The following is a 57,047-nucleotide window of genomic DNA, read 5'->3' as shown; positions in this document are numbered from 1 at the left end:
ATCACGTTCGAGACCGGGGCCGCGGGCACGTTCATCACGATGTCTTTCAAGGTCTGAATTGGTTTTTCGGGGTACGCCCGATTTATGACTGAACCTGTCCGCATCCTGATCGTCGGCGGCGGCTACGTCGGGATGTACGCCGCCCTGCGGCTCCAGCGCGAACTCCGCCGGGGCGAGGCCCGGATCACCCTCGTGGACGCCGACTCGTACATGACCTACCAGCCGTTCCTGCCGGAGGCCGCGGCGGGCAACGTCGAACCGAGGCACGTCGTCGTCCCCCTGCGCCGGGTCCTGCGCCGGTGCAGGATCCTCAACGGCTGGGTGGTCGGCGTCGACCCCGTCGCCCGGACCGTCGACCTGCGCCCGCACGGCGGCCCCGGCCGCATCCTGAGGTACGACCTGCTGATCTTCGCCCCGGGCTCGGTCTCCCGCACCCTGCCCATCCCCGGCCTCGCCGAGTGCGGGATCGGCTTCAAGAGCCTCGAAGAGGCCATCCACCTACGCAACCACGTGCTCGGCCAGCTCGACCTGGCCGACTCGACCACCGATGCCGCGATCCGCGCCAGGGCGCTGACCTTCGTGTTCGTCGGCGCAGGCTTCGCGGGAGTCGAGGCGCTGGCCGAGCTGGAGGACATGGCCCGTGACGCCTGCGCGTACTACCCGACGATCGAGCCCCGCCACATGCGCTGGTTCCTGGTCGAGGCGACGGACCGCATCCTGCCGGAGGTCGGTCCCGAGATGGGCCGCTGGACGCTGGAACAGCTTCGTGGGCGAGGCATCGACGTGCGGACCCGTACCCGCCTGATGTCCGCCGTCGACGGTCACATCGTCCTCGACGACGGCACCGAGTGCGACGCCGACACCCTCGTGTGGACCGCCGGGGTCAGGCCGCATCCGCTCGTGCGCACGAGCGGGCTTCCGCTGGACGCGATGGGACGGGTCAAGGCGACCGCCGAGCTGACCGTCGAGGGCTCCCGCACCGTCTTCACCGCCGGTGACTGCGCCGCCGTACCCGATCTCACCAGGCCGGGGGAGATGTGCGCCCCCAACGCCCAGAACGCGGTACGGCAGGCGCGCACGCTGGCCGGCAACGTGGTGGCCACGCTCAGAGGCGAGGAACCGCGGCCCTACCGGCATGCCTACGCCGGATCGGTCGCGGGCCTGGGGCTGCACCAGGGGGTGGCGCAGATCCACGGCCACAAGCTGCGCGGCCTGTCCGCCTGGTTCATGCATCGGACCTACCATCTGTCGAGGGTTCCCACGCTGAACAGGAAGGTACGGATTCTGATCGACTGGACCCTCTCGCTGTTCTTCCGCAGGGATATCGTCTCGCTCGGTCAGCTCGCCGAGCCTCGCAAGGAGTTCGAGCGCGCGGCCAGGGTGGACAGGGAGGACAGGCCGGAACCCGTGGCTCTCAGATGACCAAAGAGCCCGCCGGGCTCCGGCGTCCGCGGGACTCAGCGCCTGCGGCGCCAGCTTCCGCCGGTCCCGCTCCGTACGCCCGCCGTTCCGACCCCCGCCTGGTGCAGTGCGAGGAGCAGCAGGCCGCCGAGGAGGAAGGTCGTACCGGTAATGCCGCCGATCCTGGTGTTGATCAGGTCGAGCAGCAGGCCGAGGCCGAACACGACGGCGGCAGCGATTGCGAGCATGCGTCACCTCTTCCCGGTGGACAGGCCGGTGGACAGGTCAAGAAGCTGTTCGAGCAGCGCGCGGTAGTCGCGCAGGGCGGTACGGAGGTCCTCGGTGTCGTTTCCGCCAGTGTTCTTCCAGCGGCCTTGAAGACCGGAGGCACGGGCCTCAAGCGCGGCGCGCAGGGAGTCCGTGATCTCCGTGACGAGGGAGTCCGCGCGCTCGACCGCGTCACGCGGGTCGTCCACGAAGCTCGCCTGGACCTCCTGCCAGCGACGCCGTACCTCCTCTGCGTCCTGCTCGAACAGCGGCCCCGCGACGGGCGGGGACACGGACGCCGGATGCGCGGGCCCCTGCCTCTCGGCCTGCCCGGCCTCCGTCGGTACCGGGTTCGCCGGGTCCCCCGGATCAGGCTGGTGTGCGGGATCCACCTGGTAGGCCGGGTTCAGCGGGTCCCTGCCGGGCGGAGAGGCGCTCAGAGCGTCGCCCAGGCCGTCATGGCGGTCACCGGGGTGCCCGGGCCACTCACCGTGAGGGCCGTCCTGGCGTCCGGCGAGCGCGTCCTCGGGACGCGGTTCCTGAAACTCCGGTGTCACCTCGTCGGCGCGCTGGGAGGGGACGTTCACCTCGTTGCCGACGCTGTCTGTGTCGCCGGTGTTCTTGTAGACGAGACGGTCTTCGTCGCGGCCGGGTCGATCGTTCATAGCGGATCACTGTCCTTGTACGTCACGTCGGCCGGTCCGTTCCTCGGTCGTCTCCCCGTGGCCCGGACCGGTCCGCCAGGTGGAGTGGTCGCCGTTGATCGCGCCGCCGGAAGCCCCGAGCAGCTCCTCGAACAGGGCGCGATAGTGAACCATGGCCTGCCTGAGCTCCTCGGTCGACGCCTCCTTGCGGGCGGCGCGACTGCTGATCTCATGGGCCAGCCGATAGTGGTCGAGGGTGCGGCCGTGCGTGACCGACAGGTCGGAGAGCCGCTGCTCGAACTCCTCGGTCGGATAGCCCCGCTCCGCCATCACGGAGGTCACCAGGTGATCGGCCTCGGTGACCGCGAACCCGGGAGCGTCGACGAAACGCTCCTGGACCTCCATCCACTTCTGCGCGTAGCCATCGCGGGTCCCCGCGTCCAGTGGGCGGATGTCAAGAGAGCTGAAACGCTGCTCACGGGCCAGGAGTTCCTGCTCGGCCTCCCGCCGGTTCTCGCGCTCCTGCACGGTGCGGTCGTACTCGGGGCCGAATCGGTCGCGAAGTCGGTGCCGGCGTTGCTGTCGCAGTACGGCGTAGCCGACTGCGACGATCGCCACCACCACGATCACGGCTACCCAGATCACGGTGGACATGTCTTCCTCCGGTTGTGTACGCGTTTGTCCCCGTGCGCTGCCCCGGGGGCGCGCCTCGAAACCGGCTGCCCTTGTCCGCGATTCGCCGCTAGAAAAACCTGAATTTCGCGTTTTATAAAGTTTTGATGGGTAATAGGAATGGCTTTGCCCTGAGTCGCGGGACTACGCGCCCCCGGAAGGCTCCGAGGCCTCGAGGGCCGCACGCGCCTCGGCCACAAGCGTCCCGATGAGCGACCCCTCCGGCGGCGCGGGCACCTCCCTGAAGCCGGTCCCCGGCTCGTAGGCGACGTCCAGCCCGCCGGAGACCAGCCGGTCGGCCCACCGCAAAGCGGTGTTGAGCTTCTCCCCGGGGATCGCGCGCCCCTGCGCGACCGACGACAGGTTGCGCAGGTTCGTCGCCGGGCCCGACTGGGTGTGTGAGCGCTCCAGCTTCCACGGGATGGCCCGCGAGTGGTTGAGCATCGGCTTGGAGAGCCCCGCGGCCCGCTTGGCCTGCAGGATCCCCGACTCGCTCACCCCGAACCGCGCGGCCAGCTCGGCGTTGGACAGCCCTTCCCCGGCCAGTCTCCGCAGTTCCTCATGGTCGATCAGCGCTTTGCGCCCCACACGCACCTGTCCTTCGCATGATCACGTATGCCCGGCGGACGCCACGGCGTGCATATGTCCGCTCGATCTGCGCTAAGGTTATGACGTCCACCCCGAGAGGGCGAAGACAACCGGGACGTAGCGCAGCTTGGTAGCGCACTTGACTGGGGGTCAAGGGGTCGCAGGTTCAAATCCTGTCGTCCCGACGGTTGGAACAGGCCGGTCGGCTTGGGCGAGAGCCCAGGTAGACCGGCCTTTCTCGTAGTCTTGATGATCGCCGTTCTCATGAAGATCACTTTCGATTTTGGGACCGGTTTGAGACCAAGATCCACTGAGGTGCGTGCTGAGCGCCTTTCCGGCGGCGGTTTCGGACGGCTGCGCCCCGCGCCCCTGCTCAAGCTGGTTGTAGTAGTCGACGGACGCTCCTGCCGGCACCGCCACCTCGTCCCTGCGCGGTCCGGGGACCCGGCGGCGCGTCCCGGCGAGCATCCCCACCTCGCCCGGCTGGATGCGGTCCCGCCGCGACCGCAGGAAGTCCACGACTCTCGCAGATCCATGGCCGCCATTGTGAACCGGCGGAAGCGACGGCAGACAGACGCTGCCGTCACCTGCTTGGGCGGAGAACGCCGGCGGGCACGTCGCGCAGCTCCTTGCGCGAGCCGATGCCGAGCTTGCCGAAGACCTTGCGCAGGTGCCATTCGACGGTGCGGGCGCTGATGTACAGCTCCGCGCCGATCTCCGCGTTGGTACGCCCGTCGCGCGCCATCCGGGCGATCTGCTCCTCCTGCGGAGTGAGGTCGTCCACGGTGTCCGCAGTGCGTTTACGCACCTTCTCCCCGGTCGCCAGCAGTTCGTGCCTGGCGCGTTCGGCGAAGCCGTCGGCGCCCATGGCCACGAACTCCTCAAAGGCCTGCTTGAGCTGTTGGCGCGCGTCGACGCGGCGGCGTTCGCGGCGCAGCCACTCGCCGTACACGAGCCGGGTCCTGGCCAGCTCGAAGCTCAGCCGGGTCCGGTTGAGCCGCTCCACGGCCTCGGCGTAGGACCGGTCGGCGTCCTCTCCGTGACTGACGAGCGCGCGCGAGCGCGCTTCGAGCCCCGTCGCCCACTCCTCGTCCGATCCGGCCGTGTACGTCCTGAGCCGGACGAGCGCGGTTTCGGCGATCGCGGTCGCGCCGCTGCGCACCGCGGCCTCGACCAGGTCGGGCAAGGCCTGCGCGGTGAAGGGGCCGAGGTCGCCGGTCGCGGCTCGTACGGCGGCGCCCGTCGCCTCGGCGTAGTGCCCGAGGCCCAGGTGGAGCAGCGCGGTGGCCCGGTCGGTGAAGTACAGGCCGAGGCCTTCCCCGCGCTCGACGGCCTCACCCGCCGCCTCCGCGATGAGAGGCAGCGCCTCAGCCGCATGCCCCTGATAGGCGAGCAGGAACAGGTTCCCGTACGACACCCGCCGCGTGCCGGTGACCTCCTTGACGGTCGACTCCTCCAGCCCCAGCTCGCGGGCGTACTCCACGTCCCCGCGCCACAGCGCGATGACCCGGTGCACGTTGAGCGCGTTGGCGAGCGGCGCGAGCGCACCGGCGGCCCGAGCCAGCTCGACATGCCGGGCGTTGGCCGCCTCCCAGCGATCGTAGTCCCACAGCGACAGCGCCGCGTTGGCGACCAGCACCCCGCAGTGCAGCCACAGGGAGGTCGGCACCGCACCGTCGAGGAATTCTGCGACCGCGACACGCAACGCCGGGTGCCCCGCCGAGGTCCCGCCGGCGATGAGCGCGGCCAGGCCGTCCAGCAGACGATCGGCGGCGGTCGCCGCGCCGGGCGGCGGGGGCGCTTCGCGGGCCGCCGCGCAGACGGCGGCCAGATCACTGTCGGGGAGAGCGAGGCCGCCCGCGACGAGGGCGGCACTCCACGCGTCGAGATACGTCTGCCTGGCCAGCCTGCTGTCCAGGGGTTCGAGCCGCCGGGCGGCGCGCAGCAGCGCCGTCGGCGCCTCCCGTCCTGAGCGGGCGGCGCGGTCGGTGCGGCCGCGGATCAGGTCGATCCGCGCACCTTGCAGCTCGTCGGCGGGCAGGCCCTCGGCCCGGGCGAGCAGACCCAGCGCCGCCGCGAACGCGCCGGTGTCGAGGCTGGCCTGGGCAGCGGCCAGCGTGCGCTCGACCTGGAGCCCGGGGTCGGTGGTCAGCTCCGACGCGCGCCGCAGCAGCCCCGCCGCCGCGGCCACGCCTCCCCGCGACAGCGCACCCTGCGCGGCGTCGGCGAGTTCGGCGGCGAGCCGGTCATCGGGCCCGTCCGCCGCTGCGGCGAGGTGCCACACCCGGTCGCTCCCGCCGTCCAGGGCTGCGGCCAGAGCCCTGTGTACGGCACGGCGTTCCTCGACACTGCCCGCGGCGTAGGCGGCTGAGCGCACGAGGGGATGCTGGAACCGGACACTCCGCCCGATCTCCACCAGGTTCGTCTCTTCCGCCGGACCAGCCGCGTGCGGCCCGAGTCCGAGGCTCTGCGCGGCCCGCCAGAGCAGGGCGGCGTCGCCGGTGGGGTCGGCGGCCGCGAGGAGCAGCAGGTGCCTGGTCGGCTCCGGCAGGGCACGGATCCGCCGCTCGTAGCGCTCTCGAAGAGCGTCCGTGCCGACCTCCGGGAGGGCGAACCCGCCGAGCAGCTCGGCCCGGCCACTCCGGGACAGCTCCAGCAGCGCCAGGGGATTGCCGCGGGTCTCGCGCACGATCCGGTCGACCACCCGCTCGTCGAGCCGTCCAGGGGTCGCCGCGGCCAGCAGTTCCCGGGCGCCGGCGTCGTCCAGGCCGTCCACGGCCAGCACCGGAAGCCCCGCCAGCAGTGTGTCCTGGTTCGGCTCCCGGACGGCGAAGACCAGGAGCACCGATTCGCCGAGCAGCCGCCGGGCCACGAAGCCGAGCACCTGCCGGGAGGCCGCGTCGATCCACTGGGCGTCGTCGACCAAGCAGACGAGCGGCTGCTCGGTGGCCGCTTCCGCGAGCAGGCCCAGCACGGCCAGGCCGAGAACGAGCTTGTCGGGTGTCGCCCCGGTGGCGTGCCCGAACGTCACCTCCAGCGCCTGCCGCTGTGGCGCGGGCAGGATAACGGAGGCGGCGAGTAACGGGGCGCAGAGCTGGTGGAGCGCGGCGAACGGCAGCTCCAGCTCGGACTCGACGCCGGTGACCCGGGCGACCCGGCAATGGGCCGCCGCACGCTCGACGTAGTGCAGCAGCGTCGTCTTACCCGCCCCGGCCTCACCGCGCAGGACCAGCACGGCGCTCTCGCCGCCCCGGACGTGCCGCAGCGCCTGGTCCAGTCGGTCACGTTCAGGTAGGCGTCCGCGAAGGACCGGCGCTGTTGGCACGGCTCGATTCTAAGATCAGTCCGCTGGGCCGTACAGAAACTCGTGGACGAGCGCCGCGAACTGGCGCGGGTACTGGAACAGGAACCCGTGACCGGCGTCGGAGAAGATCCGCAGCCGGGCATCGGGGAGGTGGTCGGCGAGGAACTGGGAGTTGACCGTCGGGATCATCGCGTCGTTGTCCCCGGCGGCGACCAGGGTGGGCTGGATGATCCCGGCGAGCCTCGCAAGCTGCCCGGGGTCCGGGATGCCCCACTCGACGATCGCGTCGTACTGCGCGCGGGCCACCTCGGGGCCGTTGGGCCGGTCGAGGTGCTCGGTGCGGCTGAAGACGCGCTGGATGTACTTCGGCGGTAGGCGTAGGTCACGCCGTTGGCGGCGGTGACGTCGAAGATGGTCATGATCTGTCCTAGCGGGGTAGTTCGTCGCCGTGGTGTTCGGCGACCAGGTAGGCGGCGTACCAGTCGGGCCAGTTCTCGTCGTGGGCGCCGCCGTTGCGGGCCTCGTGCTCGCCGTGCGCGGCGGCGGCCCTTCTGAGCGCGCCGGCCAGATCGCTCACCGTCGCGTACGTCGTGGACGTGCTCTCGACGCGTCCGGGGAGGCGGGTCGTGACCTCCTGCAGGAGGTAGGTGTTGCCGTCGGGGTCGCGGAAGGTCGCGAAGGAGCCGTAGCTGGCCCGCTCGGACGCGAGCCCGTCCGCCTGGCCTTCGGCGAGCCCGAACTGAGCTCCCGGGGCCTCGGGGTGGAAGACCTCGCTGACGTTGGCGCCGAGGGAGACGAGTTGCTCACGGGCGGCGGCGATGTCGGAGACGACCAGGTAGACGCCCTCGGCGGTGCCGGGCTTCTGGTTGGTGATCTTGGTGCCGAACTGGATGGAGGCGGGCGATCCCGGCGGGGTCACCTGGACGACGCGGAAACCGTTGCCGAAGGCGAAGTCGGCGTCGAGCCGCCAGCCCAGGCCCTCGTAGAACTTCTTGGCGCGGTCGACGTCGGACACGGGGATGACGACGGCTTCGACCTTCAGATCCTGCTTCATGATGATTCACCTTTCGATGGGCTGGTGGCGCTCCCACCAGTCGAGGACGAGGGAGGCATATCCCTTGGGGTTTTCCTCCCAGGCGAAGTGCCCGGCGTCGAGGACGTCGAGCGAGCTGTGGGGCAGCCGGGCGGCCAGGTACTCGGCGTGCGGGCGCGGGACGACCAGGTCCCGCTCGGGGTAGATGATCCGGACCGGCGTCTGGATGGCCGGGAGCAGCGGTTCGAGGGCCACGAGCTCCTCCGGGTAGGTGCGGACGTACCGCATCGACTCGGCGAAGCGCGGACCGGCGTACGAAGCGACATAGTCGTCGCGGACGTGCTCGCCGAGCGGCGTGGCCGGGAAGATGTTCTCCAGGGTCATCCGCATGACCTGGTCCGCATTCGACTTGTACCAGCTGATGTCCGGCTCGGTCACCCAGCCCGCGAGTGGTTCGCCGAGCGCGAGATCGGCCGACGCGCCTCCGCCGCCGATGACGATGCTGTGGAAACGCTCCGGCTGCTGAGCCGCCGCGAACAGAGAGGCGCTGGTGCCGACGTCCGGTCCGACGACGTGGACTTTGTCGAGCCCGAGCGCGTCCATGAAGCGCAGCACGAAGCGTCCGGCGGCACGCGGGGTGAGCGCCTCTGAGCTGCCCTCCGACCCTCCGAACCCGGGCAGATCGACGGCGACCACGTGCGCGGCGGCGGTCAGTTCTGCCCACATGGGCTCCCAGGCGTACAGGCTCTCAGGCCAGGGGCTGAGCAGTAGCGCGTGCCTGTCACGCGGTTCGCTCTCGGTGTAGCGGATGTCCAGCCCGTCCAGATTGATGTTCATGGTCGCTCTCCTTCGGTGGGAACGGCCTCAGCTTCACTCCGGCGGCGACCCCATCGCACCAGGGGTGAGCCCTGGCCTCTGCGCCAGGGGTTGGCACGGGTGCGAAACGGTGAGGGGCTGCCGCATGGTCATAGGAGGAAACGAATGGGGAGGAGACGACCATGGAATGCGATGTCGTAGTGATCGGCCTGGGCCCCGGTGGCGAGCACGTGGCAGGGAGCCTGGCCAAGGCCGGGCTGTCGGTCGTCGGCGTGGACGAACGCCTGGTCGGCGGCGAATGCCCTTACTACGGGTGTATCCCGACCAAGATGATGATCGCCGCCGCCGACAGGTTGCGGATCGCCCGGCAGGCCGCGTCCGTGCGCCCGGACTGGAAGCCGGTCGCCGACCGCATCCGCGACGAGGCCACCGACGACTGGAACGACCAGGTCGCGGTGGATCGGCTGGTCGGCGCGGGCGGCGTCTTCGCGCGTGGCCGGGGTCGGATCAGCGCGCCGGGCACGGTCACTGTGACCGGCCCCGACGGCACACAGACGGCCTACACCGCCCGGCGCGGCATCGTCCTCAACACCGGCACCTCCCCGTCCGCGCCGCCCGTCCCCGGGCTCGCGGACACGCCGTACTGGACCAACCGGGACGTCGTCCGGCTGACCGAGCTGCCCGCCTCGCTGGCCGTCCTCGGCGGCGGCGCGATCGGCTGCGAGCTCGCGCAGGCCCTGGCCTCCTTCGGCATCGAGGTGACGGTGATCGAGGTGGCCGACCGGCTGCTCGCCGTGGAGGAGCCGGAGGCGTCGGCGGCGGTGGCCGAGGCGTTCGCGGCCGAAGGCATCAGGGTCCGTACGGCGGCGCGAGCCGAACGGGTGGAGCACGACGGCGACGGCTTCCGCATTTACCTGGCTGACGGGGTGGTGACGGCGGAGCGCCTGCTGGTCGCCGCCGGCCGCCGTAACAACCTGGCCGATCTCGGTCTGGAGCATGTCGGCCTGGACCCGCAGGCGCGCGTGCTCGATCCCGACGAGCGGATGCGGGTCGCCGACGGCGTCTGGGCCATCGGCGACATCACCGGCAAGGGCGCCTTCACCCATATGTCGATGTATCAAGCGGACATCGTCCTCCGCGACCTGACCGGCGAGGACGGCCCATGGGCCGACTACCGCGCGGTCGGCCGCGTCACCTTCACCGCGCCCGAGGTCGGCTCGGTCGGCCTCACCGAGACAGCGGCCCGCGAACGCGGCCTCAACGTCAAGACCGCCACCGGCGACCTCGGCACCCGCGGCTGGATCGCCGCAGAGGCCGGCCCGATCAAACTGGTCGCCGACGCCGACCGGGGCGTGCTGATCGGCGGCACCGTCGTGGGCAGTATGGGCGGTGAGGTCCTGTCCGCCCTGGTCACCGCGATCCACGCCGAGGTACCGATCGCGACGCTGGTCGGGATGCACTTCGCCTACCCGACCTTCCACCGCGCCCTGCAGCCGGTCCTGCGCGCCCTGCTCTGACGTACGGTGAAGCCTCCGGGCCGGTCGCCTGGCCCGGAGCCTTCCGTCAGTAGGCGGCGTTGGCCTTGTCGTTGAACCAGCCCGGCAGGCTCGCCCACCATTCGCCCGCGCCCGCCGTGAACGTCAGGCCGTCGCCGGACAGGTGCACCTGCTGCCCGGAGTAGGCGGCCCAGCTCCGCAGCGAGGAGACCTTGTGATTGACCAGGACGGGGAAGACCGTCCAGACGCCGATCTGGAACTCCCAGCAGTCGCCCGAGTAGTTGGAGTCGGTGAACACCTGCCCGTACCCGGCCTGGCCGTAGTGGGTGCAGTTGCCCGCCGCCTGGGCGGTGCCGGGGGTGACGGCGATCAGTGCGGCGGCGGTCGCAGCGGCGGCGGTCGCAGCCTTGAGATGCGACTTATTGGACATCAGAAACATTTCGCTCCTCTTCTGATAGGGCCTCTGCCACATCGTGATGATGAACTGTCGAAACGTGCTTGGCCAGGCGGAGATCCACCAGCTGGACAGGTCTGCGGGTAAGGCGCGTGATGATGACAAGTACGTCTGATCTCATCCAGGGAGTCGTCATGCGGGTAGCGGTGGTCACCTTCGACGGGTTCAACGAGCTGGACAGCTTCATCGCCTCGGCACTGATCAACCGGCGCCGGGCCGACGGGCTGGAAGCCTTCATCACCACGCCAACACCGGTGGTCACGTCTATGAACGGCGTCCCGGTGACCGGGCAGCGGCCGATCGAGTTCGTGACCGAGGCCGAGGTCGTGCTCATCGGGAGCGGGGTGAAGACCCGTGACGTGGTCGCCGATGATCGGCTGCTGTCCAGGTTGCCGCTCGACCCTGGGCGGCAGCTGATCGGTTCGCAGTGTTCGGGGGCGCTGGTGCTGGCCCGCCTGGGATTGCTGGGTTCCATGCCGGTGTGCACCGACAGGACCAGCCGGCCGTTCGTCGAGGCCGACGGGGTCAAGGTGCTGGACGTGCCCTTCCACGCGGAGGGGAACATCGCGACGGCGGGTGGGTGCCTGGCGTCCCAGTACCTCGCCACGTGGGTGATCACTCGCACGCTCGGGGAGGAGGCGGCCCGCGCGGTGCTCGACTATGTCGCGCCGGTCGGGGAGAACGACGAGACGGTCGAACGGGCCCTCCGGACCGTCTACGGAGGAAGCGGGCTCAGGCTGCGGTGAGCTCCGCCAGGGCGGGCGGCGGGCGATCCACGCCGCCCGTCCGTCCTCTTGCACAGAGCCTACAGGTCGCCAAGGCGATCGCCGAGGTTGAGTTCGAGCGGGCCCCGAGTCTGCAGCCCTTGAGCGAACAGGGTCTTCACCCGCGCCTGGGTGGCCTCCGACGCGACCAGGTCACGGAATCGGATCGCGTCCGCCCGTACGGCGTCGGCCGGTGGCAGGGTCAGCTCGTTGAGGACCCGCTTCGCCGTACGGACTCCTTCGGCGGGAAAGGCGGCGATCCGCCGCGCGAGCCGGTCCACGAAGGCGTCCAGCTCGGCGTCGGGCAGCGCCCGGTTGATCCAGCCGTACCGCTCCGCCGTACTCGCGTCGAAGTCCTCGGAGCCGAGGATCACCTCCATCGCCCGCCCCCGGCCCAGCAGCCGGGCCAGGTGCTGCACACCCCCCGCTCCCGGAGGCGCGCCGGTGCCGACCTCGATCTGGCCGAGGACGGCGTTCTCCAGGGCAGCGAAACGCATGTCGCAGGCCAGCGCCAGTTCGCTGCCCGCCCCGCGTGCCCGGCCGCGGATCTTCGCGATCGTCACGACCGGCAGCTCGCTGAGCCGGTGCCACAGCATGCCGAGTGAGGCGTCGCCAGGGCCGCCCGCCTTGGCCGCCTCGGCGGTGTAGTCGGCGACCTTGGTCAGGTCGACGTGCGGGACGAAGTACTCGGGGTCGGCGCTTTCCAGGACCACGGCCCGGATGTCCTGAGTGGTCGCCAGCTCGCCGAACAGGCTCGCCAGGTCGTGGACCAGTTCCGGACCGATCAAGTTCATCGGCGGCGCGTCGATCACGACGTCCAGCACCCCCTTACTCGCCCTGGTAAGGCGCAAAGTCCGATATGTCTGCGTCATGATTCCCTCTCCTCCTCGCGTCTCCTGCGGCCCCCGTGGCGATCAGCGGAACTCGACGCTGTCCGCCTTGTCGTCCATGGGCCCCAGGTAGGTGACCCATTGGCCGGCGGGGAAGTCGGCGCCGCCGTTGTAGTAGGAGTCGGCCAGCCACACCCGCTCGCCGCCGTACCAGCCCCAGCTCCTCAGCGAGGAGATCTTCCTGGACGCGTAGGCGGGGATGACGTGCGAGCCGGTGTTGAGCCGCACTTCGTAGCAGTCGCCGTCGAAGTTGTAGCCGGTGAACAGCTGCGCGTACCCGGCGACGCCGTAGTGGGTGCAGTTGCCCTGTGCGTTGGCGCTGGGAGCGAGGGCGAAGCAGGTGACGAGGGCGGCCAGCAGGACGGCGACCGTCCGGCAGATGGACTTGGCGGAGGCGTGCTCGCTCATCTTCTCTCCTGTGGGGATGGCCCGGGCATCGCGGGCTGATGTGTGCCCACCATCGCTCGCGGTCCCCGGGGCTCGCGCCCGTGGAGGTCCCTGGGCCTTCCCCTGGGGGCGTCAGGCCGAATGGGGGCCCGTGGCCTGGAGGGCCCCACCTCCTTGCGGGAGGCGATGTCGAGCTTGGCGAAGACCTTGCGGAGGTGCCACTCGACGGTGCGGTGGCTCACGAACAGGCGGGCGGCGATCTCCGGGTTGGTCTGTCCGTCACAGGCCAGCTGGGCGATCTGCGTCTCCTGCGGGGTCAGCCGCCCCCGAGGACCCTCGGTGCGCTTGTGCACGGTCTCTCCGGTCGCCGGCAGTTCCCGCTCGGCGCGTCCGGCGAACGCCCGCGCGCCCATGGCGTCCAAGGCGTGGAAGGCGGCCTTGAGCTGGACTCGTGCGTCCACTCTGCGGTTCTGCCTGCGCAGCCACTCGCCGTAGATCAGCCGCGCCCTGGTGTGGTGGACGGTGACGCGGGATCGGCCGAGGCGCTGGCGGCTCCGTACTCCAGCAATGCCGTCTGGCCCGCCAGGTGCTCGGATCGCGCCCGGGTGACACACCGGTGCCCGGGGCCAGGGGACTCCCCTGGTGCGAAGGACGTGAGGCGGGACGATGCTGAAGTCCTCGACGAACACACCTGGAGGAGACATGTTCCGGCGACTCATTCTGGCAGCCGTGGCGGCCCTCGCCGTCATCATCGGCCTGGCGGTTCCCGCGTCGGCGGGTTACCACTACGGCTTCCCCGGCGAGGACACCCAGTGGCGCGCGGTGACCTACGCGGGCGGCCCGATCTCCAGCAGGTCCACCCCGGCCGAGGCCCGCGACAACCATGGCGACATCCTGCACGCCTGGCGCGGGGCGGACAACGACGGCGTCTGGATCTCGCTGAACAACGGCCCCGCCTACCCGCTGCCCACCCCGACCGGGTACGTGCAGACCTATGCCGCCCCGGTGATGATCTGGACCGATGACGGGTCGCGCGGCAACTTCCGGGTCTTCCACACCGGTACCGACGGCCACCTCTACCAGCAGCGGATCCAGCTCACCACGAGCTACCAGTTACCGGCCACACTGCCCTCCCCGACCAAGATCCCCAACGACGCGCGCACCTCCGACGACCTCTCGATCGCGGCCGCCGCCCTGCCGAACAACTCCTACATGCTCGGCTGGAACAGCCAGACCAGCAACGACATCTGGACCATGTACTACGACGGCGGCAGCTCCGCCTTCGCCACTCCCGCGATCGTCCCGAACGCGACCAGCTACAAGGCGCCCGCGCTGGCCGCGCAGGTCAACGATGGCAACGCCCCCTGGAACCAGGTCGTGCTCGCCTTCACCGGCACCGACAACAACGTCTACATGACCCGCCAGCGCTACGGCTTCGGCGGCTGGACCAGCCCGCAGGACGTCGGCTGGTCGCGCTTGGCCCCGTCCGTGACGTTGTCCGGGACCGGGTACGGCGCGGTCCTCTACGCCGACCTCGACAACGGCCTCATGGCCACCCGGATCCTGCGCAACGGCGACTCGTCCGAGTACTACGAGGAGAACGCCTACGCGTGGACCGGATCGGCCCCGCTGGCCGTCACCAACGGCGGCGCGCTCTACTACGTGATCAACGGCGCCGGCAGCGGCCTGTCCGGCCTGCTGTGGAAGTTCGCCACCGACTTCGCCACCCTGCCCACCCCGCCCGCCCCGCAGTGGTGACCGGCCATGCGTATCCTCCTCGTCGTCCTGCTGCTCCTCGTGGGTCTGGCGGCGCCCGCCGCCGCCGACCCGCCGCCCGTTGTGACCGCCGGCCCGGGCGCGCAGGGGCCTGAGCTCAGCGCCGCCAACCGTACGGCCCCGCCCACCGGGCTGCCCGACTGGTCGCGGGTCGGCTACCGCAGCGGTCAGCCGTTGCCCGGCGACGGCGACGTGACCGGCGACGCCTCCTGCCGCATCACCCCGGCCCAGCTCGCCTCCACCTACCAGGTGACCCCGGACGACGGGATCGACGACACCACCGGCCTGCAGAACGCGATCGACGCCATCAAGGCCCAGTGCTCGCCGAACGCCAACTACCACCGGCTGTCGCTGATCACACTGCCCGCCGGCCGCCTGGACGTCTCCCGGCAGATATATGTCGACGCGAGTTTCCTGATCCTGCGCGGCCAGAACGGCACCGACCTGGTCTTTCGCCCGGATCTGAACACCCGCTACGACACCCTGGTCAACGGCCGCTGGGACCAGGACTCCATGACCGCCGGCACCGGGAGCGACACCGGCACCGGCGGCTGGATCTGGCCGGGCCGGGGCCTGTTCAAGGTGCAGACCCGCGAGATCGCCACCCGCTACCAGGACGACTGGGCGGCCGCCCCGGCCAACCGCAAGGACCTCTTCGAAGGCAGTGTCAACCAGCACTGGGTCTCCGGGATCAAGGTCGCCACCAGCAACGGCGACACCGGCTACGCCGCGAGGCAGGGCGACACCGTCATCCAACTCGTCTCGAACGCCGCCATGACCAAGTTCGCCCTCGGCGGCTACGTGTGGGTGGGCGCGGCCAACAGCCTCGGCTTCTACGCCCAACAGGGGGTCACCGACCGGACGCAGATGGAGAACCTCCACATGCGTCAGCAGATGTTCCGCGTCATCGGCCTCGACGCCACCGCCAAGACGATCACCCTGGACCGGCCGCTGGAATGGGACCTGCCGGTCGACTCCACCTCCGACGGCTCCACCCCGCTCGGCGATACTCCGTACGCCAGCAAGGTCACCCCGCTGAAGGTCGTCCAGGGCGTCGGGTTCGAGAACTTCTCGTTCACCCAGGACCTGAACGGCCTGCCGAAACTCGTCGGCGGCACCTACCAGCTCACCCCCGAGCAGGCCGTGCACAACTACGGCAACATGGCCCCCGAGTACGCCATGCACGGCATCGTCTTCAAATGGGCCGCCAACAGCTGGGCCCGCGGCCTGTCCGCCACCATGACCGGCTCGCACCCGATCGTCACCGAGAACGCCCGCAACCTCCAGATCGAACGCAACAGCTTCGACGGCGCCTGGAACAAGGGCAAGGGCGGCAACGGCTACCTGCGCGGCAGCCGGGTGTGGGACTCGCTGTGGGCCTACAACCTGAGCCGCAACCTGCGCCACCTCACCTTCCAATGGTCGGCGTCCGGCAACGTCGCCTTCCGCAACGACCTCGACTCCGACCTCAACCTGCACGGCGGCTGGGAGCACAACAACCTCTTCGAGGCCAACACCGTGCGCGTGCCGTACGAGCACCGGTCGGGCAACTGCCAGACCAACTGCGGCGGCGAAGGCGGCGAGATCGACGACGGCACCTGGTGGCCGATCTGGTGGGCCGCCGGGCCCAAGGCGGCCAAATGGTCGGGCTCGTCCGGGCCGCAGAACGTGTTCTACCGCAACACTCTGATCAAGCAGGCCGCACCCGGCGGGCCGTACGAGACCTACACCCCTTACGCCACCGGCACCGTCTACCAGTTCGGCTCCGACAGCGCCGCCCCGCAGCGCTTCAAGCCGCTCAGCCAGGCCGGCGCGGCCATCCCCGACTGGACCGGGCGCGAGACCCTCGACTACGTCGGCCAGGGCGTCGCCACTCTCGACCCCGGCGGCCAGAACTCGCTCTTCCTGCGCGACGCCGGCGGCGAGATCGACCCGCGCTCGAACAACCGCCGCAACGTCATCACCTGGAACATGCAGGGCACGGGCACCACGGGCGGCGGATCGTACGAGAACAAGTACACGCTCGGCCTCAACCAGCTCATGACGCAGAGCGGGGCGACCGTCGCCCTGCTGCAGGAGGCCGGCGCTCCGCCCGCCAGCGCCGTCCACCTGAGCAGCACCCCACAGAACGTGTTCTACCAGTGGGACGGCTCCTCACCCGATGTCGAGGAGTTCGAGTACGGTGGCACGGCCAGCCGGCCCCGCTACCTGTACTGGCTGCACACGGACGAGAACCCCACCACTCCCACCGGCCGGGTCAACCTGGCCATCGCCACCCGCACCCGGGTCCAGCCGCAGGACATCTACGTCGCCCCCGCCGGGCTGTACCAAGGCTCGCGAGGCAGGCCCGCGCTCGGCGTCAACGTCGACGGCGTCGTCTACTTCACCGTCCACGGGCAGTCCGGCAGCGGCGGCGACGACCCCCAGCTGCTGCGCAACATCCGCACCCTGATGTCCAACGCGGGCCCCAACGGCACGGCGCTGCCCTGGGTCGCGCTCGGCGACTACAACCGCATGCCGCACGCCCCGCAGACCGGACCCGACCCGTCGCTGGCCACCGCGGTCGCGGGGGAGTTCCAGGTGATCGCTCCGCAGCACCCGACCCACCCGACCCGGCCGCCGCTGCCCGGCGAGGACCTCACGCCCCGCATCCTCGACTACGCGGCCGTTCCGATCGGCCTGCCGCACCCCAACGTCGTCAGCGGGCAGCGGGCCGACATGATGCGGCTGTCCGACCACTACCCCGTCGTCTACCAGCTCAGCCACCTGGTCAACCCGCCGGCGCCCCCGGCGCAGGCCGTGGTGATCCCGCCGGTCGCGGCGGTGCTCCGCAACGCCGGCACCACCAACGTGGCCGGACCCTCCGGCGGCAGCGGCAGCGGCAGCCACGTCGTCACCGACCAATCCCGTACGGCTCAGCTCCCGACGCAGACCTTCCGCCTGGTCCGCGACGCCGAGTTCGACGGCTACTATCGCCTGATCGCCGGCAATCCGTGGAATGGCCGCTACCTGGGCCAGGAGGGCGGCGCCCGCGACGCCCGCATCGTCCTGTGGCCCAACGAGGCGACGGACCAGCTCTGGCGCCCCGCCTACCAGGGCGACGGCACCTGGACCCTGCAGAACTTCGCCACCGGCCAAGTCCTCACCGCCCCTGCCGGCGGCGGCGAACTGGCCGCCCGCGACTTCGACGGCTCGGCCGCTCAGCATTGGTTCCTCCAGGCGTCCGGTACTGCGGGCGCCGTCAACGAGGTCCTCCTGCGCGGTTCGATTGACCCCACCTTGGCCCTGGAGGCCGACTCCTTCGACGACGAGGTGATCCTCACCCCCGACCACGACGACCCTCAGCAGCGCTTCATCACCATCCCGGCGGGCAGGACCGGCGACGACGACTGCTCCTACCTGGTCTACAACCAGAAATACGTCCACTCCAGCGGCCAAGGCCAGGTCTGGATGAGCCCGTTCAACGCCACCGATGACAGCTACCTGTGGTGCCAGACGCCCGACGGCTCGGGCGGCGTCTTCCTCAGCAACCACACGAGCGCCACGGAACGCCTTTACCTGACCCCGCCGGAACCGGGCCAGGAGCAGCTCTCAGTCCGTCACTACGAGCCGGGCTCCGCCGTACCGACCTGGGTTCTGGTGGACGTCACCCAGTGACCGCGGAGAGCCGCCGCCGCGACGCGGTCCAGCATCCGGTCGGGCAGAATCCGTGCCAGCCGGGTGAGCAGGGCCGCGTCGCGACCGATGGTGTAGCGGGTCTTGGGCCTGCTCGCTGTCACGGCCTTGGCGATCACGCGGGCGGCATCTTCAGGGGATCTGCCACCCGCGGTGCCTGCGGCGGTCAGCGACACGACTGCCTGGACCAGCGCCCCATAGCGCGCCTTTTGCTGCGGCGTCATGGCCTCGGCCAAACGGCTTGTGGTGGCGATGCCCCGGTCGGCCATCTCCGTCCGGATCCCGCCCGGCTCGACGACCACCACCCGCACGCCCAGTGGCGCGACTTCCCGGCGCAGCGCGTCACTGACCGCCTCCAAGGCGAACTTCGTTCCCGCGTAGGGGCCGAAAGTGGCCATCGCGACCTTCCCGCCGACTGAGCTGACGTTGACCACGCGACCGGCGTGCCGAAGCAGAGCGGGCAGCAGCGCCTGGGTGACGGCGACGTGCCCGAACAGGTTGACCTCGAACAACCTGCGCCATTCCGCGAGCGGCAGCGTCTCGACCGGGGCGTTGACGGAGACGGCGGCGTTGTTCACCAACGCCCGCAGCGCACCTGCTTGGGCGCTGACGCGGGCGGCCAGGTCGGCGATGTGGCGGGACTCGGTGATGTCGAGGATGACCGGCTCGACACCCGGAGCGCGGAGGGCGTCGGCGTCCCGGTCTCGGCGGACGCCGGCCAGGACGTGAAACCCCAACCGGGCCAGCTCGTGGGCGGAGGCCGCGCCGATCCCGGTCGAGGCGCCGGTCACGACGACGTACTCTTCAGATGACATTGTCACCTGAATGACGCTAGGCAATTCAGATGACAGTGTCAACGGTAAGGTGATCGCTGTGATCAGCCGTGTGGAATCCGCCGCCATGACGCGCCGCGCTCTGCTGGACGCGGCGGCCGACCTGCTGGACGCCGGTGGTCCTGACGCGGTGACGTTGCGCGAGGTCGGGGCGCGTGCCGGAGTCACCCGCGGTGCGCCCTACCGGCACTTCCCCGACAAGGACAGCCTGCTGACCACTGTCGCCGCCGAGGCCCTGGACCGGCTCGCGGACCAGGTGCGAGCTGTACAGGCCGAGCCGCGCCTGTCCCCGGCCGAGCGGCTGGAGCGTGCCCTGTTCGCGCTGATGGCGATCGGCCGAAGCCGGCCGCATCTCTACCGGCTGATGTTCGCTGCCCCGGCCGGCGACGAGGCCGCGATCCGGGCGGCGACCCGGGCAGCCGACCGCGCCATGGACGGCTTGCTCGCCCTCGTCGGGGAACTGATCGGCGCGGAGCGCGCCCGTCCCGTCGCCGCGCTGCTGCTCACCAGCGTGCACGGGATCACCGACATGGAGGTCAGCGGGCACCTGACGGCGGACAAATGGCACACCACGGCCGATGAACTCGTCTCAACCCTGGTGTCCATGATCGTCTGATGTGGCCAACCTGGCCCGCACCTCGGCGGCGTCCACGTTCGCGCCGAAGAGCGTGGTGCCGGGCTCGAAGCGGACGCCTTGGGCCAGGGACCCCGCCACGACGGGGTCGAAGCCGAGGGCGTCGACGAGGGCGGCGACGGCGTCGAGGTCGGCTGGGCGGTCGCCCGCGAGGGCGATGGCCTTGCGTCCGGGGCTGCCGGGCGGGCGGGACTCGTTCTCCAGGTCGTGGTAGCCGAGGTGGTTGAAGGCCTTCACCACGCGGGAGCCGGGCAGGAACGTCTGCACGATCTCGCTGGTGGAGGTGGCGAGGTCGGGGCGGACGCCGTCCGCCTCCCACCAGTAGTTCATGGCGTCGACGACGAGCTTGCCGCGTAGTTCAGCCGCCGGGATCGAGCGGTACTTGCCGAGCGGCAGGGCCAGGATGACGAGGTCGGCCCGCGCCGCGGCGTCGGCCGCCGTGGTGGCGACCGCGCCGGGGGCCAGAATCTCGGCGGTGAGGGCGATCTTCGCCGGGTCGCCGGACCCGGCGATGAGCACCTTGTAGCCGGCGGCCAGCGCGAGCCTGGCCAGGACGGTGCCGACCTTGCCCGCGCCCAGCACAGCGATGGTCTCGTTCACCGCTCGCTCCCGCCGAGCAGGTCGCGGACCATCGGGATCACCTTGGAGCCGTAGAGCTCGACCGCCCGCAGGCGGGCGCTCGCGGGCTGCGATCCCACGGTGTAGATGAGGTCGAAGCGGCCGACGCCGAGCGTGGAGACCGCCCCGGCGATCTTGCGGGCGACAGTGTCCGGGGAGCCGATGTAGAGCGATCCGTGCTCGATCTCGGCGTCGTACTCCTCGCGGCGGATCGGCTGCCAGCCGCGCAGCGCGCCGATCCGGTCGCGCTGCTCGCGGTAGCGCGGCCAGAACAGCTCCCTGGCCTCCTCGTCGGTGTCGGCGACGAAGCCGGGCGAGTGCATGCCGACCGGGTGCGCGGTGGTGCCGAGCTGTTCGGCGGCGCGGCGGTACAGCTCCAGGTAGGGCGCGAAGCGCTGGGCGGGTCCGCCGATGATGGCCAGCATGAGCGGCAGGCCGTACCGGGCGGTCCGGATGACCGACTGCGGCGAGCCGCCGACGCCGACCCAGGTGGGCAGGCTGCCCGAGGCGGTCTTCGGGAAGACGTCGGCGTCGTCGAGCGCGGGCCGCAGCCGTCCGCTCCAGGTGACGGGCCGCTCGTCCCGCAGCTTCGCGAACAGGTCGAGCTTCTCCTCGAACAGCTCGTCGTAGTCGGTCAGGTCGTAGCCGAACAGTGGGAACGACTCGGTGAACGACCCCCGGCCGAGGATGACCTCGGCGCGGCCGTCGGAGAGCGCGTCGACGGTGGCGAAGCGCTGGAACACCCGGACCGGGTCGTCGGAGCTCAGGACGGTGACGCCCGAGGACAGCCGGATCCGCTCGGTGCGCGTCGCGATGCCGGCCAGCACCGTCTCCGGCGAGGAGATGGCGTACTCCGGCCGGTGGTGCTCGCCCAGCGCGATGACGTCGACGCCGAGCCGGTCGGCCAGCACGGCCTCGTCGAGGACCTGCCGGATCGCCTCGGGGTGGGTCATCAGCTCGCCGCGGTCGTTCTCCGGCAGATCGCCGAAGGTGTCCAGGCCGAACACGAGATCAGACATGACGGGCCTCGCTCTCTCATTTGATTGACATGTCAATTATGTATGATGTGATTGACATGTCAACCAGGAGGACGAGATGGCCCGTACGCGGACCCTGCCCACAGCCGATGAGCTGCGGGTATGGCGTGACTACATCGAGACGGCCGAGGCTCTGCGGGCGGCGATCTCCGCGCGGCTGCAGAGCGACTCGGCGCTGTCGCCCGGCGACTACGCCGTGCTGCTCGCCCTGAGCGAGGCGGAAGGCCATCGGATGCGCTCCTCCGACCTCGCCGCGCGCATCCACTGGGAGCGCAGCCGGCTCTCGCACCATCTCGGGCGGATGGAGAAACGGGGACTGATCGCGCGCGAGGAGTGCGTCACCGACAGCCGGGGGGCCGAGGTGGTCCTGGCTCCCGCCGGGGAGTCGGCCTTCCACGGAGCGACCGTGCCGCATCTGCGTGCCGTACGCGAGCTGTTCGTGGACGCGCTGACGCCGCAGCAGGTGGCGGCGGCGGGTGAGCTGGTCGCGGCGTTGCGCGCGCACCTGGCCCAGCCCGCCGATCGCGGGACGGAGTGAGTCAGAGGCCCTGGTTCTTCAACCAGGCCAGGGCGGCTTCGGCGATCTCGCGCCAGCCGCTGTCGATGGTCAGCGAGTGCGCCCGGTCGGGGAACTCCATGAAGTCGGTGACCGCGCTGGAGTGACGGTACTGCTTGAGCGTCGACTTGGTCACCGCCTCGGGCACGGTGTGGTCGCGACCTCCGGTCATGAGCAGGAGCGGGCCCCGGTTCTGGTTGCTGGTGTCGACCTTGGCGGGGGAGTGCGGGTTGAAGTTGGCCGCCGCCGCCTCGAACAGCGGCTTGCCGGGGGCGGGGATCGACCACTTCGCGTGGAGCGCGTCGGACTCCTCCTCGGTGATCGCGTTGCCGAAGGCGTACCTGAACTGTTCGGCGGTCAGCGACACCGACCGGTGCGCGTTCGCCGGGTTCTTGAAGACCGGGAAAGCCGAGCGCAGCGCGCTCAGCGGCACCGGCAGTACCCCCTTGATCTGGGCGGCGTCGATGGCGACCGCCGCGGCGGCGAGGTCCATGCCGAGCAGCTTCTGCGCGATCATCCCGCCGAAGGAGTGCCCGATGAGGATGGGCCGTTCCGGCAGGGCCGAGATGATCGCGGCGTAGTGCTCGACGACGTCGTCGATGCCATGTCCCGCCAGCCCGTCGGGGTCGGCGCGGGTCGCCTCTACGGTGGCGTGGTCGCCGGGCCAGCCGGGGGCCTGCGCCTCGTACCCGTGCTCGCCGAAGAACGTGATCCAGGACTCCCATGACGTGGCGTGCAGCCACAGCCCGTGAATGAAGATGACCATGCCGCCATCAGACTCCCGGACGAGGGGCGGGCGAATCAGGGAAACCCCCCAGTCCGCGGAGCTGGCGGCGCGAGGTCAGGCGCAGCTTCCTGAAGATCTTCGTCAGGTGGTACTCGACCGTCGAGCTCGTCAGGTAGAGACGCGCCGCGATCTCGGCGTTGGTCGCCCCCTCTGCGGCGAGGGCGGCGATCTGCGCCTCCTGCGTGGTCAGCGGGTCGGGCGGCGCGCCGACCCGAGGGGTCACGTGCTCTCCGGCGGCGGCGAGTTCGACTCTGGCCCGGTCGGCGAAGAGCGTCGCGCCCATCGCGGTGAACATCTCGTACGCGGTCCGCAACCGCGTCCGGGCCTCGGCGCGTTGCTTGCGGCGGCGCAGCCATTCGCCGTACAGGAGCTGGGTTCTGGCCCGCTCGGTGGCCAGGTCGGTGACCGCGAACCGGTCGACGGCCTCCAGGTAGCAGGACTCCTCGCCGGTCACGAGCGCTCTGGCGCGCGCGAGCAGCCCGAGCGCCCAGGGTGTCCCGGCGGCGACGGCCCGTTCGGTCAGCCGTGCCAGGCCGGCTTCCGCGACCTCGGGCTCCCCTGCCCGCCCGGCCGCCTCGACGAGGTCGGCGAGCGCGCGGTTGCCGTGCCCGATGGGATCGCTGTCGAAAAGCGGCTTGGCCCAGCTCAGGGCCTGGCGATAGTTGCCGAGGCTGAGTTCGAGGACGGTCATCGCCACCGCGGCCTGGTCCGCCGTCGCGGCCAGGCCGTTGCGCCTGGCCAGGGTCTCGGTCAGCAGGGTCGCGGTCTGCCGGGTGAGGTCGGCGGAGCCCTGCCAGGCCAGTAGCTCGATCTCCCAGGCCGGGCCCTTGCCGAGCTCGCCGGTCACGGAGTCGAGGTCGGCGATCTCGGCGAGCCGCGCCTGCGCCCGGTGGAAGCGGCCCGCCCACACCTCGCCCGTCGCCTGGCAGACCAGGGTGACCTTGAGGGCGCTGAGCGCGCCGTTGTCGCGGTCGAAGCGCTCGATCCTGGCGAGCAGGGCGCGGCGCGCGCGCTCGTCCCACAGGTCGTCGGCGCTGTAGCTGCCGACGATCGCGACCGGCATGCCCTCCTCGGTGATCTCGGCGTCGCCCGCCAGCGCCGCGACCGCCCGCTTCATGCCGGGCACCGCCGCCAGGAACCCCGACCGCACCCGGGTCGCCGCCGCCTGCACCAGCAGGTCCACCTCGGAGACCGGCCGTACGGCCAGCACCGCGTCGGCCACCTCCTCCAAGGTGACGCCCGCGGTGTGCTCGCGGGAGATCAGCGCCGCCTCCATCGCCTCTCTGGCCATCAGCCGCGCCAGCTTCTCGTCCTGATCGCCCACGGTTGCTACGGCGGCGAGCAGGAGCGCGGGGGCGTGAGCGGGCCGTTCGCGCGCCGTCTCGATGCGGGCCTTGATTCGTTGCGCGACCGCGCGCGGGACCGGCGTGGACAGGCCGGGCAGCGCGCGCTCCACCAGGCGACCAGCCGCCCCGGCGTCTCCCGCCGTCAGCGAGGCCGCCGCCGCGGCCAGCAGCCTGCGGTCCCGCCCGGCCGGATCGGGGCTCAGCTCGGCCGCCTTGGCGAGGAACCGCGCCTGCGCGCTGTAGCCGCCGCGTGTCCTGGCCCGCTCGGCCGCTCGCTCCAGATCGGCGGCCACCGCCTCCTCCGGGCCCGCGGTCGCCGCCGCCTGATGCCAGGCGCGGGTGTCCTCATCCTGTACGGCTGTGCTGGCCCGGGCCAGGGCGAGGTGGACGCGCCGCCGGTCGGCCAGGTGGGCCGCGCCGTACACCGCGGACCTGGCGAGCGGGTGGTGAAAGGCGACGGTCCCGGAGAGCAGGTCGTTGACATGCAAGATGCCCTCCTCGACGGCGGCGTCGGCGTCGGCGGGCGAGAGCCCGAGGAGCGCGGCGGCCCGCCACAGCAGGCTCTGATCGTGCGGCGGCGCGCACGCGGCGACCAGCAGCAGCGACTGCGTCGGCAGCGGCAGCGCCCTGACCCGCTCCAGCAGGTAGGCGCGTAACCGGGGGCCGAGCGGCAGCGGCGCGGGCAGCGGCGTGTGCCCGGCGAGCTGCTGCGGCGACAGCCCGGCCGCGAGGGTGAGCAAGGCCAGCGGGTTGCCCTCGGTCTCGTCGGCGAGCACCTCCGCGACGCCGTCGTCCAGCGGGCTGTGCGCGGCCGACGCCAGCAAGCCGCGCGCCTCTGGGGCAGCGAGCCCCCGCACCGCGAGCACGGGAAAGGAGTCCAGCGCGGGCACGGGCTCGCGGGTGGACAGCAGCATCCCGAGCGGCTCCGCCCCGAGCCGGCGCGCCACGAACGCCAGCACCTCGACCGACTCGCGATCCAGCCAGTGGACGTCGTCCACCACGCACAGCAGCGGCCGCTCCGCCGCGAGCGCCGTCAGCAGCCCCAGCGTGGCCAGGCCGACCAGGAAGCGGTCCGGCGGCGACCCCGCGACCAGGCCGAACGCCACCCGCAACGCCTCCGCCTGCGGCCCCGGCAGCAGCTCCAGCCGAGGCGGCAGCGGCGCGAGCACCCGGTGCAGCCCGGCGAAGGTCAGCGGCAGCTCCGCCTCGACCCCGGCCACCCTGATCACGGTCAGCTCGGCGCACAGCCCGGCCGCCACGTCGAGCAGCCGCGACTTGCCGACGCCGACCTCGCCCTCCAGCACGAGCGTGCCGCCCCGACCGGCCCGGACCTGTGCGGCGAACTCGGTGAGCGTCCGCGTCTCGGCCTCTCTGCCCATCAGCATGCGATGCCCTCGCCTCCCCGTCCAAGGGCACATAATGAGCCATGCCGTTACATGAGGCCAGACCTCACCTGGTCGGGCGCGACAGCGAGACCGGCAGAGTGGCGCGGCTGATCGACCAGGTGCGCGAGCACGGCGGGGCGCTGGTCGTCAGGGGGCCCGCGGGGATCGGGAAATCGGCGCTGCTGCGGTGGTCGGCGTCGGTCGCCGCCGAGCGGGGGCTCAAAGTGCTGGCCGGTTCGGGGGTGCGGTCGGAGGCCCGGCTGCCGTTCGCCGGGCTGCACCAGATCCTGCATCCACTGCTGCCGAGGGCGGCCGCGCTGGCGAGGCCGCAGCAGGAGGCGCTCCTCGCCGCCTTCGGCGCGACCCAGGTCGCGGCCCCCGATCTCTACCTGGTCGCACTGGCGACGCTGAACCTGTTGTCCGACGCCGCCGCCGACCGGCCCGTGGTGCTGGTGGTGGACGACGCGCACTGGCTCGACGAATCGAGCGCGCAAGTGCTGCTGTTCGTGGCGCGGCGGATCGAGTCGGAGCCCGTGGTGATGCTGGCCGGCGTCCGCGACGGGCTCACCGGCACCGGCCTGCCCGAACTGCCGCTCGCCGCGCTCGAACCCGAGGCGGCGGAAGGGCTGCTCCAGCGGAGCGCTCCCGGGCTCGGCGCGAAGACGTCCGCCCGGGTGCTGCGCGAGGCCGCCGGGAACCCGCTCGCTCTGATCGAGCTGCCGAAAGCCTGGCACGATCTCGACGGCGACGCCCTGCTCGACACCTCCTGGCTGCCGCTCACCACCCGGCTGGAGCACGCCTTCGGTTCGCAGGTGGCGATGCTGCCCGCCGGCACTCGCGCGCTGCTGCTGATCGCGGCGGTCAACGACGGCGACTCGCTCGACGAGACGCTCACCGCCGCCGAGGCCGCCGACGAACGGGATCTGGCTCCCGCCGCGGGGCTGCTCACCGCGCACGACGGGCGGGTGGCCTTCCGGCATCCGCTCCTGCGCTCGGCCATTTACCAGGCGGCCGGCCGTACCGAACGGCAAGGCGCGCACGCCGCGGTCGCCAGGGCGCTCACCGGCGTCGCCGGAGCGGAGGACCGGCTCCTGTGGCACCTGGCGGCGGCCAGCTCCCGCCCCGACGCCGGCCTCGCGGCGGCCCTCGCCGAGATGGCCTGGCGGGCCAGGCAGCGCGGCGCGCCGAACACGGCGGTCAGCGCGCTGGAGCGTTCGGCCCGGCTGAGCGCCGACCCGCAGATTCGTGCCGACCGGTTGCTCGGAGCCGCCGACATCGCCGTCGAACTGGGCAACCGGGACGTCGTGGCGCGGCTGCTGCGCCAGACGGAGCCGCTCGACCTGACGCCCGCGCAGCGGACCCAGGTCCTGTGGATCAGGGCCTCGTTCGGCGACGGGACCGACGACACCGCGGTCGGCGCCGCCGGGCTGGCCGACCTCGCCGCGACCGCCGCCGAAGAGGGCCATCCCGACCTGGCGGCGCGCATTCTGTGGGGCGCGGCGCTGCGCTGCCACTGGGTCGTCCCGGGAGTGGAGGCGGCGCGGCGGGTCGTACGGGTCGCCGAGTCGCTGCCGCTGGACCGGCACGACCCGAGACTCCTCGCGATCCTCGCCTACGCTGCGCCGGTCGAGCGGGGGAGCGCCGTCATCGCCGGGCTGGTCGAGGTCACCTCACGGCCCGTCGTCGACCCGGCCGACGCCCGTTTCCTGGGCACCGCCGCCGTCCTCGTCGGCGCGCTCGACCTGGCCGAGAGCCTGTCGACGACCGCGCTGAGCGGCCTTCGCGCGCAAGGACGGCTCCAGGTGCTGGCTCGCGCCCGCTGCGCGCAGGCCTGGAGCGCCGCGCTCCTCGCCGATCTCGACGTGGGTCTTCCTGCGGCGCGCGAGGCGGAGGAGCTGGCGATCGAGACCGGGCAGCCGCAGATGCGCGGGACCGCGCTGTGCGCTCTGGCCGTTCTGGAGGCGCTGCGCGGCGAGCGCGACCGGGCCCTGGCGGTCGCCGCCGAGGCCGAACGGGAGAGTCTCGCGGCCGGGGTGCGGCCTGTGCTCGCCACCGTGCAACTGGCGCGTGGGCTCGTCTGCCTGGCCGAGGGACAGTACGCCGAGGCGTACGGTCATTTGGCCAGGATGCACGATCCGGCCGATCCGAGCTTCCATCCCTCGATCCGCTGCCACGCGGTCGGGCTGCTGGCCGACGCCGCCGTGCGCGGCGGAGATGTCAAAGACGCGCAGGGGATCGTGGCCGAGATGGAAGAGCTCGCCCTGGTGACCTCCTCGCCCGCGTTGCACTCAGGGCTCCGTCTCGCCCGGGCGCTGCTGTCCGCCGTCCCGGAACCGCTGTTCCGGGACGCCCTGGCCGCAGAGCCGCCCTTCGCGCGGGCGCAGGTCCAGCTCGCCTTCGGGTCGTGGCTGCGGCGACGGCGGCGCGCGGTCGAGGCGCGGGCCCTGCTGCGCTCGGCACGCGACGCCTTCGACGCCCTCGGGGCGGTCGCCTGGGGGGATCGGGCGCGCCGGGAACTGCGCGCGTCGGGAGAGAAGATCGAGCAGCGCTCACCCGCCGCACGCGATGTTCTGACCGCGCAGGAACTGCAGATCGTGCAGCTCGCCGCGCGTGGGCTCACCAACCGCGAGATCGGCGAACGGCTCTACCTCTCGCACCGCACCGTCGGCGCGCACCTCTACCGGATCTTCCCCAAGCTCGGCATCACCTCACGGACCGAGCTGCAGTCGTCCGACTGACGCGCGAGCCGGGAACGGCTGCTTACCGTGCCCGGCATGAGACGCTTCCTCCTGATCGCCCTCGCCCTGCTCGCCGTCGTCGCCGTCGCCCCGGCCGCCGGGGCCGCCGCCGAACCGAGGGTGCCGCCCGGCTTCCACGAACGGAAAGCCCACGTCAACGGCATCGACGTCAACTACGTGCGCGGCGGGCGCGGGCCCACGCTCGTGCTCCTGCACGGCTACCCCGAGACCTGGTACGAATGGCGCGCGATCCTGCCGGCCCTCGCCGAACACTTCACCGTCGTCGCGCCCGACCTGCGCGGCGCGGGCGGATCGAGCGTGACACGCGGCGGCTACGACAAGCGCACCATGGCCGCCGACCTCGAAGCCCTTCTCACCCGCCTCGGCCTCGACCACGACATCAACCTCGTCGGCCACGACATCGGCACCATGGTCGCCTACGCCTACGCCGCCCGGCACCAGGACAAGGTGGCGCGGCTCGTGCTGAGCGAGGCGCCCATCCCCGACGACAGGATCTTCACCTTTCCCACGCTCACCTCGACCGGGCCCGGGTTCTGGAACTTCGGCTTCTTCGACGTGCGCAACGGCCTGCCCGAGCAGATGATCGCCGGGAGAGAGGAGACATGGATCGGGGGCTTCATCCGGATGCTCGCCGTCCACCAGGACCGCGCGGCCGACCCCAGAGCGGTGCGCGAATACGCGCGGCTGCTGAGCACCCAGGGCAGCTTCGGCTGGTTCCGCGCCCTGCGCCAGGACGTCGCCGACAACCAGCGGCTGGCCGACCCGGTTCTGCGTATGCCCGTGCTCGCCGTCGGGGCCGACCACAGCCTCGGCTCCTTCGTGCCCGACCAGGTCCGCTCGTATGCCTCCGACGTGCGCGGCGTGGTGGTCAAGGACTCCGGGCACTGGATCTTCGAGGAGCAGCCCAAGAAGATGACCCGGCTCCTGCTGGACTTCCTGCTGCCGTGACCCGCCGGGGTGTGGCGCAGTCACGTGACTGATGCGCCACGCCCTCGGCCGGGAAGGCATCGACCGGGCAGCCGCGAAACTGGGCACCACCCCTGCGCCCCCGGGCGGATCGATTTGATCTACAACATAAAGGCGGCTGGTGGGTTTCGTACCGACGAGGGAGTGGTGCCCGCCAAATCAGAAGATCTCCCTGCCACGCCGGCTCGCCGGATCCGTCGGCAGCCCCGATGCTCGACCGGATTTGCCCGATCGTCGCGAACGCTTGCCGGATCCCGCTTTCGCCTGGTGGGCCGGGGGAGCGCGGGTATTCTCGCAGCAGCCGACACCGCGAGGTATCCGTGCCCACCCATGAACTCTTCGGCCGCCGAGCTGAGCTGGAGGAGCTGTCCGTTCTCCTCGACCGCGCGCGTCTCCAAGGGGAGGCGCGCCTGATCCGAGGTGAGCCCGGGGTCGGGAAGTCCGCCCTCCTGTCCGCCGCGGCGGAACTCGCCGTCACCGCGAACATGCGAGTGCTGCGTTCCTCCGGCTCGGAGTTCGAGGCGGACATCGCGTACGCCGGACTCAACCAGCTGCTTCTCCCGGTGCACGCGGATATCGAGCGGTTGCCGCCCGGGCTGCGGGAAGCGCTGTCGGTGGCGCTCGGGTTCGCCGTCGGCGCGCCGACGGACGCCTTTCTGGTGTGCAACGCGGCGCTCCTGCTGATCAAGTCGATCGCGGCCGACACGCCTCTGGTCCTGCTGGTCGACGACGTGCAATGGATCGACCGCGCCAGCGCCACAGTGCTCGGCTTTCTCGCGCGGCGCCTGCCGGGTGTCAGGGCCGCCCTGCTCGTGGCCACGCGCACCGAGTCCTCCGCCTTTCTGGACCTTCGTGGCCTGCCCGAGCTGGCGGTCCGTCCCCTGGACCAGGAGGCGTCCGGTCAACTGGTCGACGCCCGCTGCCCCGGCCTGCCGCCGCTGATCCGGCAGCGCCTGCTCGACCTCGCTCAAGGCAATCCACTGGCGCTCGCCGAGCTGCCCGCCACGTCGACCGGGATGCCGCAGGCGGCGCGCGCCGAGGTGGTCCCGCTCAGTGAACGGCTTCAGGCGATGTTCTCCGCCCGGATCGCGGGACTGCCGGAGGCCACGCGCAGGACGCTTCTGCTGGCGACCTTCGAGGGCACCGGCGATGTCGGGGTCGTGCGCACCGCCTTGACCGACGGTGAAGGACTGGCCGGTCTGGCTCCGGCCGAGCGGGCGCAGCTCGTGAGTGTGGACGACACCACAGCGCGCATCATCTTCCGCCACCCGCTGATCCGCTCGGCCCTCGTCGGCAGGTCCACCCACGAGGAGCGCCGCGACGCCCATCTCGCCCTGGCAGCGGCTCTTGTTCAGGACCACGAGCGCAGGGCGTGGCACCTCGCGGACGCCGTCACCGGCCGGGACGAGTCGGTCGCGGCGCTGCTGGAGGAGGCGGCGCATCGCGTCATGCTCCGCGGGGACGCCGTCGCCGCGGTGGCGGCGTTGGTGCGTGCCGCCGATCTGAGCGAGACCGACGCCGGTCGGGGCCGCCGGCTCTCCGAGGCCGCCTACATCGGTGCCGAGACCAGTGGCGCGATCGACGACGCGAAGACTCTGCTGGACGACGCCCGCCGTGCCGTACCGGATGCGGCCGGTTCGCTTCATGCCGCGAACGCCGCCGCCTTCCTGCTGCTCAACGGCGAAGGCGACGTGGCCACCGCACACCGGCTCCTGGCCGGGGCCATCGAGACCGGCGACCATGGCTACCGGGCCGACAACCCAGCGCTCGTCGAAGCCCTGCACACCTTGATGCTGCTGAGCTGGTACGGCAGCGCCCCGGACTACTGGGCGCCCTTCGACCGGGTGCTGCGGCGCCTGCGGCCGAGAGCCCCTGACGTGCTGGCCCTGGCGAGCATGACCTTCCCCGACCCGGTTCGGACGGGCGCGGCGGCACGGGAGCGCAGCCGCGCCGTGCTCGCCTCGCTCGCTGACGAGAGCGACCCCACGCGGATCATGCGCATCGGCACCGCGTCCGTCTACCTCGATCGCCTGAGCGACTGCCGCGCGTCCTCGTGGAGGCTGGTACGGCAGGGCCGCGACGGCGGCGCGCCCCGGCGGCACCTCGGCGCTCTGATGCATCTGTGTCTGGACGACTATCTCTCCGGACGATGGGACGAGGGCGAAGAGCTCGCCTCGGAGGGGCAGCGCGTCTGCGACGGCGCGGGGTATCCCTTCTTCAGGTGGTACTTCTTGTACAACCGGGCCGTCTTCGCCGCCGGGCGAGGCCGGTTCGACGAGGCGCGGGAACTCGCCGGCGAGATCACGCACTGGGCGCTGCCCCGCGGAGTGGCGGCCGCGACCTTGTTCGCCCGGCATCCGCGCACGCTCGCGGCGCTGGGGGAGGGTGACTACGAGTCCGCCTTTCACCACGCCTCCGCGATGAGCCCGCCCGGGGTGCTCGCCTCGCATGTGCCCCACTGCACCTGGGTGATGTTCGACCTGGTCGAGGCGGCGATGCGGACCGGACGCGTGCGGGAGGCGAGGGCGCATGTGGAGGCCATGCGGGCCGCGAACGTGGCCGGGCTGTCGGACCGGATGACGCTGATCCAGGCGGCCGCTGAGCATCTCGCGTTCGGCGAGGGCCTGGAGAGAGTGGAGGCCCTTTTGCCCGCCTCGGAGCGCTGGCTGTGGGAGGCGTCGCGGGTCAGGCTCGTGCTCGGCGAGGGGCTGCGACGTGCCAGAGCCGTCGTGCCCGCCCGTCACCACCTCCTCGCCGCCCAGGACGGCTTCGCCGCGATGGGCGCCAAGCCTTGGCTTGAGCGTGCCCGGCGGGAGATCCGCGCCACCGGCCACCGGCCGACCGACGAAGCCACCGGGCCGTCCGTCCTGACCGCGCAGGAGTTGCAGATCGCCCGGCTGGCGGCGAGCGGGTTGACCAACAAGCAGATCGCCGAGCGCCTGTACCTGTCCCACCGCACGGTCGGCGCGCACCTCTACCGCATCTTCCCCAAGCTCGGCGTCTCGACGCGGGCCGGACTCCGCGACGCGCTCGCGGACCGGTAGCGGGCTGCTCACGCTTCGATGATCGGCACTGCGGCGCTGAGGCGCATCAGTCATTCGACCTAATGCCGTCAGCCGCCGCATGCCGACCGCCCGCGGAGTCGGATGACCGATGTGGCACGGCGCAGCCGGACCGAAAGTGGGCTTCGACAAGCCCGCACGAGCTGAGGAGTGACCCTCGTGACCATCGGCCATGGCTTCCACGCCATCATGAAAGCCCGCCCAGGCAAGGGCGACGTGCTGATCGACGAGTTGCTGAACGCGCCGTCCCTGGCACACGACGACTGCGTCGTGTTCCTGGTCGGCCGTTCGGCCGCCGATCCGGACACCGTCCATGTGACCGAGGGCTGGGTCAGCGCCGAGGCGCATGCCGCGTTCTTCGCCACCGAGCCCGCCCAGAAGCTGGTGGTGAAGCTGCAGCCGCTGCTGGCCGGTGAGCCGACCTATCTCGACGAGGTGCCCGTCGGCGGCAAGGCCGTCCTGTGAACGCCCCGATCGCCCGCCCAGGCCTCGATCCGGAGCTGCGCGACCTGCTGGCCGAACGCGGCCACCACCAGGCCGATGTGATCGTGAGCGCGCTGCCCTGGACGGCGTTCGCCGCGAGCACGCAGCGGGACCTTCTCGAGGCGGTCACCGGCACCCTCGCTCCGGGCGGCGCGTTCACCACTTTCGCCTGCACCTACACGCGATGGACGCCTCCGGCCCGGAGGCTGCGGCGCTCACTGGTCGAGTGGTTCGAGAAGGTCCTCCTCAGCCGGACCGTGTGGGCCGACCTCCCGCCCGCCCTCGCCCACATCTGCCGGCGGCCCCGGCCATGAGCACTCTGCGGGGCAAGGCCAGCCAGACGGGCCGGGATCATCGGGCCACGCCCTTCGAGCTGTTCTTCGACCTCGTCTACGTCTTCGCGATCACGCAGATCACCGGGCACATGGCCCGGGAGGGCGATGCCGAGGGCGTGCTCCAGGGACTGATGACCCTGGCGTTGTTGTGGGGCACCTGGTCGGGTTACACGTGGCTGGGCAACCACTCCCGCGCCGACGAGGGTGTGACACGAGCCGGGATGGTCGTGGCCATGGCGGCGATGTTCGTGCTCGCCCTGGCCATCCCGGACGCGTGGAGCGGCGGATCGGGCTCGCTGGTGCTGGTCGTGGCCTATCTCCTGGTGCGGTGGGTGCACCTCGCGATCTACGCCGTGGCCGCACAGGGCGATCCCGGCCTGCGACGCCAGGTGGCCGTCACCTGGCTGCCTCTGGCGGCGAGCGCCGCGCTGCTGATGTCCGGGGCGCTGCTCGGGGGTTGGGCGCAGTCGGTGCTGTTCGCCGTGGCGCTGGTGGTCGACTGGGTGGGCGTCTACCTGACCACCCGGCACGGCCACTGGCGGCTGCGCAGCCCGTCCCATCTGACAGAGCGGCACGGACTGTTCATGATCGTCGCCATCGGCGAGTCGATCGTGGCCGTCGGGACGGGTGCCGCGGGCCAGCCCATGAGCGCCGCCCTCCTGCTCGCGGCCATCCAGGGGATCGCCGTCGCGGTGTGCCTGTGGTGGTCGTACTTCGACGTGGTGTCACGTGCGGCGGCCCGCCGTCTGCGCGGGGAGGGCCGGGTTCGCCTGGCGGTGCAGGCATACACCTACGGGCATTTCCCGATCATCGCCGGGATCGTGCTCACCGCGCTGGGCCTCGAGGGAGTGGTCGCCCACGCCGGTGACACGGAGCCGCTGGGCGCCTTCTCTTCGCTCGCCCTGTACGGCGGTGCCGCGCTCTATCTCCTCGGTCATCTGCTGTTCCGGCTCGGGATCCACCACGTGTTCAGCCGCTCGCACCTGGTCGCGGCAGCCACTCTCCTGGCGATCGCGCCGGTCGCCGCCATGCTGCCGCCCCTCGCCGGTCCGACCGGGGTGATCGCCGTCCTGACTCTGATGATCATGGTGGAGACCCGCCGGGACGCGGCGAGCAGGAACGGGCGAGGACGCGCGAGTTTCCAGACTCGTTCCCGGCCCCGGATGACTGATTCCCTGCTGGTGGAGGAGACATGATGACGAACGAGCACCGCGGCGAGATCACGCTGCGCGTCAACGACGCGGCACACCGGCTGGCCGTCGACAACCGCACGACCCTGCTGGACGCCTTGCGCGAGGGGCTCGGCCACACCGGGCCGAAGAAGGGCTGCGACCACGGGCAGTGCGGCGCGTGCACCGTGCTGATCGGCGGCAGGCGGGTCGTCTCGTGCCTGACGCTGGCGGTCGCCGCCGAGGGGTTCGAGATCACGACGGTGGAGGGCCTGACCCGCGATGGCGAGCTGACGCCGCTGCAGGAGGCGTTCATCCGCCTGGACGGCTTCCAATGCGGCTACTGCACCGCCGGGCAGCTCTGCTCGGCCGTCGGCATGCTGGCCGAGCACGCTCAGGGCTGGCCGAGCGCGGTCACCGCCGACGTGGCCGGCCCCGCGCCCGAGCTGGACGCCGCCGAGGTGCGGGAACGGATGAGCGGCAACCTGTGCCGATGCGGAGCGTATCCGTCGATCGTGCGTGCCGTACTGGAGGTGGCCGAGTGAGGGAGTTCGCCTACCACCGGGCGGCTGACGTCCGCGAAGCGCTGGCCGCAGCGGGCGAGGGAGCCCGCTACCTGGGCGGCGGCACGAACCTCGTCGACCTGATGAAGGCCGGCGTCGAGACGCCCACCCGGCTGGTGGACGTGCGTTTCCTGCCGCTGGCAGGGATCAGCGAGACAGCGGACGAACTGGTCATCGGGGCCACCACGACCAACAGCGACCTCGCGGCTCACCCGCGAGTACGGCGGCGCTTCCCCGCGCTGAGCCAGGCTGTGCTGGCCGGCGCGTCCGGCCAACTGCGCAACATGGCCACGGTGGGCGGCAACCTGCTGCAGCGAACCAGATGCGCCTACTTCGCCACGCAGGAGTGCAACAAACGGGCGCCGGGCACCGGATGCCCTGCGCTCGGGGGAGAGCACCACAACCATGCCATCCTCGGCTGGAGCGAGAGCTGCGTGGCGACCCACCCCTCGGACATGGCCGTGGCGCTGCTGGCGTTCGACGCGGTCGTGCGCTTCGAGACGCTGGACGGGCCCGGCGAGATCCCGCTGGCGGAGTTCTACCCACCGGTCGGGGACACCCCGCACGTGGAGACCACGCTCCCGCCCGGGGCGCTGATCACCGCCGTCAGTCTCCGGGACTCCTATCCCCGCTCGCGGTACCGGAAGGTTCGCGAGCGGGCGTCCTACGCCTTCGCCACCGTCTCCATCGCCGCGAGTCTCGACGACGGCTCCGCGCGGATCGCGCTCGGCGGGGTGGCCTCGCGCCCCTGGCGTGCCCGGCGCGCCGAGGCCGTCCTGCTGGAGCACCCGGGAGAGTTCCACGCCGCCGCCGAGGCCGAACTGGCCGCCGCCGAGCCGCTGCCCGGCAACGGCTACAAGCTGACGCTCGCCCGCAATCTCATCGTCTCCGCCCTGAGTGAGGTGCGCGCATGACCGCCGTAGGCGTCGCCCGGCCGCGAGTGGAGGGACCGGACAAGGTCACCGGGGCCGCGCGCTACGCGGCCGACGTGCCGATGGAAGACCTGGCCTTCGGCGCGGCCGTCCTGGCCACCGTGACACGCGGGCGCGTCCGCGACATCGACGTCTCGGCCGTTCAGGACATGCCCGGCGTGCTGGGCGTGCTGGACCACCGCAACGCTCCCCGCCTCAACCCGAAGGCGCCGGGCTTCTTCGGGCCGGACGGACAGCTCCAACTCCTGCAGGACGAGGTCGTCCCGTTCGCCGGTCGGCCGGTCGCACTGGTGGTCGCCGAGACCCTGGAGCAGGCACAGGCCGCGGCCGCGGCGCTGCCGGTCACCTACGACACGGAACCGCACGACACCCGGTTCACCGCCGACCACCCGGCCCGTCGCCCCGCGGTGACCTTCTTCGACGGACCCGTCGACATCGGCGACGTCGAAGCCGAGCTGGCCGCGTCGGCGGTGGTGGTCGAGGAGCGCTACCGCACGCCGGAGGAGCATCACAGCGCCATGGAGCCGCACTCGGCGACCGCGTGGTGGGAGGACGGGCGGCTGGAGGCGATCGACTCCAACCAGGGGCCTTTCACCGTCGCAGGTGTCCTGGCCACGCTGTTCTCGATGCCGCCGGACCGGGTGCGCGTCCGGACCGAGCACATCGGTGGCGGTTTCGGGTCCAAGGGCCTGTGCGGACCGCAGCTGATCCTGGCCGCCATGGCCGCCCAGCGTTTCGGGCGGCCCGTCAGGGTCACGCTGAGCCGTACCCAGGTGTTCCTTTCGACCGGGATGCGGCCGGCCACCGATCAGGTGATCCGGATCGGCGCCGACGTCGACGGGCGGCTGCGGGCCGTCTGGCACGAGTCGGCCTTCGAGATCTCACCGCTGGCGGAGTTCATCGAAGGATGCACGGAGCTGACCAAGACGCTCTACGCGGCGCCCGCGATCCGGACCAGTCTCAGCGCGGTTCCGCTCGACATCCTGCCGCCGTGCTCGATGCGCGGCCCGGGCACCGCGCCCGGCTCGTTCGCGCTCGAATGCGCCATGGACGAGCTGGCGGAACGGCTGGACATGGATCCGCTTGAGCTGCGTCTGCGCAACGAGCCGGAGGTCGGGCCCGTGTCCGGCCTGCCGTTCAGCAGCCGCAACCTGGTCGCGTGCCTCCAGGAGGGCGCTCGGCGGTTCGGCTGGGCGGACCGTGACCACCGGCCCCGGCAGCGGCGGGAAGGGCATCTGCTGATCGGCACCGGGTTCGCCGCCACGTCCTTCAGCGCCGGGGCGTTCCCGTCGTCGGCGTCCATCACGGCCGAGCCAGACGGCGCCTTCACGGTGGCGGTCGGCGCCACCGACCTCGGCACGGGCGCCCGCACCGCGCTGACCGCGATCGCCGCCGACGCGCTGGAGGTGAGCACCGAGCGGATCCGGCTGCGGATCTCCGACAGCGCGCTCGGCCCCGCCTGGGGCGCGGGCGGCTCCCGCGGGACCACCTCCTGGACCTGGGCGATCTCCGAGGCCGGAGCGAGGATGCGTGAGCAGGGCGGCGGCACCGTCACGGTCGACACCACGGACCTGCTCGGTGACCTTCCGTCGATGGAGCGGCACACCTTCAGCGCCGTCTTCGCCGAGGTGAGCGTCGATCCGGCGACCGGCGAGGTACGCGTGCGCCGGTTGCTCGGGATGTACGCCATCGGCCGTGTGGTCAACCCGCTCACAGCCCGCAGCCAGGTGATCGGCGGCATGATCGGCGGGCTGTCCATGGCCCTGCACGAGGAAGGCCTCCGCGACCGGGTAACGGGCCGCCACGTCAACGCCGACTTCGCCGGCTATCACATCGCCGCGCACGCCGATGTGCCCGACATCGAGGCTGACTTCGTGCCTGACCACGAGCCCGGCATCCCGATGGGCGTCAAGGGCGCGGGAGAGATCGGCAACGTCGGTACGGCTGCCGCCATCGCGAACGCCGTCTGGCACGCCACCGGCGTCAGACAGCGCGCCCTGCCGCTCCGCCTCGACCGGGTGCTGGAGGAGAGTCCCGGCTGGGCGGGGCGCCGAACTGGCGGCGATACTCCCGGCTGAACTGCGAAGGGCTGTCATAGCCCACCCGACGGCTGACGGTGGCGATGTCGCTCCGCGCCGCGGAAAGCTGAAGCCGTGCCTGCTGAAGACGGATCTGCTTCTGGAACTGGATCGGGCTCATACCCGTCACCGCATGGAAGTTCCGGTAGAAGGCCGACTCGCTCATTCCCGCCAGCTTGGCGACGTCCTCGACGCGGAAGGGCTGGGAGTAATGAGCGCGAATCCACCGTACGGCTCGCGCGATGTGGCTGAGACTGCTGTCCGGCAGGCCGAACTGCCTCATGATCGCGCCCTGCTCACCCGTGACCAATCGCCAGACGATCTCGCGCTTGATGAGGGGAGCCAGGACGGCGCGATCCTGTGGACGGTCGAGCAGTCGCACCAAACGGACGACGGCGTCCAGAAGTTCGGCGGAGGCCGTGCTGACGGCCAGACCCGGGGGAGCGCCCTCGTCGAGCTCCGGCAGATCCCCCGGCCCCGCCTGTAACAGCACCTCCGCCACGGCGGTCGGGTGCAGGGCCAGCCCCACGCCGAGCCCCGGCAGGTCGGGGCTGGCTTCGGCGAAGTGAGCGGTCACGGGCAGGTCGACCGAGGCCACGAGGTACTGGCCGGCATGGTACTCGTAGACGCGTTCCCCGAGCGCGAACCGTTTCGTGCCCTGGGCGACCACGGCCAGCACCTTGCCGTACGTCGTGGGCACGGGCGGGTGCGGCCGCTCCGCCCTGAAGATCAGCACATCCTCCAGCGGAGTGCTGAGATCGGGGCGAGCGTGACGGTCGAGCAGGTCGCGCAGCTCGTTGAGGACCATGATCCGTATCCAAGCACCGGGAGCGATCCGCGTTCAATCCCGGTGTCCGGATGTGACCTTCTGGACCAGACTGTGGCTTTCGGTCAGATGAAGCGCCGGGTGAACGCGAGAGCGGTGTCGCAGACCTCGCGCCAGCCGCTGTCGATCGTCAGAGAGTGACCACGGCCGGGCATCTCGATGATCTCGGTGATGTGGTGCTCGTTGCGCGCCTGCTTGTTGTAGGAGGCGTTGGCGATGGCCCACGGGACGGTGTGGTCCTTCTCTCCGGAGATGATCAGCAGTGGGCCGCGGTCGGCGGTGGTGCTGTCGACCTTGGTTTCACTCCACGGGTTGAAGTTGGCCACGGCCGCCTGGAACAGCGGTGCGCCGGGAGCGGGGACGCAGAAGCCGTCGTACAGCTCGCGGGCCTCTTCCTCGCTGACGGCATTGGCGAAGGCGTAGCGGAACTGGTCGTAGGTCAGCGGCACCGCGCGGTGGATGTTGGCCGGATTGGTCAGCGCCGGAGCCGCCGCGCGCAGAGAGGAGAACGGGAGCGGCAGCACGCCCTGGAAGGGGGCCGGATCGATGGCGATGCTGACACAGGACAGGCCGCGTCCGGCGAGGATCTGGGTGAGCAGGCCGCCGAAGGAGTGGCCGACGATGACCGGCTTGCGCTCCAGCTTCCCGATCAGGCCGGTGAAGTGGTCGGCGACCTGGCCGACGGTCTTGTCGGCGAACACCTCCGGGTGCTCCTTGGCCTCGGCCACGGTGTGCGGGTCGTCGGGCCAGCCGGGGGTGACGGGCGCGAATCCGGCCTCGTCGAAGATCTGAGCCCACCGGTTCCAGCTGGAGGGTAGCAACCACAGGCCGTGAACGAAGACGACCGGGATCTTGCCGGTGGCGTTGGCGTGCTGGATGAGCTGCAGATCGTGGCTCATGACAGTGCTCCCTTCAGGAAGGCGACGGCCTGGTTGATGGCAGCCTCGGCGGCGTGGGTGCCGCGCAGCGCGTTGAGCATGACGAAGTCGTGGATGATGCCCTGGTAGCGGACCGCGATCACCGGCACCCCGGCCTCGCGGAGCTTGTCGGCGTACGCTTCGCCTTCGTCGCGCAGCACATCGGCCTCCGCCGTGATCACCAGGGCGGGTGGCAGTCCCTTGAGCTGCTCGGTGGTGGCGCGCAGCGGCGAGGCGGTGATCTCCGCTCGCTGGGCGGGGTCGGTCGTGTACTGGTCCCAGAACCACTGCATGCCGTCGCGGCGCAGGAAGTAGCCGGTGGCGAACTGATGGTAGGACGGGGTGTCGAAGCTCGCATCGGTCACCGGGTAGAACAGCACCTGCGCCGTGAGATGCTCCCGGGCGGTCAGCGCGAGCGCGGCGGCCATGTTGCCGCCGACCGAGTCTCCCGCGACGGCGATCCGCGACGGGTCCAGGTCGTGGGCGGTCCCCTCGCGCAGCACCCAGTCGAGCGCGGCCCGGTTCTCCTGGTTCGCGACCGGATAACGGGCTTCCGGCGAGCGGCTGTAGTTGACGAAGACGACGGCCGCGCCGGTGCCGGCGGCGAGTTCGCGGGCCAGTCGGCCGTGGGTGTGATCGTCACCGAACACCCATCCGGCGCCGTGGATGTAGAGAATCACCGGCAGGCGCCCGGAGGCATCGCCCGGTCGGAAGATCGTCAGGTTCCCTACCGTCTCACGGGTGGTGCCGGGAACCTCGGCCTCCGGTGACTGGGCCGCGTCGACGGCCTTACGGCCCTCCTCGACAGGGAGCTGGAACAAGTAGGGCGGGTTGGCGGTCGCATCGGCGAACGCCTGCGCCGCGCCCTCCAGGACGGGTTTGGTCATCATCGTGCTCCGGATCGTGGGAAATATCTTCCCTGGAACCATCCATCTGCGGCCAGGTCGGTCGAATCCTTGAAAAGCCCCAGTCAACGGAACGACCCCTTAGTCTTTGCCCATGGTTCTGTGCGGCAGACAGGCCGAAACCGCCGAGCTCGCCGGCTTACTGACCCGGGCCAGAACAGGCATGAGCGGGACGCTGGTCATCAGCGGACCGGCGGGCATCGGCAAAACCGCGCTGATCGAGCAGGCCGCCACGACCGCGGATGGCCTGTGGGTGAGCCGTATCGCGGGGGTGGAAGCCGAGCAAGAACTCGGATTCGCGGGCCTGCATCGCCTCCTGCTGCCGTTCCTTGGCCGTCGCGGGCGTCTGCCCGGACCGCAGCGCGATGCGTTGGAAACCGCGTTCGGCCTCCTGCACGCCCCTCCGCCCGATCGCTTCCTGGTCGGTCTCGCCGCTCTGACCCTGCTCGCGGAGGCCGCCGCGACCACTCCGGTGCTGGTGGTCTGCGACGACGCCCAGTGGATGGATCGCGAGTCACTGGAGGTGCTGGCCTTCGTCGCCCGCCGCCTGCATGCCGACAGGATCGTCATGCTGTTCGGCGTACGTGAGGGCGACCCAGCCCGGGCCAGCCTGGCCGGGTTGCCGGAACTCCGGCTGTCCGGCCTGTCCGATGACGAGGCCCTGGATCTGCTGCGAACATGCCTGGACACCGGCATCGACCGCGTGATCGCCGCCCGGCGCATAGCGGAGACCGATGGCAATCCGCTGGCGATCCTCGAACTGGGCCGGAGCCTGACCAGGGGAGAGGCCGTCGCCCCCGTGTTCGGCGAACCGCTGTCGCTGGACCGCAGGCTGAAGGAGCGGTTCCTACGCCAGGTCGAGGGCCTCGACACACTCACCCAGCAGCTTCTGCTGATCGCCGCCGCCGACGCCACCGGCGACCAGGTCCTGTTGAGGCAGGCGGCGGCGCGACTGTCGGGCGCCTCCCCGGCCGAGATCGACACCGCTCTCGAAAACGCCGAGCACGCCGACCTGCTGACGTCCGGCGCCCGCTTCCGCCATCCACTGATCCGCTCCGCTGTGTACGGCGGAGCCGCCTCCTCCCGGCGCAGGCAGGTCCACGCGGTGCTGGCCGAGGCGACCGATCAGGCGGGCGACGCGGATCGGTACGCCTGGCATCTGGCCGCCGCGGCGGACGGCCCCGATGAGGAGGTCGCGATCCAGCTGGAGGCCGGAGCCGCTCGTGCTCGCGAGCGCGGCGGTCACCTGGCGCAGGCGGCCTTCCTGCAGCGCGCCGCCGAGTTGACCCCGCCCGGTCCACAGCGCGACGGCAGACTGCTCGCGGCCTGTGCCGCAGCCTTGACGGCTGGCGCGCCGCATCGGGCGGAGGAACTGCTGGAACTGCTCACCCCGGATCTCGGCGTGGCCCTTCTCGACGCCCTCACGATGCGCCTGCGCGGCTTCCTCAACGTCATGCTGGGCCGGAAGGGCGCGGTGGGGCTCCTCCTCCGAGCGGCTCAGGCGCTGACCGAGCTGGATCCGCGCGCGGGGCACGACACCTTGCTTGAGGCCATGGACGCGGCGATCGTCGTGGCCAGGATCGGTCCGGGGATGAGCGCGAAGCAGGTGGCCGGAGCGGCGATGGCGGCGATGCCGGCCGTACCGGACGAGCCGACCGTCCCCGACCTGCTGCTGGCCGCCCACGCCACCCTCATCTCGGTCGGCTACGCCGAGGCGGTGCCGCTGATGAGGTGGGGAGTGCGCGCCATGCGGGCCGCCGACGAGCGGAGCGACGCGTCCCGCTGGTTCCTGCTGGGCGCGGTCCTGGCACTCGACCTGTGGGACATCGACGCCCTCGGTGCAAGTTCCCGGCGCTTCTCCACCGCTGCCCGCAGACAGGGAGCTCTGCGGATGCTCCAGGCCGGAGCGCACGGTTCCGCCACGCATGCCCTGTTCTGCGGTCGCTTCGCCGCCGCCGAGGCGCACTTCGCCGAGTTCATGGACGTCGCCGCCGCGATCGGCGCCGACCTGCGCTTCGCGGGGTCGAGTGATGTCATGCTGCACGCTTGGCGCGGCGATCGCGAACGGACCTTGGCCGCTGTGGAACTGCAGGCGGGCCCCGATGCCGAGCGGCCGGGCGGGCTGCAGGTGCAGTTCGCCAGGACCGCCCTGGTGCTGCTGGAGCTCGGTCACCGCCGCTACGCCCAGGCCCAGGCCGCCGCCGAGGTGATCTACGCCGGCGATCCGCCCCACTACGGCGGCGGCGTGCTGCCCGATCTGGTGGAGGCGGCCGTGCGCAACGACGACATCGAAGGCGCGGAGCGCGCCCTCTCGCGGTTGAGCGAGCGGGCGGAAGCGAGCGCCACCCCTTGGGCGCTGGGCGTGCTGGCCCGCAGCCGCGCCCTGGTCACGGGTGACGAACGGTTCTACGGTCGCGCGCACGAGCTCCTGGCCGCCACCCCACTCGCTCCAGAAAGGGCGCGCACCCACTTGCTCCACGGCGAGTGGCTTCGACGCCACCAACGCCGCGGTGAGGCCAGAGAGCACTTACGGGCCGCCCACGAACTGTTCGCCGGCATGGGAGCCGCCGCCTTCGCGGAACGAGCCCGTATCGAACTGGCCGCCACCGGCGAGCACGCCCGAACACGCGATAGCGGCACCCCGCGCGGCCTCACACCACAGGAACTACGCGTGGCGCGGCTGGCCGCGGCCGGCAGCACTAATCAGGAGATCGCCGCCGAACTGTTCATCAGCTCGAGCACCGTGGAATACCACCTGCGCAAGGTGTTCAGAAAGCTCGATGTGACGTCGCGGAGGCAGTTGAGGAGCACTCTGGGAACATGAGCCTGTTCCCAGTAGGGGAGTCGGGGACTTCCGATTTTCTGCGCTGTCACGGGCTGCGGGCCTGCCGGCGCCAGGGGGATGAGCGCGGCCGCGAGGGGGTCTTCGCTCGCCGTGGTCACCTCTGTCCGCGTCGCAGCTGCGCCAGCAGCGTCAGGACCGCGAACGCCAGGATGACCGCCACTCCCGGATAGAGCTCGGCCAGCCGCGTGCCGGGCACGATCGCCGCGGTGACGACCGCGAGGCCGCAGGCGCCGCCAACCTGCAGTGAGCTGTTGAGCAGCCCGGCGGCGAGTCCTTGCTCGTGGTCGGCCACCCCGCTGGTGCCGGCGACCATCAGCGCCGAGATGCTGAGCGCGAAGCCCAGGCCCCACAACAGCGATGCGGGCAACAACACCGTCCACAGGTCCGGATCAGGGCCGATGCGAAGCATCAACAGGTAACACGGAACGAATGACACGAGTCCGGCCAGCAGCACCCTGGTCACGCCGAACCTGGTCATCAGAGCCCCGAGTCTGGGCCCGATGACGACCACCATGAGTCCCGCGGGCAGCAGCACCAACGCCATCTGCCACGGCCGCCAACCGTTCAGGTTCTGCAGGTACAGGGCGAGCAGGAACTGAAAGCCCATGGCGCCGCCGTACAGAAGGGCAATGCTGACGTTGGCGGCCACCAAGCTCCGGTCGCGGAGTATGCCCAGCCGGATCAGCGGTTCCCGCACGGTGCGCTCGATCACGATGAAGGCGACGAGCGACAGCCCGGACAGGGCGAATCCGCCTATCGTCCGAGGCGACGTCCAGCCCGCATCCGCCGCGGAGGACACCGTGAAGACGAGCAGCAGCATCCCGGCGAGCAGGGTCGCGGCGCCGCCGATGTCGATCCGCGACCGCTCGGCGCGCGGCGGATCCGGCGGCAGGAAGCGCAACGCGGCCATCAGGATCAGTACGGCGATCGGGATCGGCAGAAAGAAGACGGCTCGCCAGTTCAGCGCCGCGAGCAGGCCCCCCACGAGCAGCCCGGAGGAGTATCCCGACGCTTCGAAGACGTTGAAGATCCCGAACGCCTTGTTCCGGTGCGGGCCTTCGGGAAAGGTCGTGGTCAGCACCGACATGGCCGCCGGTGCGGTGAAAGCCGCGGCCACGCCTTTGACGAAGCGTGAGACGATCAGCAGGACCGCGTCGTCGGCGAATGTGCCGAGCAGCGACACAAGCGCGAAAACGGCCATGGCGATCACCAGCACCCGCCGCCGGCCGAACAGGTCGGCGCATCGTCCGCCCAGTAACAGGAAACCGCCGAACGCCAGAATGTAGGCGCCCGCCAACCACTGCGCGGTGGCTGCGCCCATCCCGAACTCATGCTGGATTTCCGGAATCGCCACAGCGATCATCGAGACGTCGAGCCCGTCGAGCAGGATCACCCCGCTGCAGATGAGAAGCGCGATCCATGACCGCGCCGACCAGCCCAGGGGATCCTTCCGGACCGCCGGTGCCGCCAGGGCGTCGCCTCCCGGCCGCTCTTCACTCGGGGTCAGGCCGGTTGACATTTATCGCCACACTCCAGAGATCCGGACCGGGACGCGGCGATTTCCGCGTCCCGGCGCGATCGTCGATCGCGTGCGGGCGAGGTCATCGATGGTCATGCCGAAGTCGTCGGCGCCGCTGCCACCACCGTGCGCGAGCGGCGGCCTGGCGCCGGTACCGCGGACGATGTGCACGAAATGTTTGCTCACGGCGCGACGTTAGGGCTTCACATCGGTTGGAAGGTCAACCTCGGGCAGGACGGGTCACATGCTGATCGGGGAGTTGTCCCGGCGTACCGGAGTCAGTTCGCGGCTGCTGCGGTACTACGGGGCGCAGGGATTGCTTGACTCCAGGCGTGATTCGAACGGCTACCGCAGCTACGACGAGGACTCGGTGATCACCGTGCGGAAGGTTCGCGCCTTGCTGAACGCGGGCCTGTCCACCGAGGTGATCCGGGTGGTGTTGCCGTGCACCCGGGGCGATCAGCCGGAATTCGACTGGTGCGCGGACCTGCGGGCCATCATGGACCGGGAGTTGGCGGTCATGGACCAGCGTATCGACGGCCTTCAACGTAGCCGCGGCACCCTCGCCGGCTACCTGGCGCAGACCTGAGCCGTCACAGGGACGGACAACACCGTCCTGACCTGCCAGGGCCTGTGGCAGGACTGAGACCGTGAAGAGGCGGTGGAGCAGGTCAAGCGGAGTACGATCTCGTGCCCCGGGTTCAGGAGACGGCGTCCAGCGCCGTCCGGGCCGGCAGGGACCGGTCCTTCCGTATCGGTCCCGCCAGCAGGATGAAACTGCTCGCGACGGCGAGTGAGGTGACCACCCACATGGTCGTCCTGAGCCCGGTGAGCTCCGCGAGGAGGCCGCCCATCAGCGCCCCCAACGGCAGTGTGCTGAAGTTCACGAAATGCAGGCTGGCCGAGACGCGTCCCAGCAGCTGCGGGGGACAGTACGACTGGGTGAAGCTGCCGATGAGCACGTTGCTGGCGACGATGGCGACGCTGACCGTCAGGCCGCCGACCATCAGGTAGAGCAGGCCGAGGCCCGGGGTGGTCAGCGGGATGAGCAGTGCGAGGGGGGTGGCGCAGAGTTCGAGGAGCAGGATGGTCCTGGCCGAGCCGACGCGGTCGGCGAGCCTGGTGACGACGAGCGCGCCGAAGACGCCGCCGACGCCCGCGGCGCCGACGACCACGCCGACCACACCCTGGGACAGGCCGACGGTGCGGACCAGGAACACGATGAGAATGGCCTGCAGGGCGCTGGCGGCGAGGTTCGACGCCCCGGCGTGAACGGTGAACACGCGCAGGTAGGGATCACCGAGCACGAAGCGCAGGCCGGTCGCTATCTCGGCGCGGAATGTCGTTTCGCGTTTTTCGCGGGCGAATAAATGATGTTCTTCGGCGCGAATCCCGCGTAGGCAGAGCGCCGAGATCAGAAAGGTCGCCGCGTCGATGAGAAGGCCGGTCACGGCGCCGAACAATTGCGCGACAAGGCCGCCGGCCGCAGGGCCGAGGATTTGCGCCCCGGCTTCTGTCCCCTGCAGTTTCGCGTTCGCCCCCGGCAGCCGGTCTTTGGGCACGATGTTCGGCAGGAAGGCCTGGCTCGCCGTTGAGAAGAAGACGGCGACCGTGCCCAGGAGAAGAGCGACGGCGATCAGGTGCGCGATGGTCAGCAGGCCCGCCCAGGCCGCGAGCGGCACCGTGGCGAGGGTGAACGCCGAGATGAGATCGCACACGAGCATGGTCCTGCGCCTGGGCAGGCGATCGACCCACACTCCTGCGGGCAGGCCGATGAGCAGCCATGGCAGCCACACGGACGCCTCGATCACGGTCACGAGGAACGTGCCGGTGTTGAGCACGGTGATCGCGGCCAGCGGCATGACGACGGTGGTGATGGCGGTGCCGAACTTGCTGGCGCCCTGGCCGAACCAGAGAAGTGGGAAGTAGCGCGCGGCCTCTGCCTGATCAGACTCCATTACCCCGTCCCATGGCGGCGTCGATTTCGCTCATCGTGTCATAAACACCGGGACTTCCCGAGCCTCACGGGTAACTGCCTGAATTCTGCCGCATGAAACTGCCTACCACGCCAAGCGGCTGGAAGTAGCGTCTGAGCCTGCTCAGAGTAAAACCTGAATTACCAGGGGAGGCTCACATCGGGCGAGCGATTGGTTCATTGCGGCTCAATGTCTTGCTGACCGGCACATCATCTGATTCGCACACCTGGAACTTGGTTTACATGCAGCTTCTTATCGAGGAGTCGGGCCACGAGGTGCGTAATCTGGGGCCCTGCGTGCCTGATGACCTCCTGGTGCGTACGGCGGTCGGCACGCCCACCGACCTGATCGTCATGAGCACGGTCAACGGTCACGGCCTGACGGACGGGGCCAGGGTGGTACGGCTGCTCCGCGGGGAGCCCGCGCTGCGGGACGTCCCCATCGTGATCGGCGGCAAGCTCGGAGTCGCGGGCGACAGCGGCCCCGAGGGGGTCCAGGCGCTGCTCGAGGCCGGATTCACCGCGGTGTTCGGGGACGACGAGGTGGACGTGGCGCTCTTTGGAGCGTACATCGACTCCGTGGCGGCTCGGGTGAGCCGATGAGCGCGCGGGCGTTCGGACGGTTCGTCGCGGACGCGAGGGCGGCCGGCCGGTTGGTGGTGCAGCCCCGGATGGGGTTCGGCAGCCCCGAGCGCATGCGGGCCGGGCTGACCGCGACGAAACGGGCCTCGGCCACCACGGTGGGCACGATCACGCTGGACAGTTACACGAGACTGGGCGACCACGGCGCGGCCGGGCGCGCGCTGGCGGCCGGTGCAGACCTCAACGGGTATCCCATCGTGGCCCATGACACGGGCACGACCGGGGCGATGCTCGCCGGGATAGTCGACGAGACGTTCCCCGTCCAGGTCAGGCACGGTTCGCCCGCCCCCGAGCTGATCTTCAGGAGGCTGTGCGACCTCGGGCTGACCGCGTCGGAGGGGGGACCGGTCTCCTACTGCCTGCCGTACGGCCGCGTGCCGCTCGCGGAGTCGAGGCGGAGCTGGCAGCGCTGCTGTGAGCTGCTCGCGAGCGCGCGTGAGTCCGGTCAGGAGCCGCACCTGGAGACGTTCGGGGGCTGCATGCTCGGACAGCTCTGCCCGCCGGGACTGCTCGTCGCGGTCAGCCTGCTTGAGGGGATGTTCTTCCGGCAGAACGGCCTGCGCAGCGTCTCGCTGAGCTATGCGCAGCAGGTCAGCCAGGGGCAGGACGAGGAGGCGCTGCACGCCCTGCGGCGGCTCGCGGCCAGGTTCCTGCCGGATGTGGACTGGCATGTCGTGCTGTATGCGTACATGGGGGTTTATCCCAGAACTGTCGCCGGGGCTGCCGCGTTGCTCGCCGAGGCCGCGAGACTCGCGGTCAGGGCGGGTGCCGAACGGCTGATCGTGAAGACCGCCGCAGAGTCGGCGCGAATCCCGACGATCACGGAGAACGTCGCGGCCCTCGAACACGCGGCCAGGGAGGCCGCCGCGGAGGGAAAGGGCTCGGAGGAGGTCACGGAAACCGGCATCCACGCCGAGGCCCTGGCCATCGTCGAGGCCGTCCTCGGTCTCGACGGCGATGTCGGGAAGGCGATGGAGCAGGCCTTCCACAAGGGCTACCTCGACATTCCGTACTGCCTGCATCCGGACAACGCCGGACAGGCCAGCAGCTACCTCGACAGCGACGACCGGCTGCAGTGGCGCGACACCGGCAGGCTGCCCGTGGCCGTGCCGCGTCATGACTCCGGCGGGCACCTGGGAGCCGCCGAACTACTCGACTGCCTGAGCCGGGTGCGCAGGAGATTCGACGGATTCGATCAGGAGCCGGTCGAGGCGCCCGGGGCCGGGGCCGGATGGGAGGTACGGCGGTGACCACAGAGAGATCCGGCGGAGACCAGGGAGAAGCCCGGCTTCCGGGCCCCCTGCGCGAACACCTGTCGTCCCCCGGCACGCGTGCGGCGCTGCGGGTGCGCCAGGGCGTCCTGGCCGCGGTCCGCGAGTTCCTGGCCGCGAGGGACTTCGTCGAGCTGCAGGCCCCGATCATCGGGCCGGTGACCGATCCGGGGGTGCGCGGGGCCAAACAGGTGGACATCGACTACTACGGCCAGCGATTCAAGCTGATGTCCAGCGCCATCCTGTACAAACAGGCGTCCCTGCTCACTTTCGACCGAATCTTCTGCGTCGCGCCGAACGTCCGGCTCGAACCTCCGGAGACGGCGTCGACGGGACGGCATCTGGTGGAGTTCCACCAGATCGACGTCGAGGTGGCCGAGGCCTCGCGCGAGGACGCGATGGAGCTCGCGCAGGCGCTGGTCGTGCACGTGATCGGAACCGTCATGCGGACCGTGGCCGGGGACCTGGAGACGCTGGGACGCGACACGGGCGCGTTCACCGAACTGCTCGAGCAGCCGTTCGACCGGATCACCCACGCCGAGGCGATCGCCGAGCTCGCCGCCATGGGGCACGCGCAGAGCCGCGACTCCGAGATCACCTGGTCGGGCGAGCGGGTGCTGTCGCACAAGGCGAGCCGCCCGTTCTTCGTCGTCGACTACCCCAAGGGGTCACGGGGCTTCTACGACAGGGAGAGCCGCACCCGGAGCGGGGTGCTGCGCAACTTCGACCTCATCGCCCCCGAAGGATATGGCGAGCTGTCCAGCGGCAGCGAGCGGGAGTTCGAGTACGCCACGCTGGTGACCCGGATGCGGGAGACCGGCGAGAACCCGGCGAAGTACACCTGGTACCTGGACCTGGCCAGGGAGGGAATCAGGCCGAGCGCGGGGTTCGGTCTCGGTCTCGAACGGCTCACCCGCTACATCACGGGCCTGAGCCACGTGTGGCAGACCACCGCCTACCCGAAGCTGGCCGGGGTGATCTCGCCGTGAGCGGTCTGCGTGCCCCCGGCTTCCCCGAGGAGGAGATCCGGGCCAGGGCCAGGAACGGCGCCGCGGGCGCCTTCCCGCCGGGCGCCGACTACGGGCACACGGTCTTCGGCGCCGCGCCCGCCCCGCCCGTCGCGTCGTCCGATCCGCTCGACAACGCCCGCCTGGCGCCGCCGATCTTCATGCCCGAGCGCCTGGCGAAGCTGGTCGAACTCGGCAGGGAGCCGACGTACGGCGATGTCGTGCTGGACACCGTGATCGGCGGGCTGCCCTCGCCGCTGCCGGTTTTCGTCTCCGCGCTCGGCTCGACCGAGGTGGCCAGCTCAGAGCTCGGCCTGGCCACGATCAGACAGGCGGCCCGTCTCGGCCTGCCGCTGGTCGTCGGCGAGAACGTCGGCTCGGTCAACGGATGCCGCCCCACCGGCCCCGGCCCCGCCCCCGCGGCGACCCTGCTGCCCAGGATCGAGGCCTACGTCGCGGAGCTGCGCGGCAAGCACGGCGGAGTGGTCGTCCAGCAGAACACCGAGGACGCCGACTCCGAGGTGTGGAACCTCCTCTACAGCGACCCCGCGACGCAGGACCTGCTCGTCTCCGGCCGGATGGCGTTCGAGCTGAAGACGGGCCAGGGCGCCAAACCGGGGCTCGGCGGCATGACCGTGCTGGACGCGGCCGACGCGGCCCGGGTGGCCGGCCGCTACGTCATCGACACCGCCCTGGGCACAGGCGCCGCCCTGCTGCGGAGCAGCAGCCCCGGCACGTTCACCGAGGAGATCCTGCGCCAGCAGATCCGCCTGATGCGCAACAACTACCCGCGCGCGCGAGTGTGGGTGAAGCTGCCCCCGGTGCGGGACGTGCGGGACGCGGCGATGACGGCGTGGTCGGCGGGTGCCGACGCGGTGACCGTCGACGGCGCGGAGGCGGGCACGGGATGGGCGCCGCTCTCCTTCCTGCAGCACGTCGGCCTGCCACTGGGCGAGTGCCTGGCGCGGATCGGGCCGCACTCGTCGTGCGTGCTGGCCTCGGGCCGGATGTGGGAGGGGAGCAGGGCGGTGAAGTGCCTCGCCCTGGGAGCGACCGCGGTGGGGCTGGGCAGGGCCGCGTTGCTCGCCGTCGACGAGGCGCCACAGGACGGCCTGGTCAACCTGGTCGAGTGCCTGGCCCTTGAGATGCGGCTGCTGATCAGCGCACTGGGCAAGTACGCGCCGGGCCGCCTCGGGCTCGAGGACGTGTGGGCGACCGCGGGATCGGGGGCGACATGACGCACGCATCCGGCGGAGGCACGGACGTCGACCTCCGTCCCTTCATGACCGAGTTCCCGACCGGCGTCGCGATCGTCACCGCGCTCGCCGCGCACGGGCGGCCCTGGGGCATGACGTGCACCTCCCTGTGCAGCGTCACCCTGTCCCCGCCCACCCTGATCGTCTGCCTGCGGGAGGGCAGCCCGACACTGGCCGCGGTGCTCAGCGCGGGCACGTTCGCGGTCAACCTGCTGCACCGCGACGCCAGGTCGACCGCAGAGCTGTTCGCCTCGGGCGTGCCCGACCGGTTCGCCAGGGTGGACTGGGCCCTGCCGACCGGATGCGGCGGCCCGCACCTGCCACTGGCCACGCACATGGTCGCCGACTGCGAACTGGCCGACAGGCAGGCGATAGGCGACCACATCGTGGTGCTCGGCAAGGTCTCCTGCATCACCCGCACCCTGGAGATCGCCCCGCTGCTGTACGGCCAGCGCCGGTACGCCTCATGGCTGGACCAGCCGTCGTCCTCGTCAGGATTTGGAGATTCGCAATGATCCGCAACGTTGTCATCGTCGGCGGCGGGACGGCCGGCTGGATGACGGCCACCTACCTCAACCAGGCGTTCGGCGACTCGCTGTCGGTGACGGTCGTCGAGTCACCGCAGATCCCCACGATCGGCGTCGGCGAGGCGACGTTCAGCACGATCCGCCACTTCTTCTCCTACATCGGGGTCGAGGAGCGCGAATGGATGCCGCACTGCTCGGCCAGCTACAAGCTGGCCATCAGGTTCGAGAACTGGCGAGCGCCCGGCACGCACTTCTACCACCCGTTCGAGCGGCTGCCCGTCTGCGGCGACTTCGACCTCGCCGACTGGTGGCTGCACCTGGACGGCAAGGTCGACGAGTTCAGCCAGCGCTGCCTGGTCATCCCGGCGGTCTGCGACGCGCGGCGCTCACCACGCCGCCTCGACGGGTCGCTGCTCACCGGGACGACGGGCGAGGCCTCCCAGTTCCCCTACGCCTACCACTTCGACGCCGCGCGGCTGGCCCTGTTCCTGACCGGCCTCGGGACCGGCAGGGGCGTCAACCACGTGCGGGACCACGTGGTGGAGATCAGGCAGGACGAGCGGGGCTGGATCAGCCATCTGGTGACCAAGGAGCACGGTGAGGTCCACGGCGACCTGTTCGTGGACTGCACCGGTTTCCGCGGGATGCTGATCAACGGTGTGCTCGGCGAGGAGTTCCTGTCCTTCGAGGACATGCTGCCGAACAACCGCGCCGTCGCGCTCAGGGTGCCGCGGGACACCGCCACGCACGGCATCGCCCCGTACACCACGGCGACCGCGATGGACTCCGGGTGGATCTGGACGATTCCCCTGTTCGACCGCATAGGCACCGGATACGTCTACTCGGATGAGTTCTGCTCGCCGGAGACGGCGGAGGCCACCCTGCGGGCCTTCGCCGCGCCGGACCGGCCCGAGCTTGAGGCGAACCACATCAGGATGCGGATCGGCCGCAACCGCAGGTCCTGGGTGCGTAACTGCGTGGCCATCGGGCTGTCCAGCGGCTTCGTCGAGCCGCTCGAGTCGACGGGGATCTTCTTCATCCAGCACGGCGTCGAGCGGCTCATCAGGAGCTTCCCCGACGAGACCTGGGACCAGGGGATCATCGACTCCTACAACGACAGCGTCGCCGAGGTGATGGACGGCGTCCGGGAGTTCCTGACGCTGCACTACCGGGCCGCGAGCAGGGACGACACGCCCTACTGGAAGGCGACCAAGACGCGGGCGCTGCCGCCCGGCCTGCAACAGCGGCTCGAACGGTGGCGGTCTGCGCTGCCCGACGCCACGAGCGTCTACCCGCACTTCCACGGGTTCGAGCCGTACTCGTGGCGGATCATGCTGATCGGCCTCGGCGCCCAACCGGTCAGGCCGCTTCCCGCCCTGGCGCACGCCGACGCCTCCGCCGCCCTCGCGACCCTGGAGGCCGTCCCCGGGCGGGTCGAGCGCCTGATCGAGGAGCTCCCCAGCTGTTACGCCTACCTCGAACAGCTCAACCACTGACCGTTACCTCATACCTCAAGCAGCTCACCACTGACCGGACGGATGGAGTACGAAATGACGCGCCTTCCGCTGTCGACCGCGCAATGGGGGATCTGGTTCGCCGGTCAGCTGGGTTCGTCGAACGAGCTGATGAACTGGGGCGAGTATCTGGAGATCCACGGGCGCATCGACCCCGCCCTGTTCGAATCGGCGTTGCGACGGGCGGTGCGGGAGACGGACGCGCTGAACGTGCGGTTCGGCGTCGACGAGAACGGCGAGCCGTACCAGACGGTCGTTCCTGACCGCCCGCTGCCCTTCGCGACCGTCGACCTGAGCGACCGGCGGGACCCGCTCGCGACGGCCGAGGAGTGGATGCGCGCCGACATGGAATGCGCGGTCGACATCGGCAGGGACGTCCTGTTCAACGAGGTGCTCTTCAAGGTCGCCGATGATCGTTACCTCTGGTACTGGCGCATGCACCACCTGATCATGGACGGGTTCGGCCACTCGCTGTTCGTCCGGCGGGTCGCCGAGCTGTACACGGCCATGGAACGTGACGAGCAGGCCGTGTACAGCTCGGCGACCCCGTTCGGGACGCTGACAGAGCTGCTGGAGGAGGAACTCGGCTACCTGGAGTCCGACGAGATCGTCAGGGACCGCGACTTCTGGCGCGAGCGGCTGGCCGGGCACCCCGTCCCCGTCACACTCGGGCGTCCCTCGACGGAGGGCACGACCAGGATCCTGCGCAACACCCACCACCTGCCGGAAGCCGACCTCGACAGGATGATCGCCCTGGCGCGGGAACTGGGCGTGAAGTGGTCCCGGCTCCTCGTCGCGGCCATGGCGGCGTACCTGCATCGCGTCACGGGGACCGAGGACGTGGTGATGAGCCTGCCGGTGACCGGTCGCGCCACCGCGACGGCGCTGACCGTGCCGTGCATGATGTCCAAGGTCGTGCCGTTCCGGGTCACCGTACGGCCGGAGCTGAGCCTGCGGGAGCTGGTCTCGCGGGTGGGAGACGAGGTCCGCGACGTGCTGGAGCACCAGCGCTACCGCGTCGAGGACCTGCGCAGGAACCTGTCGCTGCCGGGCGGCAGGACGATGTTCTTCGGCGCCCTGATCAACATCATGCGGTTCAGGCAGAACACACGGTTCGGTGAGCGGGAGACCACCCTCCACCACTTCATGAGCGGACGCGTCGAGGATGTGCAGGTCGTGGTGGACGGCAGGACCGGCGACGACGGGCTCCGGGTCGACTTCGACGCCAGCCCCGACGCGTGCGACGCCGATGAGTTCGCCGCGCAGGAACGCAACTTCCTGACCTTCCTGCGCTCGCTCGTGCACTCGCCCGCCGACCGGCGGATCGGCGACATCGACCTGCTCACCACCGCGGAGCGGCGGCACATGCTCGGCCTGGGCGAGGGCGCCCCCGGGCATCCGGCCGACGAGGGCGTCCACACGCTGTTCGAACGGCAGGCGTACGCGACCCCGGACGCCGTAGCCCTGGTCTCGGGAGAACGGCGGGTCAGCTACTCGGAACTGGACGCCCTGGCCGGTCGCCTCGCCCTGGCTTTGACGGAGGCGGGGGTCCGGCCGGGGACGGTGGTCGGCGTGCACCTGGAACGCGGCGTCGGCCTGATCGCCGCGCTGCTCGGCGTGCTGAAGACCGGAGCGGCCTACACCCTGCTCGACCCGGCCTTCCCCGCGGAGCGGCTGTCGCTCGTCCTCCGCGACGTCTCCGCCGACGTCGTCGTCACCACCAGGGAACTCAGGAACGGCACGGCTCTCGACGCCACGCCGCTGTTCGCCGACGACGCCTTGGACATGCCGCCCGTCGCGGGCCCCGGCGTCGCCGTCCGCCCCGACGACGTGGCGTGCGTCATGTTCACCTCGGGCTCGACCGGCAGGCCGAAGGGGGTGGCCGCGCCGCACAGGGCACTGGCCACAACGTTCCTCGGCCAGGAGTACGTGGACTTCGGCCCCGGCCAGGTGTGGTTGCAGTCGTCGCCGGTCTCGTGGGACGCGTTCGCGCTCGAGGTGTTCGGCGCGCTGCTGCACGGCGGGACCTGCGTGCTGCCGCAGGGGCGGCGGACCGACCTGGCCGAGATCGCGGCCATGGTCGCCGGGCACGGCGTGACCGTGCTGCAACTGTCGGCGGGCCTGTTCAACGCGCTGCTCGACGAACGGCCCGAGGTGTTCGGCTCGCTGCGCATCGCGATGACCGCGGGCGATGTCGCGTCGGTCGCGCACGTCCGCAGGGCGCTCAGGGACTTTCCCGGCCTGGTCCTGCTCAACGGCTACGGTCCCGTGGAGAGCATGGGGTTCACCACGTACTACCGGATCACCGATGCCGACAGGGGACGCCCGTCCATCTCGGTCGGCGGACCGCTGGCGGGCAAGAGCGCCCTGGTGCTGGACGGGAACCTGGGTGTCGTCCCCATCGGGGTCGTGGGCGAGCTGTACGTGGCGGGTGGCGGTCTGGCGCACGGATACGTTCGCCGTCCCGGGATGAGCGCGGGACGGTTCGTGGCCAACCCGTACGGCGCGGCAGGTTCACGCATGTACCGGACCGGGGATCTGGCGCGGTGGCGGCCCGACGGGGTGCTCGAGTTCGTCGGCCGGGCCGACGACCAGGTCAAGGTGCGCGGCTTCCGGGTCGAACTCGGCGAGGTCGAGACCGCGCTGCGGAACGTGCCAGGAGTGGTCGACACCGCCGTCACGGTCGGCACCGACACGTCGGGCGGCCATCGCCTCGTGGGGTATCTGGTCGGTGAGGCGGAGACAGAGGCGGTGCGGGCCGCGGTGGCCGCGGTGTTGCCGGAGTACATGGTGCCGTCGGTGTTCGTGATCCTGGAGGCGTTGCCGTTGACGCCGAACGGCAAGCTGGACCGGCGGGCGCTTCCGGCGCCGGTCTTCGAGAGAGAGGTCGGGGGCCGGGGGCCGCGTACTCCGCGGGAGGAGATCCTGTGTGGGTTGTTCGCCGAGGTGCTGGGTGTGGCGCGGGTGGGGATCGACGACGGCTTCTTCGATCTGGGTGGGCATTCGCTGCTGGCGACGCGGCTGATCTCGCGGATTCGTTCGTCGCTGGGTGTCGAGCTCAGTGTGCGGGAGCTGTTCCAGTCGCCGACCGTCGCCGGGATCGCGGCCGCCGCCGGTCTCGACCAGGCCCGGCACACGCGGCTGCACGCGGCTGTCCGGCCTGAGCTGGTGCCGTTGTCGTTCGCGCAGCGGCGGTTGTGGTTCCTGCATGAGTGGGAGGGGCCGAGCGCGACCTACAACGTGCCGATGAGTCTGCGGTTGCGTGGTGTTCTCGATGCCGGGGCGCTGGGTGCGGCGGTCGGTGATGTGGTGGCCAGGCACGAGAGTCTGCGGACGGTTTTCCCCGCGGTTGACGGGTTGCCGTATCAGCGGGTGGTCGAGGACGGTCCGGTGCTCGAGGTGGCCGATGTTACCGAGGAGGGGCTGGGGGAGGCGTTGTCGGAGGCGGCGCACCGGCCGTTCGACCTGGCCAGCGAGCTGCCGATCCGGGGACGGCTGCTGCGGATCAGCCCGGTGGAACACGTACTGGTCATCGTGATGCACCACATCACCTCCGACGGCTGGTCGACGGGAGTTCTCCTCCGCGACCTGTCCCAGGCCTACGCCGCCCGCTGCGCGGGGCGGGCGCCCGTGTGGTCGCCGTTGCCGGTGCAGTACGCCGACTACGCGCTGTGGCAGCGTGACCTGCTGGGGGATGAGCGGGACGCGGGGAGTCTGGCGGCCCAGCAGCTCGCCTATTGGTCGGCGGCCCTGGACGGCATTCCCGACCAGCTCGAACTGCCTGTCGACCGGCCCCGACCGGCGCGCGCCGGATACGACGGCGCCCATCTGTCGTTCGCCATCTCGCCGGAGTTGCACGAGGGGCTTCTGGTCCTGGCCCGACAGACGCAGGCGACGTTGTTCATGGTGGTGCAGGCCGCTGTGGCCGCGTTGCTGTCCCGGCTGGGGGCGGGGACCGACATCCCGATCGGCACGCCGATCGCCGGGCGCACCGACGACGCGCTGGATGATCTGGTCGGGTTCTTCGTCAACACGCTTGTGCTGCGCACCGATGTTTCGGGCCGTCCGTCCTTCCGGGAGTTGATCGGCCGGGTGCGGGCCACGGATCTGGCCGCCTACGAGCATCAGGATCT

At 70.9% G+C, this 57,047-nt stretch carries 48 protein-coding genes, 1 tRNA gene and 1 pseudogene (1 of these 50 running past the window's edge); 27 read left to right on the top strand and 23 right to left on the bottom strand.

Translation table 11 applies throughout. The annotated features are described in order from the left end of the window. Positions 1–57 carry the 3' end of an ATP-binding protein gene (locus tag AB0395_RS06545; protein ID WP_366277661.1) on the top strand. Its footprint begins 399 nt before the window's first position, so 57 of the gene's 456 nt are visible here — the last part of the coding sequence; its start codon lies beyond the left edge, outside the window; its stop codon occupies positions 55–57. A gap of 27 nt (positions 58–84) precedes the next feature. Next, positions 85–1,422 (top strand): NAD(P)/FAD-dependent oxidoreductase, encoded by a 1,338-nt coding sequence (locus AB0395_RS06540; protein WP_366277659.1) that lies wholly within the window; start codon positions 85–87, stop codon positions 1,420–1,422. Between the two features lie 35 nt (positions 1,423–1,457). Here the strand turns inward: AB0395_RS06540 and AB0395_RS06535 are convergent, their stop codons facing one another. From AB0395_RS06535 to AB0395_RS06520, 4 genes are all read right to left on the bottom strand, one after another. Further along, on the bottom strand, positions 1,458–1,649 hold the full coding sequence (locus AB0395_RS06535) for a hypothetical protein (RefSeq protein WP_366277657.1): 192 nt from the start codon (positions 1,647–1,649) through the stop codon (positions 1,458–1,460). Between the two features lie 3 nt (positions 1,650–1,652). Next, positions 1,653–2,333: a hypothetical protein gene (locus tag AB0395_RS06530; RefSeq protein ID WP_366277655.1), complete on the bottom strand. Its 681-nt coding sequence runs from the start codon at positions 2,331–2,333 to the stop codon at positions 1,653–1,655. Between the two features lie 6 nt (positions 2,334–2,339). Further along, positions 2,340–2,966 (bottom strand): hypothetical protein, encoded by a 627-nt coding sequence (locus tag AB0395_RS06525; RefSeq protein WP_366277654.1) that lies wholly within the window; start codon positions 2,964–2,966, stop codon positions 2,340–2,342. 162 nt (positions 2,967–3,128) lie between these two features. Further along, positions 3,129–3,572, bottom strand: coding sequence for a hypothetical protein (locus AB0395_RS06520; protein ID WP_366277653.1), 444 nt, complete (start codon positions 3,570–3,572; stop codon positions 3,129–3,131). A 111-nt stretch (positions 3,573–3,683) separates the two neighbouring features. Between AB0395_RS06520 and AB0395_RS06515 the strand changes: the two genes are divergently transcribed. Then, positions 3,684–3,757 (top strand) — tRNA-Pro (locus AB0395_RS06515). 398 nt (positions 3,758–4,155) lie between these two features. Here AB0395_RS06515 and AB0395_RS06510 read toward each other — a convergent pair. The 4 genes and pseudogenes from AB0395_RS06510 to AB0395_RS06495 form a co-directional block, all read right to left on the bottom strand. Next, positions 4,156–6,897, bottom strand: a complete 2,742-nt coding sequence (locus AB0395_RS06510; RefSeq protein WP_366277652.1) for an AAA family ATPase — start codon at positions 6,895–6,897, stop codon at positions 4,156–4,158. Between the two features lie 15 nt (positions 6,898–6,912). Beyond that, positions 6,913–7,239 (bottom strand): annotated as a pseudogene (locus AB0395_RS06505) (alpha/beta hydrolase); the annotation flags it as partial. Positions 7,240–7,303: 64 nt separating this feature from the next. Continuing rightward, entirely contained in the window at positions 7,304–7,930 is a 627-nt protein-coding gene (locus AB0395_RS06500) for a VOC family protein (RefSeq protein WP_366277650.1), read from the bottom strand. A gap of 6 nt (positions 7,931–7,936) precedes the next feature. Beyond that, positions 7,937–8,746: an alpha/beta hydrolase gene (locus tag AB0395_RS06495; RefSeq protein WP_366277649.1), complete on the bottom strand. Its 810-nt coding sequence runs from the start codon at positions 8,744–8,746 to the stop codon at positions 7,937–7,939. A gap of 161 nt (positions 8,747–8,907) precedes the next feature. On the opposite strand from AB0395_RS06495, the gene AB0395_RS06490 reads away from it, so the two are divergent. Then, positions 8,908–10,242: an NAD(P)/FAD-dependent oxidoreductase gene (locus AB0395_RS06490; protein ID WP_366277648.1), complete on the top strand. Its 1,335-nt coding sequence runs from the start codon at positions 8,908–8,910 to the stop codon at positions 10,240–10,242. Positions 10,243–10,288: 46 nt separating this feature from the next. On the opposite strand, the gene AB0395_RS06485 is transcribed toward AB0395_RS06490, so the two are convergent. Then, positions 10,289–10,651, bottom strand: a complete 363-nt coding sequence (locus AB0395_RS06485; protein WP_366277647.1) for a hypothetical protein — start codon at positions 10,649–10,651, stop codon at positions 10,289–10,291. 158 nt (positions 10,652–10,809) lie between these two features. Here AB0395_RS06485 and AB0395_RS06480 point away from each other — a divergent pair, with 158 nt between their 5' ends. Then, a complete protein-coding gene (locus AB0395_RS06480; RefSeq protein WP_366277646.1) occupies positions 10,810–11,421 on the top strand; it encodes a hypothetical protein in 612 nt (203 codons plus the stop codon). Between the two features lie 59 nt (positions 11,422–11,480). On the opposite strand, the gene AB0395_RS06475 is transcribed toward AB0395_RS06480, so the two are convergent. From AB0395_RS06475 to AB0395_RS06465, 3 genes are read right to left on the bottom strand one after another with little or no spacing between them, the layout of a single operon-like run. Next, complete coding sequence (locus tag AB0395_RS06475) at positions 11,481–12,311, bottom strand: enoyl-CoA hydratase/isomerase family protein (protein ID WP_366277644.1); 831 nt, start codon at positions 12,309–12,311, stop codon at positions 11,481–11,483. Positions 12,312–12,353: 42 nt separating this feature from the next. Beyond that, on the bottom strand, positions 12,354–12,737 hold the full coding sequence (locus AB0395_RS06470) for a hypothetical protein (RefSeq protein ID WP_366277643.1): 384 nt from the start codon (positions 12,735–12,737) through the stop codon (positions 12,354–12,356). After that, entirely contained in the window at positions 12,734–13,420 is a 687-nt protein-coding gene (locus AB0395_RS06465) for a LuxR C-terminal-related transcriptional regulator (RefSeq protein WP_366277641.1), read from the bottom strand. The genes AB0395_RS06470 and AB0395_RS06465 overlap by 4 nt, the downstream gene beginning before the upstream one ends. On the opposite strand from AB0395_RS06465, the gene AB0395_RS06460 reads away from it, so the two are divergent. Both AB0395_RS06460 and AB0395_RS06455 read left to right on the top strand, forming a co-directional pair. Continuing rightward, entirely contained in the window at positions 13,419–14,474 is a 1,056-nt protein-coding gene (locus tag AB0395_RS06460) for a hypothetical protein (RefSeq protein WP_366277639.1), read from the top strand. The two genes, AB0395_RS06465 and AB0395_RS06460, sit on opposite strands and share 2 nt — an antisense overlap. A 6-nt stretch (positions 14,475–14,480) precedes the next feature. After that, positions 14,481–18,149: an RICIN domain-containing protein gene (locus AB0395_RS06455; RefSeq protein WP_366277638.1), complete on the top strand. Its 3,669-nt coding sequence runs from the start codon at positions 14,481–14,483 to the stop codon at positions 18,147–18,149. Here AB0395_RS06455 and AB0395_RS06450 read toward each other — a convergent pair. Then, positions 18,095–18,982, bottom strand: a complete 888-nt coding sequence (locus tag AB0395_RS06450) for an SDR family oxidoreductase (protein WP_366277858.1) — start codon at positions 18,980–18,982, stop codon at positions 18,095–18,097. The two genes, AB0395_RS06455 and AB0395_RS06450, sit on opposite strands and share 55 nt — an antisense overlap. A 58-nt stretch (positions 18,983–19,040) precedes the next feature. Here AB0395_RS06450 and AB0395_RS06445 point away from each other — a divergent pair, with 58 nt between their 5' ends. Continuing rightward, the gene (locus AB0395_RS06445; protein ID WP_366277636.1) at positions 19,041–19,616 is read left to right on the top strand and encodes a TetR/AcrR family transcriptional regulator; all 576 of its coding nucleotides are present in this window, start codon (positions 19,041–19,043) and stop codon (positions 19,614–19,616) included. Here the strand turns inward: AB0395_RS06445 and AB0395_RS06440 are convergent. Both AB0395_RS06440 and AB0395_RS06435 read right to left on the bottom strand, forming a co-directional pair. Beyond that, on the bottom strand, positions 19,590–20,234 hold the full coding sequence (locus AB0395_RS06440) for an NAD(P)-binding domain-containing protein (protein ID WP_366277635.1): 645 nt from the start codon (positions 20,232–20,234) through the stop codon (positions 19,590–19,592). The two genes, AB0395_RS06445 and AB0395_RS06440, sit on opposite strands and share 27 nt — an antisense overlap. Beyond that, positions 20,231–21,271 (bottom strand): LLM class flavin-dependent oxidoreductase, encoded by a 1,041-nt coding sequence (locus tag AB0395_RS06435; RefSeq protein ID WP_366277633.1) that lies wholly within the window; start codon positions 21,269–21,271, stop codon positions 20,231–20,233. The genes AB0395_RS06440 and AB0395_RS06435 overlap by 4 nt, the downstream gene beginning before the upstream one ends. Before the next feature lie 76 nt (positions 21,272–21,347). Between AB0395_RS06435 and AB0395_RS06430 the strand changes: the two genes are divergently transcribed. After that, a complete protein-coding gene (locus AB0395_RS06430) occupies positions 21,348–21,827 on the top strand; it encodes a MarR family transcriptional regulator (protein WP_366277631.1) in 480 nt (159 codons plus the stop codon). A gap of 1 nt (position 21,828) precedes the next feature. On the opposite strand, the gene AB0395_RS06425 is transcribed toward AB0395_RS06430, so the two are convergent. Both AB0395_RS06425 and AB0395_RS06420 read right to left on the bottom strand, forming a co-directional pair. Further along, the gene (locus tag AB0395_RS06425) at positions 21,829–22,611 is read right to left on the bottom strand and encodes an alpha/beta hydrolase (RefSeq protein ID WP_366277630.1); all 783 of its coding nucleotides are present in this window, start codon (positions 22,609–22,611) and stop codon (positions 21,829–21,831) included. A 7-nt stretch (positions 22,612–22,618) separates the two neighbouring features. After that, complete coding sequence (locus tag AB0395_RS06420; protein WP_366277629.1) at positions 22,619–25,363, bottom strand: AAA family ATPase; 2,745 nt, start codon at positions 25,361–25,363, stop codon at positions 22,619–22,621. 41 nt (positions 25,364–25,404) lie between these two features. On the opposite strand from AB0395_RS06420, the gene AB0395_RS06415 reads away from it, so the two are divergent. The 9 genes from AB0395_RS06415 to AB0395_RS06375 all read left to right on the top strand — a co-directional run bounded on the left by AB0395_RS06415 (position 25,405) and on the right by AB0395_RS06375 (position 37,710). Then, positions 25,405–28,101: an AAA family ATPase gene (locus tag AB0395_RS06415; RefSeq protein WP_366277627.1), complete on the top strand. Its 2,697-nt coding sequence runs from the start codon at positions 25,405–25,407 to the stop codon at positions 28,099–28,101. Between the two features lie 36 nt (positions 28,102–28,137). Beyond that, complete coding sequence (locus tag AB0395_RS06410) at positions 28,138–29,070, top strand: alpha/beta hydrolase (RefSeq protein WP_366277626.1); 933 nt, start codon at positions 28,138–28,140, stop codon at positions 29,068–29,070. Between the two features lie 338 nt (positions 29,071–29,408). Next, on the top strand, positions 29,409–32,132 hold the full coding sequence (locus AB0395_RS06405; RefSeq protein WP_366277625.1) for an AAA family ATPase: 2,724 nt from the start codon (positions 29,409–29,411) through the stop codon (positions 32,130–32,132). A 177-nt stretch (positions 32,133–32,309) separates the two neighbouring features. Continuing rightward, a complete protein-coding gene (locus AB0395_RS06400) occupies positions 32,310–32,615 on the top strand; it encodes an antibiotic biosynthesis monooxygenase (RefSeq protein WP_366277624.1) in 306 nt (101 codons plus the stop codon). Continuing rightward, positions 32,612–32,947, top strand: coding sequence for a hypothetical protein (locus AB0395_RS06395; RefSeq protein ID WP_366277622.1), 336 nt, complete (start codon positions 32,612–32,614; stop codon positions 32,945–32,947). Before AB0395_RS06400 ends, AB0395_RS06395 begins: the two co-directional genes overlap by 4 nt. Beyond that, positions 32,944–34,164 carry a low temperature requirement protein A gene (locus AB0395_RS06390; RefSeq protein WP_366277620.1) on the top strand — a complete coding sequence of 407 codons (1,221 nt, stop codon included), beginning with the start codon at positions 32,944–32,946 and terminating at the stop codon, positions 34,162–34,164. Before AB0395_RS06395 ends, AB0395_RS06390 begins: the two co-directional genes overlap by 4 nt. Further along, on the top strand, positions 34,164–34,682 hold the full coding sequence (locus AB0395_RS06385) for a 2Fe-2S iron-sulfur cluster-binding protein (protein WP_366277856.1): 519 nt from the start codon (positions 34,164–34,166) through the stop codon (positions 34,680–34,682). The genes AB0395_RS06390 and AB0395_RS06385 overlap by 1 nt, the downstream gene beginning before the upstream one ends. Then, entirely contained in the window at positions 34,679–35,614 is a 936-nt protein-coding gene (locus AB0395_RS06380) for a xanthine dehydrogenase family protein subunit M (RefSeq protein ID WP_366277618.1), read from the top strand. The genes AB0395_RS06385 and AB0395_RS06380 overlap by 4 nt, the downstream gene beginning before the upstream one ends. Continuing rightward, positions 35,611–37,710 carry a xanthine dehydrogenase family protein molybdopterin-binding subunit gene (locus tag AB0395_RS06375; protein WP_366277617.1) on the top strand — a complete coding sequence of 700 codons (2,100 nt, stop codon included), beginning with the start codon at positions 35,611–35,613 and terminating at the stop codon, positions 37,708–37,710. Before AB0395_RS06380 ends, AB0395_RS06375 begins: the two co-directional genes overlap by 4 nt. On the opposite strand, the gene AB0395_RS06370 is transcribed toward AB0395_RS06375, so the two are convergent. The 3 genes from AB0395_RS06370 to AB0395_RS06360 all read right to left on the bottom strand — a co-directional run bounded on the left by AB0395_RS06370 (position 37,616) and on the right by AB0395_RS06360 (position 40,340). Next, positions 37,616–38,518 (bottom strand): AraC family transcriptional regulator, encoded by a 903-nt coding sequence (locus tag AB0395_RS06370; RefSeq protein ID WP_366277615.1) that lies wholly within the window; start codon positions 38,516–38,518, stop codon positions 37,616–37,618. The two genes, AB0395_RS06375 and AB0395_RS06370, sit on opposite strands and share 95 nt — an antisense overlap. Positions 38,519–38,601: 83 nt before the next feature. Next, positions 38,602–39,435, bottom strand: a complete 834-nt coding sequence (locus AB0395_RS06365; protein ID WP_366277613.1) for an alpha/beta hydrolase — start codon at positions 39,433–39,435, stop codon at positions 38,602–38,604. Then, positions 39,432–40,340, bottom strand: a complete 909-nt coding sequence (locus tag AB0395_RS06360; protein WP_366277854.1) for an alpha/beta hydrolase — start codon at positions 40,338–40,340, stop codon at positions 39,432–39,434. The genes AB0395_RS06365 and AB0395_RS06360 overlap by 4 nt, the downstream gene beginning before the upstream one ends. Before the next feature lie 112 nt (positions 40,341–40,452). Here AB0395_RS06360 and AB0395_RS06355 point away from each other — a divergent pair, with 112 nt between their 5' ends. Next, entirely contained in the window at positions 40,453–43,182 is a 2,730-nt protein-coding gene (locus AB0395_RS06355) for an AAA family ATPase (RefSeq protein ID WP_366277611.1), read from the top strand. Between the two features lie 115 nt (positions 43,183–43,297). On the opposite strand, the gene AB0395_RS06350 is transcribed toward AB0395_RS06355, so the two are convergent. Together AB0395_RS06350 and AB0395_RS06345 are read right to left on the bottom strand one after the other, a co-directional pair. After that, complete coding sequence (locus AB0395_RS06350; protein WP_366277609.1) at positions 43,298–44,722, bottom strand: MFS transporter; 1,425 nt, start codon at positions 44,720–44,722, stop codon at positions 43,298–43,300. Continuing rightward, positions 44,723–44,908, bottom strand: coding sequence for a hypothetical protein (locus tag AB0395_RS06345; protein WP_366277608.1), 186 nt, complete (start codon positions 44,906–44,908; stop codon positions 44,723–44,725). Between the two features lie 58 nt (positions 44,909–44,966). Here AB0395_RS06345 and AB0395_RS06340 point away from each other — a divergent pair, with 58 nt between their 5' ends. Continuing rightward, entirely contained in the window at positions 44,967–45,311 is a 345-nt protein-coding gene (locus tag AB0395_RS06340) for a MerR family transcriptional regulator (RefSeq protein WP_366277607.1), read from the top strand. A gap of 112 nt (positions 45,312–45,423) precedes the next feature. Here the strand turns inward: AB0395_RS06340 and AB0395_RS06335 are convergent, their stop codons facing one another. Next, the gene (locus AB0395_RS06335) at positions 45,424–46,680 is read right to left on the bottom strand and encodes an MFS transporter (RefSeq protein WP_366277605.1); all 1,257 of its coding nucleotides are present in this window, start codon (positions 46,678–46,680) and stop codon (positions 45,424–45,426) included. Between the two features lie 197 nt (positions 46,681–46,877). On the opposite strand from AB0395_RS06335, the gene AB0395_RS06330 reads away from it, so the two are divergent. The 7 genes from AB0395_RS06330 to AB0395_RS06300 form a co-directional block, all read left to right on the top strand. Continuing rightward, positions 46,878–47,300 (top strand): cobalamin-dependent protein, encoded by a 423-nt coding sequence (locus AB0395_RS06330; protein ID WP_366277603.1) that lies wholly within the window; start codon positions 46,878–46,880, stop codon positions 47,298–47,300. Then, on the top strand, positions 47,297–48,589 hold the full coding sequence (locus AB0395_RS06325; RefSeq protein ID WP_366277601.1) for a methylaspartate mutase: 1,293 nt from the start codon (positions 47,297–47,299) through the stop codon (positions 48,587–48,589). The genes AB0395_RS06330 and AB0395_RS06325 overlap by 4 nt, the downstream gene beginning before the upstream one ends. Then, positions 48,586–49,599, top strand: coding sequence for an asparagine synthetase A (locus AB0395_RS06320; RefSeq protein ID WP_366277600.1), 1,014 nt, complete (start codon positions 48,586–48,588; stop codon positions 49,597–49,599). Before AB0395_RS06325 ends, AB0395_RS06320 begins: the two co-directional genes overlap by 4 nt. Next, positions 49,596–50,855 (top strand): glutamate synthase-related protein, encoded by a 1,260-nt coding sequence (locus AB0395_RS06315; protein ID WP_366277598.1) that lies wholly within the window; start codon positions 49,596–49,598, stop codon positions 50,853–50,855. The genes AB0395_RS06320 and AB0395_RS06315 overlap by 4 nt, the downstream gene beginning before the upstream one ends. Continuing rightward, on the top strand, positions 50,852–51,388 hold the full coding sequence (locus AB0395_RS06310) for a flavin reductase family protein (RefSeq protein ID WP_366277596.1): 537 nt from the start codon (positions 50,852–50,854) through the stop codon (positions 51,386–51,388). Before AB0395_RS06315 ends, AB0395_RS06310 begins: the two co-directional genes overlap by 4 nt. After that, positions 51,385–52,896 carry a tryptophan halogenase family protein gene (locus AB0395_RS06305; protein WP_366277595.1) on the top strand — a complete coding sequence of 504 codons (1,512 nt, stop codon included), beginning with the start codon at positions 51,385–51,387 and terminating at the stop codon, positions 52,894–52,896. The genes AB0395_RS06310 and AB0395_RS06305 overlap by 4 nt, the downstream gene beginning before the upstream one ends. Before the next feature lie 54 nt (positions 52,897–52,950). After that, the coding region (locus AB0395_RS06300) for an amino acid adenylation domain-containing protein (RefSeq protein WP_366277593.1) at positions 52,951–57,047 on the top strand (4,097 nt) is incomplete at its 3' end.

The sequence above is a fragment of the Streptosporangium sp. NPDC051023 genome, from assembly GCF_040689595.1.
Taxonomy (GTDB): domain Bacteria; phylum Actinomycetota; class Actinomycetes; order Streptosporangiales; family Streptosporangiaceae; genus Streptosporangium.
Note: the sequence above shows the minus strand (reverse complement) of the source record. Positions and strands in the feature narration are given on the sequence as shown.

What these genes read in the sequence shown, in the direction of transcription:
- AB0395_RS06360 (WP_366277854.1), bottom strand. Translation starts at nt 40,340, where the DNA reads ATGACCAAACCCGTCCTGGAGGGCGCGGCGCAGGCGTTCGCCGATGCG.
- AB0395_RS06495 (WP_366277649.1), bottom strand. Translation starts at nt 8,746, where the DNA reads ATGAACATCAATCTGGACGGGCTGGACATCCGCTACACCGAGAGCGAA.
- AB0395_RS06435 (WP_366277633.1), bottom strand. Translation starts at nt 21,271, where the DNA reads ATGTCTGATCTCGTGTTCGGCCTGGACACCTTCGGCGATCTGCCGGAG.
- AB0395_RS06415 (WP_366277627.1), top strand. Translation starts at nt 25,405, where the DNA reads ATGCCGTTACATGAGGCCAGACCTCACCTGGTCGGGCGCGACAGCGAG.
- AB0395_RS06450 (WP_366277858.1), bottom strand. Translation starts at nt 18,982, where the DNA reads ATGTCATCTGAAGAGTACGTCGTCGTGACCGGCGCCTCGACCGGGATC.
- AB0395_RS06375 (WP_366277617.1), top strand. Translation starts at nt 35,611, where the DNA reads ATGACCGCCGTAGGCGTCGCCCGGCCGCGAGTGGAGGGACCGGACAAG.
- AB0395_RS06340 (WP_366277607.1), top strand. Translation starts at nt 44,967, where the DNA reads ATGCTGATCGGGGAGTTGTCCCGGCGTACCGGAGTCAGTTCGCGGCTG.
- AB0395_RS06525 (WP_366277654.1), bottom strand. Translation starts at nt 2,966, where the DNA reads ATGTCCACCGTGATCTGGGTAGCCGTGATCGTGGTGGTGGCGATCGTC.
- AB0395_RS06410 (WP_366277626.1), top strand. Translation starts at nt 28,138, where the DNA reads ATGAGACGCTTCCTCCTGATCGCCCTCGCCCTGCTCGCCGTCGTCGCC.
- AB0395_RS06420 (WP_366277629.1), bottom strand. Translation starts at nt 25,363, where the DNA reads ATGCTGATGGGCAGAGAGGCCGAGACGCGGACGCTCACCGAGTTCGCC.
- AB0395_RS06310 (WP_366277596.1), top strand. Translation starts at nt 50,852, where the DNA reads ATGACGCACGCATCCGGCGGAGGCACGGACGTCGACCTCCGTCCCTTC.
- AB0395_RS06365 (WP_366277613.1), bottom strand. Translation starts at nt 39,435, where the DNA reads ATGAGCCACGATCTGCAGCTCATCCAGCACGCCAACGCCACCGGCAAG.
- AB0395_RS06460 (WP_366277639.1), top strand. Translation starts at nt 13,419, where the DNA reads ATGTTCCGGCGACTCATTCTGGCAGCCGTGGCGGCCCTCGCCGTCATC.
- AB0395_RS06385 (WP_366277856.1), top strand. Translation starts at nt 34,164, where the DNA reads ATGACGAACGAGCACCGCGGCGAGATCACGCTGCGCGTCAACGACGCG.
- AB0395_RS06530 (WP_366277655.1), bottom strand. Translation starts at nt 2,333, where the DNA reads ATGAACGATCGACCCGGCCGCGACGAAGACCGTCTCGTCTACAAGAAC.
- AB0395_RS06490 (WP_366277648.1), top strand. Translation starts at nt 8,908, where the DNA reads ATGGAATGCGATGTCGTAGTGATCGGCCTGGGCCCCGGTGGCGAGCAC.
- AB0395_RS06305 (WP_366277595.1), top strand. Translation starts at nt 51,385, where the DNA reads ATGATCCGCAACGTTGTCATCGTCGGCGGCGGGACGGCCGGCTGGATG.
- AB0395_RS06465 (WP_366277641.1), bottom strand. Translation starts at nt 13,420, where the DNA reads ATGTCTCCTCCAGGTGTGTTCGTCGAGGACTTCAGCATCGTCCCGCCT.
- AB0395_RS06430 (WP_366277631.1), top strand. Translation starts at nt 21,348, where the DNA reads ATGGCCCGTACGCGGACCCTGCCCACAGCCGATGAGCTGCGGGTATGG.
- AB0395_RS06535 (WP_366277657.1), bottom strand. Translation starts at nt 1,649, where the DNA reads ATGCTCGCAATCGCTGCCGCCGTCGTGTTCGGCCTCGGCCTGCTGCTC.
- AB0395_RS06475 (WP_366277644.1), bottom strand. Translation starts at nt 12,311, where the DNA reads ATGACGCAGACATATCGGACTTTGCGCCTTACCAGGGCGAGTAAGGGG.
- AB0395_RS06425 (WP_366277630.1), bottom strand. Translation starts at nt 22,611, where the DNA reads ATGGTCATCTTCATTCACGGGCTGTGGCTGCACGCCACGTCATGGGAG.
- AB0395_RS06485 (WP_366277647.1), bottom strand. Translation starts at nt 10,651, where the DNA reads ATGTCCAATAAGTCGCATCTCAAGGCTGCGACCGCCGCCGCTGCGACC.
- AB0395_RS06455 (WP_366277638.1), top strand. Translation starts at nt 14,481, where the DNA reads ATGCGTATCCTCCTCGTCGTCCTGCTGCTCCTCGTGGGTCTGGCGGCG.
- AB0395_RS06480 (WP_366277646.1), top strand. Translation starts at nt 10,810, where the DNA reads ATGCGGGTAGCGGTGGTCACCTTCGACGGGTTCAACGAGCTGGACAGC.
- AB0395_RS06470 (WP_366277643.1), bottom strand. Translation starts at nt 12,737, where the DNA reads ATGAGCGAGCACGCCTCCGCCAAGTCCATCTGCCGGACGGTCGCCGTC.
- AB0395_RS06390 (WP_366277620.1), top strand. Translation starts at nt 32,944, where the DNA reads ATGAGCACTCTGCGGGGCAAGGCCAGCCAGACGGGCCGGGATCATCGG.
- AB0395_RS06335 (WP_366277605.1), bottom strand. Translation starts at nt 46,680, where the DNA reads ATGGAGTCTGATCAGGCAGAGGCCGCGCGCTACTTCCCACTTCTCTGG.
- AB0395_RS06350 (WP_366277609.1), bottom strand. Translation starts at nt 44,722, where the DNA reads ATGTCAACCGGCCTGACCCCGAGTGAAGAGCGGCCGGGAGGCGACGCC.
- AB0395_RS06370 (WP_366277615.1), bottom strand. Translation starts at nt 38,518, where the DNA reads ATGGTCCTCAACGAGCTGCGCGACCTGCTCGACCGTCACGCTCGCCCC.
- AB0395_RS06325 (WP_366277601.1), top strand. Translation starts at nt 47,297, where the DNA reads ATGAGCGCGCGGGCGTTCGGACGGTTCGTCGCGGACGCGAGGGCGGCC.
- AB0395_RS06355 (WP_366277611.1), top strand. Translation starts at nt 40,453, where the DNA reads ATGGTTCTGTGCGGCAGACAGGCCGAAACCGCCGAGCTCGCCGGCTTA.
- AB0395_RS06500 (WP_366277650.1), bottom strand. Translation starts at nt 7,930, where the DNA reads ATGAAGCAGGATCTGAAGGTCGAAGCCGTCGTCATCCCCGTGTCCGAC.
- AB0395_RS06540 (WP_366277659.1), top strand. Translation starts at nt 85, where the DNA reads ATGACTGAACCTGTCCGCATCCTGATCGTCGGCGGCGGCTACGTCGGG.